This is a genomic window from Streptomyces sp. NPDC001515 (genome assembly GCF_053597115.1).
This window is the reverse complement of the sequence record NZ_JBSFHN010000002.1, coordinates 268,374-324,696: the sequence shown is the minus strand read 5'-3', so window position 1 is coordinate 324,696 and position 56,323 is coordinate 268,374. Positions and strand designations below refer to the sequence as shown.

Below are 56,323 nucleotides of genomic sequence, written 5' to 3'. Positions count from 1 at the left end.
GTTCACGGCGGACGAGGAGCTGCGGTCCGAGATCGTCGAACTGCGGCAGGCGGTGAGGGCGTTGTTCGCGCGGGCCGTCAGTCCCGGTCCGCCGAGCCCGGCGGACGCGGGCGCGCTGCCGCCGGCCGGCCGGGCGCTGGCCCGGCTCAACGCCGCCGCCGCCGGCGAACCGGTCGTCCCGCACCTGGACTGGCCGGCGGACGGTGTCCCCGCCACCCGGCTGCTGTCGGCCGAGGAGGATGCCCGGGTCCGTCTGCTGGCGGCCCTGGCGCGTGCCGCCATCGACTTCCTGAGCGGCCCCCGGCGCGAGTCGCTGCGGGCCTGCGCCGCGCCCAGGTGCGTGCGCTACTTCGTCAAGAGCCACGGACGGCAGGAGTGGTGCAAGCCGTCCTGCGGGAACCGCGCCCGGGCGGCCCGCCACTACCGCCGCATGCGCGCGGCGGGGGACGACGGCCCGGCCCCGTCCTGAACCGTCCGGCCCCCGGCCCCCAGCGGGCGACGACGGCCCCTGCCCGCCCCCACGCACTCGTGCCCGGCCCGCCCCGGTTCGGGGGCGGGCCGGGCACGGGTGGGGTGCGGCGCCGGGCGGGTGTCAGTGCGCTTCGCGTACGGCGAGGGCGCGGCGCAGGTCGTCGATCTGGTCGGCGAGTTTGCGGCGGAGGGCGGGGATGAGGCCCTGATCGGTGAGGGCCTGTTCGCCGAGGCGGAGGCTGTCGGCGTCGACGGCGTACGCGGGGAAGGCGTGCCGTCCGGCGGCTTCGGCGATGGCCGGGCCCCGGCGGACGGCGAGTGCGGTGGCGTCGGGGTAGAAGCGGGCCACGTACGGGGCGAGGAGTTCGGTCTGTTCGGGCTGCCAGAAGCCCTGGGCGGTGGCGGTGAACAGGTAGTTGGAGAGGGTGTCGTCGCTGAACATGGCCTGCCAGGCGGCGGCCTTGGCCTCGGGGTCGGGCAGGGCGGCGCGGCAGCGGGCGGCGCCTTCCTCGCCGGTGGCGCTGGGGTCGGCGTCGAGGGCGGCGTCGATGGCGGTGGTGTCGACGGCGCCGAGGACGGCGAGCCGGGTGAGGATGCGCCAGCGCAGTTCGGGGTCGAGTTCGGGGCCGCCGGGGACGGTGCCGTCGGCGAGCCACGCCTGGAGGGGGTCGGGCTGGGTGGCGGCGTCGATGAAGTGGCGGACGGCGACGAGGCGGAGTCCGGGGTGCGAGCCGTCCTCGGTGCGGCGGATGAGGTCGCGGCTGAGGGCGGTGAGGGTGGCGAGGGCGGCGGGCCGCTGTCCGGGGGCGAGGTAGCGGGCGGCGATCTGGGTGTCGGCGAAGGCGAGGACGCCCTGGAGGAGTGCGAGGTCGGTCTCGTGCGGCAGGTGGGTGCGGGCGGCGTCGAGGTAGGTGGTGGGGGCGAGTTCGCCGTCGCGGACCATGTCGCGGGCGGCGTTCCACACGACGGCGCGGGTGAGGGGGTCGGGGATGCCGCCGAGGTGGGTGAGGACGGTGTTCCAGGAGTCCGGGTCGACTCGGATCTTGGCGTAGGTGAGGTCCTGGTCGTTGAGGACGACGAGGGCGGGGCGGCGGCCGGGGCGGGTGACGGGGCCGTCGTGCGGGACCGGGATGTCGAAGCGGTCGCGCAGGACGAGCTGTCCGGGGCCGGGTTCGGTGCCGAGGGCGTGGTCGTAGGTGCCGACGGCGATGCGGTGGGGGCGGGTGCCGCGGTGGTCGACGGTGAGGGACCAGCCGGAGCCGGTGCCGGCGTCGGTGACCTCGGGGACGAGGGTGTCGACGCCGGTGGTGCGCAGCCACTTCTCGGCCCAGGCGTGGACGTCGAGTTCGGTGGCGGAGGCGAGGTTGTCGATGAAGTCGGCGAGGGTGGCGTTGGAGAACTTGTGGCGGGTGAAGTGGGTGTTGATGCCGGCCAGGAAGTCCTTCTCGCCGAGCCAGGCGACGAGCTGGCGCAGGGCGGAGGCGCCCTTGGCGTAGGAGATGCCGTCGAAGTTGAGCATCGCGGAGGCGGTGTCGGGGACGGCGGCGGGGTCGGGGGCGACGGCGTGGGTGGAGGGGCGCTGGTCGGCGTCGTATCCCCAGCCCTTGCGGGCGACGCCGAAGTCGACCCAGGTGTCGGTGTAGGCGGTTGCTTCGGCGAGGGTCTGGTAGCCCATGTACTCGGCGAAGGACTCGTTGAGCCAGATGTCGTCCCACCAGGCGAGGGTGACGAGGTCGCCGAACCACATGTGGGCCATTTCGTGGGCGATGACCATGCCGCGGGTCTGGCGTTCGGTGTCGGTGACGGCCGAGCGGTAGACGAATTCGTCGCGGAAGGTGACGAGCCCGGGGTTCTCCATGGCGCCGGCGTTGAACTCGGGGACGAACGCCTGGTCGTAGGAGTCGAACGGATAGGGCTCGTCGAACTTCTCCTGGAAGCGGTCGAAGCAGGCGCGGGTGATGTCGAGGATCTCGTCGGCGTCGGCGTCGAGGTGGGGGGCGAGCGAGCGGCGGCAGTGGATGCCGAAGGGCAGTCCGGCGTGTTCGGTGGTCACGGAGTGCCAGGGTCCGGCGGCGACGGCGACGAGGTAGGTGGAGACGGGCGGGGTGGGGGCCAGGGTCCAGCGGCCGTCGCCGTCGTGGTGGGCGATGCCGTTGCCGAGGACGGTCCAGCCTTCGGGGGCGGTGACGGTGAGGGCGAAGACGGACTTCAGGTCGGGCTGGTCGAAGGCGGCGAAGACGCGCTGGACGTCCTCCATGAAGAGCTGGGTGTAGACGTAGGTCTCGCCGTCGCTGGGGTCGGTGAAGCGGTGCATGCCCTCGCCGGTGCGGGAGTAGCGCATGGCGGCGTCGACGCGCAGTTCGTGGGGGCCGGCGGTGAGGCCGGTGAGGGGGAAGCGGTTCCCGGTGAGGCCGGCGGGGTCCAGCGGCTGTCCGTCGAGGGTGAGGGAGCGCAGGACCGCGGGCTTGATCTCGACGAACGTGTCACCGTCGGCGAGGGCGGTGAACCGGATGACGGTACGGGAGTCGAAGGTCTCCTCCCCCGCGGTGAGATCGAGGTCGATCGTGTACCGCTGTACGTCGAGGAACTGGGCTCGGGCCTGCGCTTCATCGCGCATCAGTACGGACATGGGTGCCATGCTGCCGTATGGGGTGGGCGGTGTGCAGGCGGGTTCACGGTGGGCTGACGCGAGGGTGCCGGGTTCGTGGCGGACGGGCCCTGCGGCGGGGTGCGCCGGTGACGTGGAGTGAGTGCGGGTGCGCGGGGTGTGCGCCGGCGGTCAGCTCTGGCCGGCGGATTCCTCGGCGATGCGTTCGTGGTGGCGGATGACCTCGGCGACGACGAAGTTGAGCAGCTTCTCCGCGAAGGCGGGGTCGAGGTGGGCGCTCTCGGCGAGCTGGCGGAGGCGGGCGATCTGGCGGGCCTCGCGGTCGGGGTCGGCCGGGGGGAGGTGGTGGGCGGCCTTGAGGTGGCCGACCTGCTGGGTGCACTTGAAGCGTTCGGCCAGCATGTGGACGACGGCCGCGTCGATGTTGTCGATGCTCTGGCGCAGCCGGGTGAGTTCGGCGCGTACGGAGTCGTCGATGTCGTTCGTGGTCATGGGCATCGAGCTTACGGGTTACGGGGTGAGCGTCGGCGGGTGATCGGGGTCCGGGACGCGGTCGCTCCAGCCGCCGGGGACGGCGCGGCCCTGCTGGGCGCGGAAGCGGACGGGGGCCATGCCGACGCGGCGGGCGAACAGGCGGGAGAAGTAGGCGGGGTCGTCGTAGCCGACGCGGCGGGCGACGGCGGCGACGGGCAGGTCGCCGGTGGCGAGGAGTTCCTTGGCGCGGCCGAGCCGGATGGCGAGGAGGTAGTCCTTGGGGCTGCATCCGGCGCCGCGGCGGACGGCGGTGCGCAGTTCGGCGGTGGTCATGCCGTGGCGTGCGGCGTGCTCGGCGACGGTCAGCGGCCGGAAGGCGTCGCGGGCCAGGGCCCGGAGCAGGGGGTCGCCGTCGGGGCCGTGGTCGGCGCGGGCCCGGCGCAGGGCGACGAGGAGTTCGTGGACGGCCGCCGCGGTCTCGACGTCCAGGAGGGGGTTGCCGCGTCGGGCGGCGCGGACGATGCGGCCGACGGCGGCGCGGGGGGCGGCGGTGTCGGAGAGGGGGACCAGGGGGCGCTCGGGTTCGATGCAGCCGAGTTCGGTGTAGGCGGCGGTGGCGGGACCGGTGAAGGCGACGAAGCTCTCGTCCCATCCGGTGGCGGGGTCGGCGCCGTAGTGGTGCGGGGTGCCCGGGGTCAGCCAGAGCAGGCTGGGCGCGGTGACGGTCAGCCGCCGCCCGTCGGGGCCGGCGATCCAGCCGCTGCCGGAGTGGACGACGACGGCGACGTGGTGGTCGAGGGTGCGGGGGCCGACGGGCGGCAGGGTGCCGTGCTGGAGGCCGACGCCGAGGCAGACCAGGCCGAGGCGGTGGTGGAGCGGGCTGGGCGTGAAGAAGCGCATCCAGGTGCGGTACATCGGCCTCTTCGCTCCCCGCTGGTCCTGTCCGTGTGCGGTGTGCCCGGTGACCAGGCGGTTGTCCAAGCAGCCACGATCTTTGTCCATGGACCGGCGGCACGCCAGGGGTGAGGCTGGACCGAGGAATTCCGCATCGGCAGGGAACGGGCACCATGGCTGACTTCACCGTCGGGGACGACGACTTCCGGATCGACGGCAGGCCGGTGCGCCTGCTGTCGGGGGCGCTGCACTACTTCCGGGTGCACGAGGGGCAGTGGGGGCACCGGCTGGCGATGCTGCGGGCGATGGGCCTGAACTGCGTGGAGACGTACGTCCCGTGGAATCTGCACGAGCCGCGTCCGGGGGACTTCCGGGACGTCGGGGCGCTGGGGCGGTTCCTGGACGCGGCGCACCGGGCCGGGCTGTGGGCGATCGTGCGCCCGGGGCCGTACATCTGCGCCGAGTGGGAGAACGGCGGTCTGCCGGTCTGGGTGACGGGGCGGTTCGGGCGGCGGGTGCGGAGCCGTGACGAGGGGTATCTCGACGCGGTGCGGGCCTGGTTCGCGGAGCTGCTGCCGCAGGTGGTGGCGCGGCAGATCGGCCGGGGCGGTCCGGTGGTGATGGTGCAGGCGGAGAACGAGTACGGGAGCTTCGGCACGGACGCGGTGTATCTGCGCCGGGTGGCGGATCTGCTGGTCGGGCTGGGGGTGGACGTGCCGCTGTTCACCTCGGACGGGCCGGAGGACCACATGCTCACCGGCGGTTCGGTGCCCGGTCTGCTGGCGACGGCGAACTTCGGTTCGGGGGCGCGGGAGGCGTTCGGCGTGCTGCGCCGGCACCGGGCGGCGGGCCCGCTGATGTGCATGGAGTTCTGGTGCGGCTGGTTCGCGCACTGGGGTGCGCCGCCGGTCGTACGGGAACCGGAGGAGGCGGCGGCGGCGCTGCGGGAGATCCTGGAGTGCGGGGCGTCGGTGAACCTGTACATGGCGCACGGCGGGACGAACTTCGCCGGCTGGGCGGGCGCGAACCGGTCGGGTCCGCTCCAGGACCAGGGGTTCCTGCCGACGGTGACGTCGTACGACTACGACGCGCCGGTGGACGAGTACGGGCGGGCCACGGAGAAGTTCCGGCTGATGCGGGAGGTGCTGGCCGGGTACGCGGACGGTCCGCTGCCGCCGCTGCCGCCCGCGCCGGCCGGGCTGCCGCCGGTCCGGGCGGCGCTGACCGAGTGGCTGCCGCTGGCGGGCGTCCTCGAGGCGCTGGGCGATCCGGAGTGCGGGCCGTCGGGGGTGCCGCCGACCTTCGAGGAGCTGGGCGTGGACCGGGGGCTGGTGCGCTACCGGGTGTCGGTGCCGGGACCGCGCCGCCCGTATCCGCTGTCCGTGGCGGGGCTGCGGGACCGGGCGGTGGTGTTCGTGGACGGGGTGCGCCGGGGTGTCCTGGACGAGGCGGACGCCACGCTGCCGGAGCCGGTGGCGGGTCCGGCCGAGGTGGAGCTGTGGGTGGAGTCGCTGGGGCGGGTCAACTACGGGCCCCGGCTGGGCGAGCCGAAGGGGATCACCGGGGGTGTGCTGCACGAGCGGCAGTACCTCCACGGGGTGCGGGCGAGGGCGCTGCGGCTGGACGCGTTCGACGTGCCGGGTGCGGTGGCGGGCCTGGCGTTCGTCCCGGTCGACGGGTCGGGCGGGACCGGGCTGTACCGGGGGTTGTTCGAGGTCGCCGACGCGTCGGCGGCGGACCACGCGGGGCTGGAACTGCCGGGCTGGACCCGGGGGTTCGTGTGGGTGAACGGTTTCTGTCTGGGGCGCTACTGGGCGGCGGGCCCGCAGCGGACGCTGTACGTGCCGGGTCCGGTGCTGCGGGACGGCGCCAACGAGGTGTGGGTGCTGGAGCTGGAGGCGGCGGCGCCGTACGTACGGCTGGGTCCGGGGCTGCCGCCGGGGGCGGGCGCGGGCGGTTGAGGAATCGGGCCCGGGGCTACAGTGGGGGAAACTCGGCGCCTGCGAGCGGGGGTACGGACATGGCGGACGGGCCCCACGGCAGTCCGGTGGTGCACGGTTTCCCCCATCTGGACACGGTCCGTTCGGCGATCACGGCGCTGTACCGGCGGCTCTCCCCGGACGGGGTGCGGCGGTTCGCACCGAGTCTGGCGCCCGTCGAGGCCGCGTTCGCGGACACGGACGATCTGCATCTGGGCGCGCAGCGGGTGGCGCGGGCGATGGTGCGCCACTTCCGGCTGCCGGACGCGCGGGTGATCGTGGCGTTCCGGTCGATGGAGCACGCGGGCAGTGTCGAACTCGCCGCGGGTCCGGAGTACTTCGTGGAGCTGAACGACCGGTTCCGTACGCATCGGCGGGACATCGGCGCGGCGCTGTCGCACGAGGTGACGCATGTGCTGCTGCACCGACTCGGTCTGGAGTTCCCGGGCACCCGGGACAACGAGATCCTGACGGACACGGCGGCGGCGTATCTGGGGGCGGGGTGGCTGCTGCTGGACGCGTTCCGTCAGGACGCGGTGTCCAGTCAGAAGCTGGGCTATCTCACCCCCGAGGAGTTCGGGTACGTGCTGGCCAAGCGGGCGATGGCCTTCGACGAGGACCCCTCGCCGTGGTTCACCAGCCCCCAGGCGTACACGGCGTACACCGAGGGCCGGGCCCGCGCGCTGCGGGAGAGCGCCCAGCCGCCGCTGACGGCCGCGGGCTGGGCGGGCCGCCGCCGGTACGCGAAGGACCGCCGGCACGCCCAGGACCACCCCGGCGGCGGCTCCTCCCCCGGTGTGCCGTACGCGTTCGAGGCGGGCGCTGACGGGCTGCGGGTGGCGTTCGCGTGCCCGACCTGCCACCAGCGCAACCGGGTTCCGGTCCGGGGCCGGGTGCGGGCCCGCTGCGCGCTGTGCCGCACGGTGCTGGACTGCACGACCTGACACCGCGTCCGGGATCCGCCGCCGTACGGCTTAGAGTCGGAAGGTGAAGGACGACCCGGAGGGGAGGCTTCCGGTCCCGGCGGACGGACCGGCGCTGTTCGACGCCCTGTACGAGGACGACGACGCCGTCGTCCGTGTGCTGCGCTCCGGGGTGTCCGCCGAGTCGGTGGACGAGGAGGGGGCGAGCGCGCTCTATCTCGCGGCGGTCTCGGACCGTCCCGGCGCGGTGCGGCTGCTGCTGGCGGCGGGGGCGGACCCGGACCGGGCGTGCGGCCCGGACCACGGTGATCTGCCGCTGTGCGGGGCGGCGTGCGGGGGCCACACGGAGGTGGTGGAGGCGCTGCTGTCGGCCGGGGCCCGGCCCGATCTGCCGGAGCAGTTCGGCTTCACGGCGCTGCGCTGGGCGGTCGGTCTCGGCCACGCCCGTACGGCCGAGGCGCTGCTCGCGTACGGCGCCGATCCCTGTCGGCCCGGCCCCGAGGGCGATCCGCCGCTGCTCGTCGCGGTCCGCCGGGGTTCGCTGCCCACGGTCCGCGCCCTGCTGCGCCACGGCGCCGGGAACCCGCCCGGCGCACGCGCGGCGGCGCTCGCCGAGGCCCTGCGCCTGCTCCGCACGGACCTGGAGCAGGAGCTGCGGGCGGGGCTGCGTGAGCTGTACGGGGACGCGGAGGGGGTCGTGGTCGTGGTGCGCCGGACGGTCGTGGACGGCGGTCTCACGCTGACCGCCGAACTGCTCCGGGACGGCCGCCCGTCGGCCGGCCGGGACCAGCAGACCGGGCACGGTGCGATCGCCACGGTGCTGGAGCGGGAGCTGGGGCGGCCGGCCCCGTACGAGGAACTGGCCCGGCGCGCGCTGCGCTGGGGCGATCCGGGGCTGGAGGACTGGCGGGTGTGCGTCGAGGCCCTGCGCGAGCGGGACGACGAGGAGACGCTCCGGGCGGCACGGGCCTGGTGCGCGGACCCCGACCCGGCACGGCGTGCTCTGGGGGCGGCGGTGCTGGCGGGGCGGCCCGCCGTCTAGGGCGGGGCTCCGGGGGCGCCGACTCCGCGCGGAACGGCCGACGGGCACGGTGCCTCGGGCCGAAGCCCGTGCACCGTGCCCGTCGCCGGTCGTTCACCGCCCCGGGGCGTCAGGCCGCGCGGCGGCCTCGTGCCGGGGCTCCGCCGCGGCCCGCGCCGCCACCGGAGCGTCCGGAACCGGCGGCACGGCCGGCGCCGCCCGTCCGGCCCGCGTCCCGGGAGCGGCCCGAGCCCTCGGCACGGCCGCCGGCGGACCGGCCGCCGGCCGACCGGCCGGTGCCGGTCGTGGTGCGGGTGCCGCCGTCACCGGTGGTGGCCGCGGTGCCGCCGGAGCGCCTGCCCCGGCCCCGGCCGCCGGAGCGGGACGCGCCGGAGCCGGTGCGCTGCTTGGGCGGGGTGGGCTGCGGGACCTCGATCACGACGGCGACGCCGGAGGGCTCGCGGGCCCCCGTGATCCGGGTGAGTTCCTCGTCGGCGGAGGTGATCCGGGTGGTGCGGGGGGCGATGCCCGCGTCCCGCATCAGCCGGTTCATCTCGTGCTTCTCGTCGGGCAGGACCAGGGTGACCACGCTGCCGGACTCCCCCGCGCGGGCGGTGCGGCCGCCCCGGTGGAGGTAGTCCTTGTGGTCGGTGGGCGGGTCCACGTTGACGACGAGGTCGAGGTCGTCGACGTGGATGCCCCGGGCCGCCACGTTCGTCGCGACGAGCGCGGTGACCTGGCCGGTCTTGAACTGGTCCAGGGTCCGGTTGCGCTGCGGCTGCGAACGCCCGCCGTGCAGGGCCGCGGCCCGCACCCCGCTGGCCAGCAGCCGCTTGGCGAAGCGGTCGGCGGCGCGCTTGGTGTCGACGAACATGATGACGCGCCCGTCGCGGGCGGCGATCCGGGTGGCGACGGCCTTCTTGTCGGTCTCGTCCAGGACATGGAGGACGTGGTGCTCCATGGTCGTGACGGCACCGGCCGACGGGTCGACGGAGTGCACCACCGGGTCGGTCAGGAACATCCGGACGAGCCGGTCGATGTTCTTGTCCAGGGTCGCCGAGAACAGCATCCGCTGCCCGTCCGGCTCGACCTGCTTGAGCAGGGCGGTGACCTGCGGCATGAAGCCCATGTCGGCCATCTGGTCGGCCTCGTCGAGGACGGTGATCGCGACCTCGTCCAGCCGGCAGTCGCCGCGCTCGATGAGGTCCTTGAGCCGGCCGGGCGTGGCGACGAGCACCTCGGCGCCCCGGCGCAGGGCCGTGGACTGCTTGGTGATCGACATGCCGCCGACGACGGTGGCCAGCCTCAGCTGGAGCGAGGTGGCGTACGGGGTCAGCGCGTCGGTGACCTGCTGGGCGAGCTCGCGCGTCGGGACGAGGACGAGGGCCAGCGGGGCCTTGGGCTCGGCGCGGCGCCCGGCGGTGCGGGCCAGCAGCGCGAGGCCGAAGGCGAGGGTCTTGCCGGAACCGGTGCGGCCCCGGCCGAGGATGTCCCGGCCCGCCAGCGAGTTCGGCAGGGTGGCGCCCTGGATCGGGAACGGGTCGGTGACGCCCTGCGCGGCAAGGGTTTTCAGCAGGGCGGCGGGCATGTCCAGCTCGGCGAACGCCTCGACGGCGGGCAGTGCGGGGGTTGTCGTTTCGGGCAGGGCGAACTCACCCTGCGGCGGCGTGGCCCTGCGACGGGGCGACGCCTTGCCGGATCCCTTGCCGGAACCCTGCGCGGTTGCCTTGGCCCGGACCGGGCCGCGCCCCCTCGACGGGCGGGTGCGGGCGGGACGGTCCTGGCGTTCGGAGCGGGTCATACGAAATTGCCCTCCTGGGGACAGCACAAACCGGGACCCGCACCGTTCGCGGTGCGGGTCCCGGCTGCGAGATATGCGTCAGGCGATCAGGCCGGGACGATGTTCTCCGCCTGGGGGCCCTTCTGGCCCTGCGTGACGTCGAAGGAGACCTTCTGGCCCTCCTGCAGCTCACGGAAGCCCGAGGCGTTGATGTTCGAGTAGTGGGCGAAGACGTCGGCGCCGCCGCCGTCCTGCTCAATGAAGCCGAAGCCCTTTTCCGAGTTGAACCACTTCACGGTTCCCGTAGCCATGTCGATCTCCTCATAGGTGCAGTGCCGGAAATCCGCACTTTACGAATTCCAAGTCGCCGCATTGAGCCCCACCCGGAGAAAGCCGGAAAACAATAAAGCGCCTGACGAAGCATTCCCGTCAGGCGCGCATAAAGTTCATGGGTACCAAAACTGCAACGCCCCCACCGTAGCACGAACCGCCGCCCGGCGGGGGGACACGCCGTACCGCCGGGCCGTGGACGCGGTGCGCGCCCGGGTTCAGGGGCGCAGGGCGATGCCGTCCAGGACCATCGAGAGGTACTGGCGGGCGATCTCCTCGGGGCTGTGCCGGCCGCCGGGCCGGTACCAGGACGCGGCGACCCAGACGGTGTCGCGGACGAAGCGGTACGTCAGCCGGACGTCGAGGTCGGCCCGGAAGACCCGGTCGGCGACCCCGCGCTCCAGGGTGCCGAGCCAGGCCGTCTCGAACCTGCGCTGGGACTCGGCGAGGTAGTGGAACCGGGGCTGGCCGGCCAGGTGCGCGGACTCCTTCTGGTAGATGGCGACGGCGGCGCGGTGCCGGTCGATCTCGCGGAAGGACTCCGTGACGAGTGCCTCGATGGTCTCCCGGGGACCGAGCCCGGCGGCCAGGACGGCGTCGTACCCCTCCCAGAGTTCGTTCAGGAAGGTGGAGAGGATCTCGTCGAGCATCGATTCCTTGGAATCGAAGTGGTAGTAGAGGCTGCCCGCGAGCATGCCGGCCTCGTCCGCGATGCGGCGGACGGTCGTGGCGTTGTATCCCTGGGCGGCGAACACCTCGGCGGCGGTGGCCAGCAGTTCGCCGCGGCGCTCGGGCGACGGGGCTCCCTGGGGCTTCTTCTTGGTAGGCACCCGCCCATTGTCCGCCCGGCGCCGCGGGAGCCTCCGTCAGGCCGGGGCGTCGTCGTTGCCCCGGCGGACCTCGCGCACCGGGCGGCCGGGGTTCCAGGTCCGGATGATCAGGGTGTCGCCGCCCTCCAGTCCGATGCGGACCACTTCGGTCAGCTCCGCCCGGAAGAGGTGGAAGGGCTCGGGCGGATGCACCTCTTCGATGTAGCGGGCGAGCAGGCCGGGGTCGGTCACCTCCACCGCGCGCCCGGAGATGCGGACGTCCCCGTCGGCCATCTCGGCATCGGGTCCGGGATTGGCGTGCAGGGAGAAGCGGGGGTCGCGGCGCAGGTCCAGGGCCTTGAGGGAGTGGGGCATCATCCCGAGGAGCGCCTCGCCGAGCCGGAACTCGATTTCGAGGCCGGCCAGCCGGGGCGAGCCGTCCGCGCGGAGGGTCCCGAGGACGTGGTGCTTGTACTGGCCGAAGCGGCGCTCGACGGTGTCGGCGAACGCGGGCTCGGCCGTCCGGAAGTCCGCCCAGGAAGCGGAGAGCGTGACGGGTGTGGTGGTCATGGACCCATCGAACCCGGTAATCCCGACATCCTCTGTCCGGATGCCGCGCATGTCCCGGGTGAGCGCCCCGGGCGGGGCCGGGAACCACCCGGGCGGAGTCCGAAACCCGGATGTGCCCGGCCCCGGCGGGTTCGCTATCTTGATCGCCGCCGCCCCCACCGGCCTCTCGTCCCATTTGCTGAAGGAGCCGGCCATGGAGGCCGCCGTCACCACGTGCTACCGCCATCCGTCGTACGAGACGTATGTGAGCTGCACCCGCTGCGAGCGCTTCATCTGCCCGGACTGCATGCGCGAGGCGGCCGTGGGCCACCACTGCGTGGAGTGCGTGAAGGAGGGGCGGCGTTCGGTGCGGCAGGCCCGGACGGTGTTCGGCGGCACGGTGGCGCGCTCCGCGGTGCCCGTGGTCACGTACGCGCTGATCGGGCTGAACGTCCTGGCGTATCTGGCCGAGCTGGTCAGGCCGGGGCTCGTCGGCCGGTTCGAGATGCTGGGAGCCGGGCTGACCGGCCCGGACGGGACCGCGTACGTCCATGTGCACGCGGACTACCCGCCCGGTTTCCACGAGACGGGGCTGGTGGCCGGTGAGTGGTACCGGCTGCTGACGGGCGCCTTCCTGCATCTGCCGCCGGACGCCTCCTCGTTCGGCGCGCTGCCGTTCGGGGTGCTGCACATCCTGTTCAACATGTACGCCCTGTGGAACCTGGGCCGGGTCGTCGAGGAGCAGCTGGGGCGGGCGCGGTTCCTCGCGCTGTATCTGCTGTCGGCGCTGGGCGGTTCGGTGCTGGTCTATCTGATCGCGCCGTACGACGGCGCGGTGGGCGCCTCGGGGGCGGTGTTCGGCCTCGCGGCGTCGTTCTACGTGATCAACCGCCGGCTGGGCCGGGACATGGCGGCGGTCAACCGGTTCCTGGCCGGGTTCCTGGTGTGGATGGTGGTGTCGGCGGGCTTCACGTCCTGGCAGGGGCATCTGGGCGGGCTGCTGACGGGTGCGGCGGTGACCGTCGTGTACGCGTACGCCCCCGGCCCGCGCCGGACCCCGTTCCAGGCCGCCGGATGTGTGGTGCTGGGCGCGGTGCTGGCGCTGTTGGTCGTGCTGAAGACCTCCGCCCTGACAGGCTGAGGGGCATGCGCGACCTGAGGTCCCCGGTCCGGCGGCTGCACCCTCTGGACCGGCTGGCGGGCGGGCTGCTGGCCCTGGGCGTCCTGGCGGTGGTCACGGGGCTGCTGCCCCGGGAGCGGGCGGGAGAGCAGCTGGGCCGACTGGGTCCGCTGCTGGTGTTCCTGGCCACCGTGATCGTGCTGGCGGAACTGGCGGGGCGGGCCAGGGTCTTCGATCTGGTGGCGGCCCGGGTGGCGCGGGCCGGGCGGGGCCGCTATCCGCTGCTGTTCGCGCTGTGCGTGGGCTTCGCCTCGCTCACCACGATCACCCTGAACCTGGACACCACGGCGGTGCTGCTGACCCCGGTGATGCTGGCGCTCGCCACCCGGGTGGGCATCGCGGCGCTGCCGCTGGCGATGACGACGGTGTGGCTGGCCAATACGGCGAGTCTGCTGCTGCCGGTGTCGAATCTGACGAATCTGCTGGCGGCGGACCGGGTGGCGCTCTCCCCCGCGGGACTGGCCGCGGTGATGTGGCTGCCGCAGCTGGCGGCGGTCGGGGTGACCGCCCTGTGCCTGTGGGTCTTCTACTGGCGCCGGGGCCGGCGCGGCGCGGACCGCTACACCCCGCCCGCCCCGCCGGAGGTCGAGGATCCGGTGCTGCTGCGGATCTGCGCGGCGGCCTGCGCCGGTTTCCTGCTGGCGATCCTGGTGGTGGACGTGCCGCTGTGGGCGGCGTCGCTGGTGGCGATGGCGGTCGTCGTGGCCGCGTACGCGGTGCGGGACAGGGCGGCGTTGCGGCCCTCGCTGATCCCGTGGCGGCTGCTGGTGCTGGTGCCGGGGATGTTCCTGGTGGTGGAGACGGTGAACGCGCACGGGCTGCACGAGCTGCTGGTGCGGGCGCTGGGCACGGACGGCGGCCTCGCCGGGATGCTGCGCACGGCCGGGGTGGGGGCGGCCCTGGCGAACGTGCTGAACAACCTGCCGGCGTACGTGGCGGGCGAGGCCGTCGTCCCTGCGGGCAACCACGGGCAACTGCTGGCCCTGCTGGTCGGGGTCAACGCGGGGTCGGTCGTCACCCCGTGGGGGTCGCTGGCGACGCTGCTGTGGTTCGAGCGGTGCCGCTGGCACGGGACGAGGATCGATGGGCGGCGGTTCGTGCTGACCGGTCTGGTGGTCGCGCTGGGCGCGACGGCCGCGGCCACCTGCGCGCTGGCCCTGACGGCCTGAGCCGGGGCGCGGAACCGCCCCCGGACGCGCCACGGCGCCTGCCGGGGTCCGGTCGGGGACGGGCAGGCGCCGTGTTCAGTTCCGCACGCCGTTGTGCGGGACGTCGGTGGGCCGGATCAGACCGTCAGTGCGCGGTCCGTCGGGCGGATCGGGGCCGGCAGGGCGCTGGCTCCGGTCAGGTAGCGGTCCACTCCGCGGGCGGCGGAGCGGCCCTCGGCGATGGCCCAGACGATCAGGGACTGGCCGCGGCCGGCGTCTCCGGCGACGAAGACGCCGTCGACGTTGGTCGCGTACTCCTCGTCGCGGGCGATGTTGCCCCGGGCGTCGAGCTCCAGTCCGAACTGCTGGACCAGGCCGTTGGACTGGTCGGTTCCGGTGAAGCCCATCGCGAGGGTGACCAGCTGTGCGGGGATCGTCCGCTCGGTGCCGGGCTTCTGCTCCAGCTTACCGTCCTTGAACTCCACCTCGATGAGGTGGAGGGCCTGGACGTTGCCGTCCTCGTCGCCCTCGAAGCGGGTGGTCGAGACGGAGTAGACCCGCTCGCCGCCCTCCTCGTGCGCGGAGGTGACCTTGTAGAGCATGGGGAAGGTCGGCCAGGGCTGGTTGGCGTTCCGCTCCTCGCCCGGCTTGGGCATGATCTCCAGCTGGGTGACGGAGAGCGCGCCCTGGCGGTGGGCGGTGCCGACGCAGTCGGCGCCGGTGTCGCCGCCGCCGATGACGACGACGTGCTTGCCCTCGGCGGTGATCGGGGAGACCGTCAGGTCGCCCTCCTGCACCTTGTTGGCGAGCGGCAGGTACTCCATCGCGAAGTGCACGCCGTTCAGCTCACGGCCCGGGACGGGCAGGTCGCGGGAGACGGTGGCGCCGGCCGCGACGACGACGGCGTCGTAGCGGCGCCGCAGCTTCGCGGCGTCGATGTCCTTGCCGATCTCGATCTCGGTGCGGAACTTGGTGCCTTCCGCGCGCATCTGCTGGATGCGGCGGTTGATGTGCGACTTCTCCATCTTGAACTCGGGGATGCCGTAGCGGAGGAGTCCCCCGATGCGGTCCGCGCGCTCGTAGACGGCCACGGTGTGGCCGGCCCGGGTCAGCTGCTGGGCGGCGGCGAGTCCGGCCGGGCCGGAGCCGATGACGGCCACGGTCTTGCCGGAGAGGCGCTCGGGCGGCTGCGGGGTGACGTCGCCGCTGTCCCACGCCTTGTCGATGATGGAGACTTCGACGTTCTTGATGGTGACGGCCGGCTGGTTGATGCCGAGGACGCACGCCGACTCGCAGGGGGCCGGGCAGAGCCGCCCGGTGAACTCCGGGAAGTTGTTCGTGGCGTGCAGCCGCTCGGAGGCGGCGGTCCAGTCCTCGCGGTAGGCGTAGTCGTTCCACTCGGGGATGAGGTTTCCGAGCGGGCAGCCGTTGTGGCAGAACGGGATGCCGCAGTCCATGCAGCGGCCGGCCTGCTTGCTGATGATCGGGAGCAGGGAGCCGGGAACGTAGACCTCGTTCCAGTCCTTGACGCGCTCGCCGACCGGGCGGGTCCGCGCGACCTCGCGCCCGGTGGTCAGGAAGCCCTTGGGGTCAGCCATGGGTCGCCGCCTCCATCATCTTCTCGGTGGTCTCCTGCTCGGAGAGACCGGCGAGCTCAGCGGCTTCCTTGGCGGCGAGCACGGCCTTGTAGGTGGACGGGATGATCTTGCTGAAGCGGGTCACGGCGGTGTCCCACTCGGCGAGGAGCTTCTCGGCGACCGTGGAGCCGGTCTCCTCCTGGTGGCGGCGCACGACGTCGTGCAGCCACTGCTTGTCGGTGTCGCTCGGCTCCTCGACGGCGCCGAGGTTGCCGGCGTTGACGTGGTCGCGGTTCAGGTCGATGACGTAGGCGACACCGCCGGACATGCCGGCCGCGAAGTTGCGTCCGGTCTCGCCGAGGACGACCGCGTGGCCGCCGGTCATGTACTCGCAGCCGTGGTCGCCCACGCCCTCCGAGACGACGGTGGCGCCGGAGTTGCGGACGCAGAAGCGTTCGCCGGTGCGGCCGCGGAGGAACAGTTCGCCGCCGGTGGCGCCGTAGGCGATGGTGTTGCCCGCGATGGTGGAGTACTCGGCGAGGTGGTCGGCGCCCCGGTCCGGGCGGACGACGATCCGGCCGCCGGACAGGCCCTTGCCGACGTAGTCGTTGGCGTCGCCCTCCAGGCGCAGCGTGACCCCGCTGGGGAGGAAGGCGCCGAAGGACTGGCCTGCGGAGCCGGTGAAGGTGATGTCGATGGTGTCGTCGGGCAGGCCCGCGCCGCCGAACTTCTTCGTCACCTCGTGACCGAGCATGGTGCCCACGGTCCGGTTGATGTTGCGGATGGCGACCTGGGCGCGGACCGGCTGGGCGGACTCGGCGCCGTCGGCGCCGAGCGCGTCCGCGGCGAGCCGGATCAGCTCGTTGTCGAGGGCCTTGGCGAGGCCGTGGTCCTGCTCGGTGTTCCGGTGGCGGACGGCGCCCTCGGGCAGCTCCGGCACGTGGAACAGCGGGGCCAGGTCCAGTCCCTGGGCCTTCCAGTGGCTGACCGCGCGGTCGGTGTCGAGGAGTTCGGCGTGGCCGACGGCCTCCTCGATCGAGCGGAAGCCCAGCTCGGCGAGGAGCTCGCGGACCTCCTGGGCGATGAACTCGAAGAAGTTGACGACGTACTCGGCCTTGCCCGAGAAACGGTCGCGCAGGACCGGGTTCTGGGTGGCGATGCCGACCGGGCAGGTGTCGAGGTGGCAGACGCGCATCATGACGCAGCCGGAGACGACGAGCGGCGCGGTGGCGAAGCCGAACTCCTCGGCGCCCAGGAGGGCGGCGATGACGACGTCGCGGCCGGTCTTGAGCTGGCCGTCGGTCTGCACGACGATGCGGTCGCGCAGGCCGTTGAGCAGCAGCGTCTGCTGGGTCTCGGCGAGGCCCAGCTCCCAGGGGCCGCCCGCGTGCTTCAGCGAGGTGAGCGGGGAGGCGCCCGTTCCGCCGTCGTGGCCGGAGATGAGGACGACGTCCGCGTGGGCCTTGGAGACACCGGCGGCGACCGTGCCGACGCCGACCTCGGAGACCAGCTTCACATGGATGCGGGCGGCCGGGTTGGCGTTCTTGAGGTCGTGGATCAGCTGGGCCAGGTCCTCGATGGAGTAGATGTCGTGGTGCGGCGGCGGGGAGATCAGGCCGACGCCCGGGGTGGAGTGCCGGGTCTTGGCGACCCACGGGTAGACCTTGTGGCCGGGCAGCTGGCCGCCCTCGCCGGGCTTGGCGCCCTGGGCCATCTTGATCTGGATGTCGTCCGCGTTGACCAGGTACTCGCTGGTGACGCCGAAGCGGCCGGAGGCGACCTGCTTGATCGACGAGCGGCGGGCCGGGTCGTAGAGCCGGTCCGCGTCCTCGCCGCCCTCGCCGGTGTTGGACTTGCCGCCCAGCTGGTTCATGGCGATGGCGAGGGTCTCGTGCGCCTCGCGGGAGATGGAGCCGTACGACATGGCGCCGGTGGAGAAGCGCTTGACGATCTCGGAGACGGGCTCGACCTCGTCGACGTCGATCGACGGGCGGTCGGAGGTGAAGCCGAACAGGCCGCGGAGCGTCATCAGGCGCTCGGACTGCTCGTTCACCCGGTCCGTGTACTTCTTGAAGATGTCGTACCGGCGGTTGCGGGTGGCGTGCTGGAGGCGGAAGACCGTCTCCGGGTCGAACAGGTGCGGTTCGCCCTCGCGGCGCCACTGGTACTCGCCGCCGATCTCCAGCGCGCGGTGCGAGGCGGAGATGCCGGAGGCCGGGTAGCCCTTGGCGTGCCGGGCGGCGACCTCCTTGGCGATGACGTCGAGGCCGGCGCCGCCGATCTTGGTGGCGGTGCCGTTGAAGTACGTGGCGACGAACTCCTCGTCGAGGCCGACGGCCTCGAAGACCTGGGCGCCCCGGTAGGAGGCGACCGTGGAGATGCCCATCTTGGACATGACCTTGAGGACGCCCTTGCCGAGGGCGTAGATCAGGTTCCGGATGGCCTGCTCGGGCTCGATGCCCTCGATGAACGTACCGGCTCGGACCAGGTCCTCGACGGACTCCATGGCGAGGTACGGGTTGACCGCGGCGGCGCCGTAGCCGATGAGCAGGGCGACGTGGTGGACCTCGCGGACGTCCCCGGCCTCGACCAGTAGCCCGACCTGGGTGCGCTGCTTGGTGCGGATGAGGTGGTGGTGGACGGCGGAGGTGAGCAGCAGCGAGGGGATCGGCGCGTGCTCGGCGTCGGAGTGCCGGTCGGAGAGGACGATCAGGCGGGCGCCGTCCTCGATGGCGGTGTCGACCTCGGCGCAGATGGCGTCGATGCGGGCGGCGAGGGCCTCGCCGCCGCCGCTCACCCGGTAGAGACCGGAGAGGGTGGCGGCCTTCATGCCCGGCATGTCGCCGTCGGCGTTGATGTGTATGAGCTTGGCCAGCTCGTCGTTGTCGATCACCGGGAAGGGGAGCGTGACGCTGCGGCAGGACGCGGCGGTCGGCTCCAGGATGTTGCCCGCGGGGCCCAGCGAGGAGCGCAGCGAGGTGACGAGCTCCTCGCGGATGGCGTCCAGCGGCGGGTTGGTGACCTGGGCGAACAGCTGGGTGAAGTAGTCGAAGAGCAGCCGGGGCCGGGCGGAGAGCGCGGCGATCGGCGAGTCGGTGCCCATGGAGCCGAGCGGTTCGCCGGCGGTGCGGGCCATCGGGGCGAGGATGACGCGCAGCTCTTCCTCGGTGTAGCCGAAGGTCTGCTGGCGGCGGGTGACGGAGGCGTGCGTGTGCACGATGTGCTCCCGCTCGGGGAGGTCCTCCAGCTCGATCTCGCCGGTCTCCAGCCACTCCTCGTAGGGCTGCTCGGCGGCGAGGGCGGCCTTGATCTCGTCGTCCTCGATGATGCGGTGCTCGGCGGTGTCGACGAGGAACATCTTGCCGGGCTGGAGGCGGCCCTTGCGGACGACCTTGGCCGGGTCGATGTCCAGGACGCCGACCTCGGAGGAGAGGACGACGAGTCCGTCGTCGGTGACCCAGTAGCGGCCGGGGCGCAGGCCGTTGCGGTCCAGGACCGCGCCGACCTGGGTGCCGTCGGTGAAGGTGACGCAGGCCGGGCCGTCCCAGGGCTCCATCAGGGTGGAGTGGTACTGGTAGAAGGCGCGCCGGGCCGGGTCCATGGAGTCGTGGTTCTCCCACGCCTCGGGGACCATCATCAGCACCGAGTGGGGCAGCGAGCGCCCGCCGAGGTGGAGCAGCTCCAGGACCTCGTCGAAGGAGGCCGAGTCGGAGGCGTCGGGGGTGCAGACGGGGAAGATCCGGTCCAGGCTCTCCGCGCCGAAGAGGTCGGAGGCGAGCTGGGACTCGCGGGCCTTCATCCAGTTGCGGTTGCCCTTGACCGTGTTGATCTCGCCGTTGTGGGCGACGAAGCGGTACGGGTGGGCCAGCGGCCAGCTGGGGAAGGTGTTGGTGGAGAAGCGGGAGTGGACCAGGGCGACCGCGGTGGCGAAGCGGCGGTCGGACAGGTCGGGGAAGAACGGCTCCAGCTGTCCGGTGGTGAGCATCCCCTTGTAGACGAGGGTGCGGGCGGAGAGCGAGGGGAAGTAGACCCCGGCCTCGCGCTCGGCGCGCTTGCGTAGGACGAATGCCTTGCGGTCCAGGGCGATGCCGGTGCTGGTGCCGTCGGCGACGAAGAGCTGGCGGAACTCGGGCATGGTCGAGCGGGCGCCGTTGCCGAGGATGTCGGGCGTGACGGGGACCTCGCGCCAGCCGAGGACCTGCAGGCCCTCCTGGACGGCGATCTTCTCCAGGGAGCGGACGGCCCCGGCCGAGTCGTCGGCGGGCAGGAAGGCGATGCCCACGGCGTAGCCGCCGGCCTCGGGGAGCTCGAAGGGGACCTCTTCGCGGAGGAAGGCGTCCGGCACCTGGAGCAGGATTCCGGCTCCGTCACCGGAGTCGGGCTCGGATCCGGTGGCGCCGCGGTGTTCGAGGTTGCGCAGTACGGTCAGCGCCTGCTCGACCAGGTCGTGGTCGGCCACACCGGTCAGTGTGGCGACGAATCCGACGCCGCAGGCGTCGTGCTCGTTGCGGGGGTCGTACATCCCCTGGGGGGCGGGGCGACCGTCCATGGGCGACCAGGCGTCGGTGCGCATCGGCTCTCCCGTCGTCGTCGTGGCATATGCGTGCCGAGGGACGACGTTGGCCCTCTGCGAAAGTTGATGCAGATTACATGATGGGGTGCTTCTCAAGAAGCGGATACCTTGTTCCAACATGCGGACACCGCGTGTGCGGTGGGGGGTGGGTCGCAGTCGGAGGATCAGCGCCCGGGGATGCCGCAGAGAGCAGGCGTCGTTGCCTGCGGTGTCTACGGCTCATGCCCGGCGGAAAAGAAAACGAAACCGCCGAGTAATGGCTACTTATGTGTAGCCCTGCATAGAGACTCATTTTACGGGGCGCCCCTCCCATCCGCCCAGAGGCCGCGATCAGGACGTACATCACACACATGTTACGAACGTGTGTCACACGAGCGGCCGACACGGCTTCGGCCACGCGCACCGGGGGTGCGCGTGGCCGAAGGAGCGGGGCCGTACGGGGTCAGCCGCCGACGGCGACGCCGAAGAGTCCGCCCAGGAGGTAGGTGACCCCGGCGGCGGCGCCGCCGAGCGCGAGCTGGCGCAGCCCGCTGAACCACCAGGTGCGGGCCGTGACCCGGGCGACCACCGCGCCGCAGCCGAAGAGCCCGGCCAGGGCCAGCAGCACGGCCGGCCACAGCGCGCTCGCGCCGAGCAGATAGGGCAGGACGGGCAGCAGCGCGCCCAGCGCGAAGGCGCCGAAGGAGGAGCCGGCGGCGACGAGCGGCGAGGGCAGGTCGCCGGGGTCGATGCCCAGTTCCTCGCGGGCGTGGATCTCCAGCGCCTGCTCGGGGTCGCGGGACAGCTGCCGGGCGACCTCGCGGGCCAGGGGGGCGTCCACCCCGCGCGACTCGTAGAGCGCGGCCAGCTCGCGTTCCTCGTCGGCGGGGTGCTTGCGCAGCTCGCGGCGCTCGACGTCCAGCTCGGCCTCGACCAGCTCGCGCTGCGAGGCGACGGAGGTGTACTCGCCGGCCGCCATGGAGAAGGCTCCGGCCGCCAGTCCGGCCAGCCCCGTGATCACGATGGTGCGGTGCGACACGTCGCCGCCGGCCACCCCGGTCATCAGGGCGAGGTTGGAGACCAGGCCGTCCATGGCGCCGAAGACCGCCGGACGCAGCCAGCCGCCGTTGACGTCACGGTGGGTGTGGTTGTCGCGGTGCGCCTCGTGCAGGACCGCTTCGGTCTCGATGATGGCCACGTCTCTCCCCTTCTCCGGCGGCGGAACGATCACGCCCCGCCCCCGCTCGACGCTTCGAAAGTACGCACGAAAAATCGCTCCCGCCAGCAAGGCAGGCCGTACTTACCACCCTGTGCAACCAACTGAGTACGGCCTTCCTTCCTGTCGGAAGGCCGTCATCCGAGTGGACGTTTTGTGGTGATAATCGGCCTTCGCCGGGGCCTGGCGTGGCACAGATCCCACAGAGACGGATCGGGCTCGGTACGAGCGGAGGGTCGACGCGATGGAGCTGACCGCGGGAAATCCGGCGGGGCCGGGGGCGGGCGGGACGCGGGCCGCGCGGGGCACGGCCGCCGACCGGGCCAGGGGCGCGCTCGTGGGCCTCGCGGTCGGGGACGCGCTGGGCGCCCCGGCGGAGAACATGCGCCCCTCCGAGATCCGCCGCCGCTGGGGCCGGATCGAGGGGTTCGTGAGCGAGGATCCGGCGGGCACCGACGACACCGAGTACGCGATCTTCTCCGGGCTGCTGCTGGCCCGGCACGGTTCCGCGCTGACCGTCACCCATGTCGAGCGGGCCTGGCACCGGTGGATCGCGGACCTGGACGAGGGCCCGTTCCGGGGCGCCGGCTTCAGCGAGCGCGGCACCCTGGAGAACCTCCGCCGGGGCCTGGCCGCCCCGATCTCCGCCCAGCACCGGCACGCCTGGAGCGACGGACTGGCGATGCGGGCCGCCCCCTTCGGCGTCTTCGCGGCGGGCCGTCCCGCCGAGGCGGCCCGGCTGGTGGCGGTGGACGGCCGGGTCAGCCACGAGGGCGAGGGGATCTACGGCGGCCAGGCGGTGGCGGCCGGGGTGGCCGCCGCGATGACCGGCGCCGGGGTCACCCCGGTCGTCGCCGCCGCGCTCTCCGTCGTCCCGATGGACTCCTGGACCGCCCGCTCGCTGCGCCGCGCGGTGACGGCCGCCCAGCGCACCTACCCCGACCGGCTGACCATGGAGCGGGCGGTGCGCTCCGCCGTCGTCATCGGCGGCTACCCGTGGACGGACCTGGCGCCGGAGGCCGTGGGGCTGGCCTTCGGCGCGTTCACGGCGGCGCGCGGCGACTTCCGCACGGCGGTGCTGACGGCGGTCAACATGGGCCGCGACGCCGATACGACGGCGGCGGTGGCGGGCGCCCTGGCCGGGGCGCTGCACGGGGAGACAGCGATCCCGCGCGGCTGGGCCGACGCGATCGGCCCGGTCCGGGGCAGCTGCCTGCCCTCGATGCGCGGCTACCACGTACGCGACATCGCGGAGCTGCTGACCCCCGACGACACGGACGATCCCCGCTCCCCCGCCGCCGGGTTCCCCGGTCCGGACGGCGTACCGCGCGACGCTCCGGGCGTGCGACCCGGTGAGCCCGGCGGCGGGCACACCGTCGAGGCCGGTGCGGGCGCGACGGCGGTGCGGCGATGAGCGGCGGGCGGCGGGCCCGGATCGAGGGGCTGCTGCTGGGCCTGGCCTCCGGGGACGCCGCCGGGTGGCCGGCGGCCCGCCACCGGGCGGCCCGGATGCCGGAGTGGACCCGCCGGCTCACCCGGGAGCTCGACACCTTCGCCGAGCAGAACGCGACCACCACCCTGCCGGTCCCCATCGCCCTCAACCAGCCGCCCGAACCGCTGCGGCTCGGCCCCTCCGACGACGCCGAATGGGCGGCGTTCGCCGCCGGGACCCTGCTCACCTCGGCCGCGGGGGCGTTGCAGGGACTGGCCCCGGAGCGCCGGACGCGGGCCGCCGTGGACGCGGCGTGGAACGCGCTGGCCGCCGAGGTCGCGGCGGCGGCCGCCCGCGCCCCCGAGGTGGAGTCCGCGGTGCTGCCGCTGCGCGCCCGGATCTCCGTACGGGCCGGGCTCGGGAACCTCGCCGCGGGGCTCCGCCCGCCCGCCACCGGCCACGACAACCCGCACTACTTCGACGACGCGGCGTGCGTGCGCGCCGCCGTGCTGGCCGTCGCGCATCCGGGCGCGCCCGGACCGGCCGCCGCGCTCGCGGAGTTCGACGCGCGCTACACCCAGGACGGCGACGGGGTGCACGGGGCGCGGGCGATGGCCGCCGCGGTCGCCGAGGCGCTCGGCGGGTCGGACGTGGACACGGCGGTCAACGCCGCGCTCGACCAGCTCCCCGACGGCACCGAGATCGCCCGCAACGCCGCCCACGCGGTCCGGATCGCCCGCGACTTCGCCGGTGAACGGGCCGGCGCCTTCGCCCTCGTGCCGGTGCTGGAGCACCAGATCGTCGACCACGTCTACAGCTACGGCATCGCCGCGGCGGAGACCGTGCCGGTGGCGCTCGCCCTGGCCACCGCGGCGCGCGGCGAGATCACCCAGGCGGTGCCCGCGGCTGCCTGCCTCTCCCGGGTGGCGGACTCGGCGCCCGCGCTGGCCGGCGCGCTGACCGGGGCGCTCGGTTCGGTCAGCGCCGTCCCCGACGGCTGGCGCGAGGCATGCCGCACGCTGGCGGGCTGCGCGCTGCCCCGCTTCGCGGGCACGGATCTGATCGAACTCGCCGGGCTGCTGGCAGACACGGAACCGGCCCCCATAGGGGGACAATTCGGGCATGACATCCACCGCGCCCCTGGCGCCCACGCGGTCCGCACCCCCCACGACGTCCACCCTCGATGACCGGATCGCGGGCGCGCTGATCGGCGCCGCCGTCGGCGACGCGCTCGGCGGCCCGGTCGAGGGCCGGCCGCCCGAGGAGATCGTGGCCCGCCACGGCGGCCGGATCACCGGGATCGTCGGCCCCTGGGACGGCGACGCCTGGCGCACCGCCCGCCCCATCGCCCCGTACCACAAGGGCGACGGACACGTCACCGACGACACCCTGATGACCCATGCGCTGGTCCGGGTCTACGGCAAGGTCCGCGACCACCTCGACGCCTACTCCGTCGCCGACCACCTCGTCCCGGAACTGATCGCGAACCTGCGCTGGATCCCGGAGCTGGAGGCCGAGGCGCTGCCGCTCCAGCGGATCTTCCTCGCCGAGAAGTGGATCGTCGCCCGGCTGCACTACGGCCACGTCGACCCGCGCGAGGCGGGCGCCGGGAACATCGTCAACTGCGGCGCCGCGATGTACATGGCGCCGGTCGGCCTGGTGAACGCGGGCGATCCCCGGGCCGCCTACGCCGAGGCGCTGGACGTGGCGGGCGCCCACCAGTCCAGTTACGGCAGGGAGGCGGCCGGGGTCTTCGCGGCGGCGGTGGCCTCGGCGTGCACCCCCGGCGCCACCCCCGCGAGCGTCGTCGAAACGTGTCTGGCACTGGCCAAGGACGGCACCCGGTCCGCGATCGAGGCCGTCTGCGAGACGGCCGCCCGCCACCGGGACGTCGAGGAAGCCCTTCGCCCGCTGCGGGAGGCCGTCGCCCCGTTCGACACGGTCGGCCCCGACTACCGCGCCCCCTCGCTGGGCGCCCGCCGCCCCTCCCGGCTGCACTCCATCGAGGAACTGCCCGTCGCCCTCGGCATGCTGCTGGCCGCCGACGGGGACTACCGGCAGGCGGTCCTCGGCTCGGTCAACTACGGGCGGGACTGCGATTCGATCGCCACGATGAGCGGGGCGATCGCGGGCGCCCTGCACGGCGAGCGCGCCGTCCCCGCGGAGTGGGCGCGCGCGGTCGGCGAGGCCAGCCGGCTCGATCTGCGCGCCCCTGCGCGCACGATGGCCGAGGTCGCCCGCGAGGTGTTCGCCCGGGACACCGCGCGCCGGCGCACCCACGAGGCCGCCTTCATCGCGCTGGCGGCCCGCCCGTGACCGCGCCGCTGCGGGCCACCTGGGTGCAGCCGGAGGACCTGGTCGGGCACGAGCTGCGGCAGGCCGCCGAGGACGGGCGCGACGCCCGCGCGCTCGCCCGCCGCTGGTACGAGGCCGGCGGCTCGCCCGCCCCCGAGCGCGCGGGCGCCTCCGCCTCTCCGGCCCCGCCCGCGCTGCGCGCCGTCGCCCTGCGGCTGCTGGACGAACTGGCGCTGCTGGAGTCGCCGCTGGCCGACGACGAGCCGACGGACCCGGACGCGATCCGGACCGCCTGCCCGGACCGGCCGCGCCCGCCCGCCGGGCCGTGCACCGTGGACCGCGACCGGCTGCACGCCGCCTGGCTGGGCCGCGCCGCCGGCTGCCTGCTGGGCAAGCCGGTCGAGAAACTTCCGCTGGAGGGCATCCGGGCGCTCGCCCGCGCCACCGGCAACTGGCCGCTGTCCACCTGGTTCACCGGAAAGGGCCTGCCGCCCGCCCTGGCCGCCACCTACCCCTGGAACCGTCGTTCCGCGCCCACCTCGCTGGCCGAGAACATCGACGGGATGCCCGAGGACGACGACCTCAACCACCCGCTGCTGGCCCTGCGGCTCCTCCAGCGGTACGGCCGCGCCTTCTCCACGGCGGACCTGGCCCGGCTCTGGCTGGAGGAACTGCCGGCCGGCCGCACCTTCACCGCCGAGCGGATCGCGTACCGCAACCTGCTGGACGGCATCGAGCCACCGGACACCGCCCGGCACCGCAATCCGTTCCGGGAGTGGATCGGGGCGCAGATCCGGGCCGACGTCCACGGCTGGACCCATCCGGGCGACCCGGTCGCCGCGGCCGAACAGGCGTACCGCGACGCCTGTCTGAGCCATACCGGCAACGGGGTGTACGGGGCGATGTTCACCGCGGCGGCCCTCGCCGAGGCGGCCGGGGGCACCACGGACGTGCACGGCTGCCTGGCCGCCGGTCTGCGCGTGGTCCCGCCGCGCTCCCGCTTCGCGCGGGCCGTACGGGACGGCATCGCCACCGCCCGCGAGGAAACCGACTTCGATACGGTCGTGGACCGGCTGCACGCGGCCTACGGCCGGTATCACTGGGTGCATGTCCTGCCCAACGCGGCCCTGCTGGCCGCCGCCCTCACCCACGCCGACGGCGACTTCACCGGTTCGGTCTGCCGGGCGGTCTCCGGCGGCTGGGACACCGACTCCAACGGGGCGACCGCCGGTTCGCTCGCCGGTCTGCTGGCCGGGCACCCCGAGGCTCTGCCCGAACGGTGGACCGCCCCGCTGAAGAACCGGCTCGCCACGTCCGTCCCCGGCTTCGACACGGTCGGCTTCGACACCCTCGCCGACCTGACCCACCGGCTCACCCAGGAGGAGGCACTCCGCCCATGACCAAAGTCGCGGTGCTCGGCAGCACCAACATGGATCTCGTGGCCTACGTCGACCGGGCCCCGGAGCGCGGGGAGACCGTCACCGGGCGGGAGTTCCGGACCGTTCCCGGCGGCAAGGGCGCCAACCAGGCGGTCGCCGCCGCCCGCGCCGGCGGTGACGTGATGATGATCGGCGCGGTCGGCGACGACGCGTACGGCCCGCTCATGCGGGAGAACCTGGAGCACTCGGGCGTGGACACCGATCTGCTGCACACCGCCGAGGGCCCGAGCGGCACCGCGCACATCGTGGTCGACGCCCAGGGCGCCAACGCGATCGTGGTGATCCCGGGCGCCAACGGCACCGTCACCTCGCTCGGGCCGGGCGAGATCGCCGCCATCGCCGAGGCCGATCTGCTGCTGCTCCAGCTGGAGCTGCCGCTGCCGGCCGTGATCGAGGGGGCGCGGGCCGCCCATGCCCAGGGGGTGCGGACGGTGCTCACCCCCTCCCCCGTCCGGCCGCTCCCCGGCGAACTGCTGGACTGCGTGGATCTGCTGGTGCCCAACGAGCACGAGGCGGCGGCGCTGTCCGGGCAGCAGGAGCCGCACGCCGCGGCCGAGGTGCTGCTGAGCCAGGTGCCCTCGGTGGTCATCACGCTCGGCGCCAAGGGCTGCCTGTACGCGGCCCGGGGCAGCCGGACCGTGCACTTCCCGGCCCCCGAGGTGACCGCCGTGGACACCACCGGGGCCGGGGACACCTTCGTCGGGACGCTCGCCGTGGCGCTCGGCGAGGGGCGCCCGGTGCCGCAGGCCATCGCCTGGGCCTCCGCGGCCGCCGCGCTCTGCGTGCAGAAGGCGGGCGCCTCGGTCTCCATGCCGTACCGCAGCGAGATCGGTGCCGCGTGACCGCCCCGGGAGCGGCGCCGCTGGGCGGCCTGCGCGTCCTCGACCTCGCCACCCTGTTCGCCGGACCGCTCTGCGCGACCATGCTGGGCGACTTCGGCGCCGATGTGATCAAGGTCGAGCATCCGGTGCGGCCCGACCCCTCGCGCGGGCACGGCCCGGCGAAGGACGGGGTCGGCCTGTGGTGGAAGCTGCTGGGCCGCAACAAGCGCAATCTGACCCTGGACCTGTCCAGCCCGGACGGCCGCGATCTGCTGCTGCGGCTGGCCCGGGAGACCGATGTGGTCATCGAGAACTTCCGGCCGGGCACGCTGGAGCGCTGGGGGCTCGGCCCGGCGGAGCTGCACGCCGTCAACCCCCGGCTGGTGCTGGTGCGGGTCACGGGCTTCGGCCAGTTCGGCCCGTACGCGCACCGGCCGGGCTTCGGCACGCTCGCCGAGGCGATGAGCGGCTTCGCGGCGATCACCGGGGAGCCGGACGGTCCGCCGACGCTCCCGCCGTTCGGTCTGGCCGACTCGATCGCCGCGCTCGCCACGGCCTTCGCCGTGATGGCGGCGCTGGCCGGCCGGGACCGCACGGGCGAGGGCCAGGTCGTCGACATGGCGATCATCGAGCCGATCCTGACGGTGCTGGGCCCGCAGCCGCTCTGGTACGACCAGCTGGGGTACGTCCAGCCGCGCACCGGCAACCGTTCGCGCAACAACGCCCCGCGCAACACCTACCGCACCTCGGACGGCCAGTGGGTGGCCGTCTCGACCTCGGCGCAGTCCGTGGCGGAGCGGGTGATGCGCCTGGTGGGACGGGCCGAGCTGATCGGGGAACCGTGGTTCGCGTCCGGGGCGACCCGGGCCGAGCACAGCGAGGAACTGGACGAGGCGGTGGGCCACTGGATCGCCCGGCACACCCGGGACGAGGCGGTCGACGCGTTCGAGAAGGCGGAGGCGGCCATCGCGCCCGTCCATGACATCCGGGACGTGATGGAGGACCCGCAGTACCGGGCCCTGGACTCCGTCACGGAGGTCGACGATCCGGAGCTGGGTCCGCTCAGGATGCAGAACGTGCTGTTCCGGCTGTCCGCGACGCCCGGGGCGATCCGCTGGGCGGGGCGTCCGCACGGGGCGGACACCGAGGAGATCCTGACCGGGCTCGGGCTGAGCGGCACGGAGATCGCCGCGCTGCGCGAGGAGCGCGTCCTGTGACCGCCGGGACGCATCTGACCTGGCTGTACGCCCCCGGCGACCGGCCCGACGTGGTCCGCAAGGCGCTGGCCGCGGGGGCGGACGTGGTGATCGTGGACCTGGAGGACGCGGTCGCCCCCGACCGCAAGGAGTACGCCCGCGCGGCCACCGCCGACCTGCTCGCCGATCCGCCTCCGGCCGGCGCGGTGCCGGTGCACGTCCGGGTCCACGCGGAGGCGGACGTGGTGGCCCTGGCGGGGCTGCCGGGCCTCGGCGAGCTGCGGCTGCCGAAGATCACCCACGCGGCGTCCGTCCACCGTCTCGCGGCGCTGGCCCCCGGGGTCCCGCTCTGCCCGCTGCTGGAGTCGGCGCTCGGCATCGAGCACGCCTACTCGGTGGCGACGGCGCATGCCCAGGTCCGCTCCCTGGGCGTGGGCGAGGCGGATCTGCGGGCGGATCTGGGGGTACGGGACGACACCGGGCTGGACTGGGCGCGCAGCCGGGTCGTGGTGGCGGCCCGCGCGGCCGGGCTGGTCCCGCCCGCCCAGTCGGTCTTCCCGGACGTGCGGGACCTGGAGGGGCTGTGGGCCTCCTGCGCGCACGGCCGGGCGCTGGGCTTCCTGGGCCGGGCGGCGATCCATCCCCGGCAGCTTCCGGTGATCGAACGGGCCTTCCGGCCGACCTCGCAGGAGGTGGCGGCGGCCGAGGAGATCGTGGCGGCGGCCGGGGCGGAGACGGGTGCGCTGGCGCTGCCGGACGGCCGGTTCGTGGACGCGGCGGTGGTGGCCCAGGCCCATCGCACCCTGGCCCTGGCCGGCCGGCCGCGCTGAGGGGGCCCCGGGAGCGGGGCCCGGGGGCCGGAGGACCCGGGAAACGGAGCGAGGGGCCGCCGGATGTCCGGCGGCCCCTCGTTTCCGTGTGTGCGGTCCGGTCAGCCCTTGGCCGCCGGTGCCTCGCCGTTCGCCTTGGAGGCGTCCGCGTCGCTCTCCGTGCCGGGGTCGTCCCCATCCGCCTCGGCGGGCTTCGCGTCGGACGCGTCGGTCTCCGTACCGGTCTTCTCCGTCGTGACGGCCTTGTCGTCCCCGGCGTCGGCGTCCGCGTCCGCCTCGGTGTCCGCGGCCTCCATCGCGCCCGGCTCCACGATCTCCTCGCGGCCCGGCCGCAGCTTCGCCGAGACGACGATGTACACCACGGCGAGCACGAAGACGATGAGCGCCGTCCACACGTTCAGGCGGAGGCCCAGGATGTGGTGGGCCTCGTCGACCCGCATGTACTCGATCCAGCCGCGGCCCGCGCAGTACGCCGCGACGTAGAGCGCGAACGCCCGGCCGTGTCCGAGCTTGAAGCGGCGGTCGGCCCAGATGACCAGGAGGGCCACGCCGATGCACCACAGCGACTCGTAGAGGAAGGTCGGGTGGTAGGTGCCGGCGACCCGGTTGGGTCCCTCGCTGATCTTCAGCGCCCAGGGAAGGTCGGTCTGCTTGCCGTACAGCTCCTGGTTGAACCAGTTGCCCCAGCGGCCGCAGGCCTGGGCCACGGCGATGCCGGGGGCGAGCGCGTCGGCCCAGGCGGGCAGCGGGATGCCCCGGCGGCGGCAGCCGATCCAGGCACCGACCGCGCCGAGCGCGATGGCTCCCCAGATGCCGAGGCCGCCCTGCCAGATCTTGAAGGCGTCGACCCAGTCCTCACCGTCGCTGAAGTACAGCTGGTAGTCGGTGATGACGTGGTAGAGCCTGCCGCCGACGAGGCCGAAGGGCACGGCCCAGACCGCGATGTCGGCCACGGTGCCGGCGGTGCCGCCCCGGGCGATCCAGCGCCGGTTGCCGATCCAGACGGCGACGAAGACACCGATGATGATGCAGAACGCGTAGCCGCGGAGCGGGATCGGTCCGAGATCGATCACGCCGGTCGACGGACTGGGAATGTAGGCAAGGTTCATGGCAGCGTCGACGCTACCTTGCCGGACGGGCTGTACGGCAACCCGTCCGGCAACTTCTGGGTAACGAGCCGGTCGTCGCTTCCCCCGGTCGGCCCTGCTCTCAGGAACCGGAGGGACGGGGTGTGACGGTGCCCGGCTTCTTGCCCTTGTTGGCCTCGGCGACCCACTTCTTCAGGTTGGCCACGGTGATCGGCTCGTTCCCCTTCTTGGGGAAGATCGACTCGCCGTTGAGCAGGGCGGTCGGGGTGCCCTGGAAGCCGCCGTTCTGGAAGGCCGTGTTGGATTTCTGCACCCAGGCGTCGTGCGTCCCGTCCTCGACGCAGCCGCGGAAGGCGGGCGTGTCCAGCCCGTCGACCTTCTTCGACAGCTCGATCAGCTTGTCGTTGTCACCGAAGCCGTCGTCGGTCTCCTGGGGCTGGTTGCGGTAGAGCACGTCGTGGTACGCGGGGAACTTCCCGGCGTCCTGGGCGCAGGCCGCGGCGTTGGCCGCCCTGAGCGAGCCGCTGCCGCCGAGGTTGCCGTCGATCAGAGTCGCGAAGTGGTAGTCGACGCGGAGGGCGCCGCTCTGCTCCATCTCGTGGATGGCGTCCCGGAAGGCGTTCTCGAACTGGGCGCAGACCGGGCAGCGGAAGTCCTCCCAGACCGTGAGCGTGGACGGGGCGTCGTCCGCTCCCACCGGAATGGTCAGGCTGTCCTTGCCGGTGGCGCCGGACGGGGCGACCGTGGGTCCGGAGGCCTTGGCCTTGTCGCCCTTGCCCCCGCTGTTCGCCGCGATCACGCCGATCACGGCGGCCAGGCCCAGCACGCCCACCACGGCGGCGGAGACGATCAGCGTGCGGCGCCGGCGGTCGCGCGCCCTCGCCTGCTCGCGCTGCTGGATCAGCCGGTCTCGCGCGGCCCTTTTTCCCTCTTGGTTCTTCTCGCTCACACCCGCAGCAACGAACCGGGGAGGCACTGGCGTGCCTCCCCGGTCCCAGATCCACCCGTTCGGGTGAGATGCGGTGTCAGCGCTTTCGAACACCCTCGGCCAGGTCGGCCGCCAGCGAGCGGACGCCGTCGAGACCGGCCGCCTCGTCGGGCGCGTCGAGCATCCGCTTGACGAAGGCCGAGCCGACGATGACGCCGTCGGCGAAGCCGGCGACCTCGGTGGCCTGCTCGGCGTTGGAGACGCCGAGGCCGACGCAGACCGGCAGGTCCGTGGTGGCCCGGGTGCGGCGGACCAGGTCCTGGGCCTGCTCGCCGACCGAGGCCCGGGTGCCGGTGACGCCCATCAGGGACGCCGCGTAGACGAAGCCGGAACCGGCCTCCGTGATGGTGGCGAGGCGCTCGTCCCTGCTGCTGGGCGCCACGACGAACACGGTGGCCAGACCGTGCTTCGCGGCGTGCTCGCGCCACAGCGCGGACTCCTGGACCGGCAGGTCGGGCAGGATGCACCCGGCGCCGCCCGCCTCGGCCAGCTCGGCGGTGAAGCGCTCGACGCCGTACCGGTCGATCGGGTTCCAGTACGTCATCACCAGGATCGGGACGCCGGTGGCCTCGTACGCCTCGCGGACCGTGCGCATCACGTCGGCGATGCGGACGCCGCCGCGCAGCGCGATGTCGTCGGCGGTCTGGATGACCGGGCCGTCGAGGACGGGGTCGCTGTGCGGCAGCCCCACCTCCACGACGTCGGCGCCGCCCTCGATGACGGCCTTGACGGCCGCGATGCCGCCGTCGACGGTCGGGAAGCCGGCCGGCAGGTACGCGATCAGTGCGGCGCGGTTCTCGGCCCTGGCCGCCGCCAGGGTGGAATCCAGCAGCTCGATGTTGCCGCTCACTTGACGTCCCCCTCGATCTCCGCGCCGGTGCCGGCCGCATCGGCCTCGACGGCCGCGTCGGTGTCGTACAGCCCGAAGTAGCGGGCCGCCGTGTCCATGTCCTTGTCGCCGCGTCCGGAGAGGTTGACGAGGAGGAGCCCGTCCGGGCCCAGCTCCTTGCCGATCTCCAGCGCGCCGGCCAGCGCGTGGGCGCTCTCGATCGCCGGGATGATGCCCTCGGTGCGGGAGAGCAGGCGCAGGGCCTGCATGGCCGCGTCGTCGGTGACGGCGCGGTACTCGCCCCGGCCGATGTCCTTCAGGTACGCGTGCTCGGGGCCGATGCCCGGGTAGTCCAGGCCCGCCGAGATGGAGTACGGCTCGGTGATCTGGCCCTCGTCGTCCTGGAGGACGTAGCTGCGCGAGCCGTGCAGGATGCCGGGCTCGCCCTCGGTGAGGGTCGCCGCGTGCTCGCCGGTCTCCACGCCGTGTCCGGCCGGCTCGCAGCCGACCAGGCGGACGCCCTCGTCGGGGACGAAGGCGTGGAAGAGGCCGATGGCGTTGGAGCCGCCGCCGACGCAGGCGACCGCCGCGTCCGGGAGCCGGCCGGCCTTCTCCAGGATCTGGCGCCGGGCCTCGACGCCGATGACCCGGTGGAAGTCGCGGACCATCGCGGGGAAGGGGTGCGGGCCCGCGACCGTGCCGAAGAGGTAGTGGGTGCGGTCCACGTTGGCGACCCAGTCGCGGAACGCCTCGTTGATGGCGTCCTTGAGCGTGCGGGAGCCGGACTTCACGGCGACGACCTCGGCGCCGAGCATCCGCATCCGCGCCACGTTCAGCGCCTGCCGCTCGGTGTCGATCTCGCCCATGTAGATGGTGCATTCGAGGCCGAAGAGGGCACAGGCGGTCGCGGTGGCGACGCCGTGCTGTCCCGCGCCGGTCTCGGCGATGACCCGGGTCTTGCCCATGCGCCGGGTCAGGAGCGCCTGGCCCAGCACGTTGTTGATCTTGTGCGAGCCGGTGTGGTTGAGGTCCTCGCGCTTGAGGAAGACGCGGGCGCCGCCGGCGTGCTCGGCGAAGCGCGGGACCTCGGTGAGGGCGCTGGGGCGGCCGGTGTAGTCGACCATGAGCGCGTTCAGCTCGGCGGCGAACGCGGGGTCGGACTTGGCCTTGTCGTACTCGACGGCGACCTCGTCCACGGCGGCGACGAGCGCCTCCGGGATGAACTTGCCGCCGTAGGCGCCGAAGTACCCCTCGGCGCTGGGGATCAGACCCTCGGGGTCCGGAATGAAGAAGTCGGAAGACATGCGGAACGGGCTCCTCGTGCTGGCAGAAGTGATGACACCGTCTGCGCCGCGAGCGAGCGCCGCCCCGGGGACCGGGGCGGCTGCGGCCGTGCCGAACCGCGCCCTCGCGGGCGGGGCGGTGCGGCGGCCGGGGCTCGCTCTACAGCGCGGGCCCCGGGCGCCATCGCATGCCGTTGACCTGTCCCGGCTCGGCGCCGATCACGTACCGCACCCGCCGGCCGCGCACACGGCGGGCCGGGGCCCGGCAGCCGCGGTGCCACGAGGGCAGCGCGCAGCGCACCGGTCCGGGGTGCGGGAGGAGGGACACGGCCGGATCAGCCCCGTCCGTGCCGCAGGGCCGGGTGGGCTCCGGCGGCGACCAGGTCGGCGACGGCGCCCTTCGGGTCGCGGCCGGTGACCAGGGACTCGCCGACCAGCACGGCGTCCGCGCCGGCGTTGGCGTAGGCGATCAGGTCGTGCGGGCCGCGGACGCCGGATTCGGCGACCTTGACGATGTGGTCGGGGATCTCCGGGGCGACGCGCTCGAAGGTGGAGCGGTCGACCTTGAGGTCCTTCAGGTTGCGGGCGTTGACGCCGATGATCCTGGCGCCGGCCTCGACCGCGCGCTCCGCCTCCTCCTCGTCGTGCGCCTCGACCAGCGGGGTCAGCCCGATGGACTCGGCGCGCTCGATCAGGGAGACCAGGGCCTCCTGGTCGAGGGCGGCGACGATCAGCAGGGCGAGGTCGGCGCCGTAGGCGCGGGCCTCCCACAGCTGGTACGAGGTGACGATGAAGTCCTTGCGCAGGACCGGGATGTCGACCTTGGCGCGGACGGCCTCCAGGTCGGCCAGCGAACCGCCGAAGCGCCGCTCCTCGGTGAGGACCGAGATGACCGACGCGCCGCCGGCTTCGTAGTCCGCGGCGAGCGCGGCCGGGTCGGCGATGGCGGCGAGGGCGCCCTTGGACGGGCTGGAACGCTTGACCTCGCAGATGACGGTCACGCCCTCGCCGCGCAGGGCGGCGACTCCGTCCTTGGCCTGGGGAGCGCGGGCCGCGCGTTCCTTGAGCTCGTCGAGGCTGACGCGCGCCTGCCGCTCCGCGAGGTCGGCGCGGACGCCGTCGATGATCTCGTCGAGCACACTCACGCGAGAGGCCCCCTTCCGGGACGGTGACAAGGGAACGGTCGGACGTCCCGATGGTATCCGCAGCCGGGCGCTGGGCCCGCATCCGAGGGGCGGATGTCCCACTACCTGGGCATTCAGGGGGCGAGCGCGGAGCCGATCGGCAGGTTGCGGACCACGGTGAAGACCACGAGGACGGCGCCGATCGCCCACCAGTGGACGGGCTTCGGTTCGATCCGCAGCGGCCGCCCCGACCAGGCGCGGACCGCCCAGAGCACCCAGAGGGCGGCGAAGGCCGCGTAGCCGGCGACGGCGAGGGCGTTGGCGCCGAGCGCGGCCGGCAGATCGCCGTGGGCGAAGGCGTGGGCGCTGCGCAGACCGCCGCAGCCGGGGCAGAGGACGCCGGTGAGCCGGAGCAGCGGGCAGACCGGGTAGTGGCCGGGTTCATTGGGGTCGACCGTGGCGACGTAGCCGAAGGCCCCGACGACGGCCGCCAGCACTCCGGCCGGGGTGGCGATCCGCCGGATGCGCGGGGCGGGGGCCGGGGCCGGCGGGCGGGCGGTGCCGGGCGGCGGGCCGGGGACCGGGGCCGTTGCGGGGGAAGGCGATGCGTCCACCCGGTGATTGTCGCCGTTCGCGCGGCGAGGCGCAGCCCGGAGGGGGCCGCGCCTCGCACGTACGGGGAAGGGCTTCAGGAGATCTGCGCCTGTGCGGCGCGGGCACGGGCCGCCGCGAGCTCCGCCGACTCCTTCGGCATGCCGAGGCCGGCGGCCTTCATCGCGAGGCCGACGATGCCGCCGAGGAAGACGACCGCGATACCGGCCCAGAAGCCGAGCGGGTTGGCCGCGACCATGAAGACGCCCGCGATGCAGAAGCCGATGAAGGAGATGATGACACCGGTCCAGGCGGCCGGGGTGTGTCCGTGGCTGCTGCCCGCCATGAGTTGCTCCTCGTTGGTGTTGCGCTGATGGGTTCGCTGGGGTCGCTGTTCGCGCGGTCGGTGCCGCAGCGGTCAGCTCACCGTCATTGTCCCGTACGTGCGGGGAGGACGTGAGCTGGGGGGTCATGCCTCGCGCGTCGGGTCCTCGCCGCGGTCGAGGGCCTTCCACAGGTCCTCGGGGCGGTCCGGGTCGGGGGCGCGGGTGGCCTTGCGGGGGCGGGGGGTGCCGTCGCGCTCGTAGCGGCCGGACATCGTGGGCCAGCGGCTGCCGCAGCGCAGGGCGACCAGCCCGGCGGCCAGGATGAGCAGCCCGCCGGCGGCGGTGACGAAGGGCCACGCGGTGTGGCCCAGCGCGTGGATGGTGGCGGCGGTGTCGCCGGTGGTTCGGGCGGCCTTCTCGTCGAGGGCGCTGCTGTCGGAGGCGCCGAGGTAGGCGCTGAGCGCGGCGCCGAGTCCGCTGAGGGCCAGCAGTCCGGAGACGGCCAGGCGGGCGGTGCCCCGGACGGCGAAGACGGCGACGAGGGCGGCCAGGCCGACGATGGCGAGGGCCGCGGGGAGGCCGGTGACGTCCTGCCCCTCGGCGCTGAGCGCCAGGCTGCCGCCGCCGACCTCGGCCCTGCCGTCGGCCCAGGTCTGTCCGGAGGAGAGCAGCACGACGGTGGCGCCGGCCGCGCCGAGGAGCAGGCCGGACGCCAGGCTGCGGCGGTTTCCCGCGGCATCGGGCGCGGTGGCGGCTTCGGCACGGGGCTGGGGTACGGGGGCGGCACTCACATGTCCCACTATCCCCTACCGGCCCGCCCGGACCGACCGCGCCCCTGGGGCCCGGTGGTCAGCGGGCGCCGAGCCGGTTGGCGGTGTGGACGGCGCGGAGCACGGCGGCGGCCTTGTTGCGGCATTCGGTGTCCTCGGCCACCGGGTCGGAGTCGGCGACCACACCGGCGCCGGCCTGGACGTAGGCGGTTCCGTCGCGCAGCAGGGCGGTGCGGATGGCGATGGCGGTGTCGGAGTCCCCGGCGAAGTCGAGGTAGCCGACGCAGCCGCCGTACAGGCCGCGGCGGGTGGGTTCGAGTTCCTCGATGATCTGCATGGCCCGGGGCTTGGGGGCGCCGGAGAGGGTGCCGGCGGGGAAGCAGGCGGTGAGGACGTCGAAGGCGGTGCGGCCCTCGGCGACCGTGCCGGTGACGGTGGAGACGATGTGCATCACGTGGGAGTAGCGCTCGATCGACATGAAGTCGACGACCTCGACGCTGCCGGGTTCGCAGACGCGTCCCAGGTCGTTGCGGCCGAGGTCGACGAGCATCAGGTGCTCGGCGCGCTCCTTGGGGTCGGCGAGGAGTTCGTCGGCGAGCGCCTGGTCCTCCTGCGGGGTGGTGCCGCGGTGCCGGGTGCCGGCGATGGGGTGGAGCATGGCCCGGCCGTTCTCGACCTTGACCAGGGCCTCGGGGCTGGATCCGGCGACGTCGAAGCCGTCGAAGCGGAAGAGGTACATGTACGGCGAGGGGTTGGTGGCGCGCAGCACCCGGTAGACGTCCAGGGCGCTCGCGGTGCACGGGGTCTCGAAGCGCTGGGAGGGCACGACCTGGAAGGCCTCGCCGGCCCGGATGCGCTCCTTCACGTCCTCGACCGCCTCCTGGTAGGCGGGTCCGCCCCACAGCGCGGTGTACGGCGGCAGCTCGGAGGGGGGCAGGGCGGCGGGGGCGTTCTCGACGGGGCGGCGCAGGTCGCGCTCCATGGCGTCGAGCCGGGCGACGGCGTCCTCGTACGCCTCGTCGACGCCCGTGGTCAGGTCGTTGTGGTTGATCGCGTTGGCGATGAGCAGGACGCTGCCGTCCCCGTGGTCGAGGACCGCGAGGTCGGAGGTGAGCAGCATGGTCAGCTCGGGCAGCTTCAGGTCGTCGCCGCCGCTGTCGCCGATCTTCTCCAGGCGGCGCACGATGTCGTAGCCGAGGTAGCCGACCATGCCGCCGGTGAAGGGCGGGAGGCCCGATTCACGGTCGTGCGGGGTGTGCAGGGCCTCGATGGTGGCGCGCAGGGCGTCCAGCGGATCGCCGTCGACGGGGACGCCGACGGGCGGGGCGCCGAGCCAGTGGGCCTCGCCGTCGCGGGCGGTGAGGGTGGCGGCGCTGCGGACCCCGATGAAGGAGTAGCGCGACCAGGTGCGGCCGTTCTCCGCGGACTCCAGCAGGAACGTGCCGGTGCGTTCGCCCGCGAGCTTGCGGTACAGGCCGACCGGGGTGTCGCCGTCCGCGAGGAGCCGGCGGGTGACGGGGATGACGCGCCGGTCGACGGCCAGCTTGCGGAAGGTGTCGAGGTCCATGGCGGCAGACCTTACTGGCCGAGGAGGACGTCGGCGTCGAAGCAGGTGCGGTCGCCGGTGTGGCAGGCGGCGCCCGTCTGGTCGACCTTGACGAGGACGGTGTCGGCGTCGCAGTCCAGGGCGACGGACTTGACGACCTGGATGTGGCCGGAGGTGTCGCCCTTGACCCAGTACTCCTGGCGGCTGCGCGACCAGTAGGTGCAGCGGCCGGTGGTGAGGGTGCGGTGCAGTGCCTCGTCGTCCATCCAGCCGAGCATCAGCACCTCGCCGGTGTCGTACTGCTGGGCGATGGCCGGGACCAGTCCGTCCGCGCCGCGCTTGAGGCGGGCGGCGATGGCGGGGTCGAGGTCGCTGGCGGGCCGGGGGGTGCCGGGCGTGCTGGTCATGGCCCCATTGTGCCGTGGCGGCGGAGCGCGGCAGGTGCCGCGTCCACTGGGCGGACGGGGGACGGCGGTCGTACGCTGGCGGGCATGTCGACCCATGCGAAGCGCGAACGACTTCTGCTTGCCGACCTGTTGGAGGCCGTGGGCCCGGAGGCCCCGACGCTCTGCCACGGCTGGACGGCCCGCGATCTTGCCGCCCATGTGGTGGTGCGGGAGCGCCGCCCGGACGCGGCGGCGGGGCTCGTCATCGGCCCGCTGAAGAGCCGGAGCGAGCGGGTCCTGGCCGAGTTCACCGGGAAGCCGTACGAGGAGCTGATCCAGCTCATCCGTACGGGTCCGCCGAAGATGTCCCCGTTCGGGCTGAAGCAGGTGGACGAGGTGGCCAACACGGTCGAGTTCTACGTCCACACGGAGGACGTGCGCCGGGCGCAGCCGCAGTGGTCGCCGCGTGAGCTGGATCCGGTCTTCTCCGATGTGCTGTGGTCGCGTACGGAGAAGGCGGCGCGGATGCTGGGGCGCAAGGCCCCGGTGGGTCTGGTGCTGCGCCGGCCGAACGGGCAGACGGCGGTGGCGCACAAGGGGACCCCGGTGGTGACGGTGACGGGCGAGCCCGGTGAGCTGCTGCTGTTCGCGTTCGGGCGGCAGGCGTCGGCCCGGGTGGAGCTGGAGGGCGACCAGGACGCGATCGGCCGGGTGACGACGGCGCAGCTGGGGGTGTAGGGCCGGGCGGGGCGCGTCCGGGGCGGGCTCAGTCCGGGAGTTCCGCGCGGCGCAGCGGGGCGAGGGCGAGCCCGATGAGGGCGCCCGACGCGCAGAGCGCGGCGCTGGCGACGAAGACCGGGGCGGTGCCCCAGAGCGCGACGGCGGCGCCGGTGACCGGGTAGCTGAGCGGCGCCAGGGCGTGGGTGAAGAGCGTCGAGACCGAGGTGACGCGTCCCAGGTAGCCGGGGTCGGCGGTGCTCTGCATGAGGGCGCCGCACAGGGCGCCGCCGAGGCCGGCGAAGAGTCCGACGAGGAGGCCGGCTGCCGCGGCGAGGGGCGCGGAGGGCGCGTACGCCTGGGCGGCGACGGCGGCGGAGGCGGCCAGCACGGTGGCACACATGACGAGTCCGGCGCGCGGTATCCGGCCCCGGACGGTGAGCAGCAGGGCGGAGACGGCCGCGCCCGTACCGAAGGCGGCGACGATCCAGCCCATGCCGGAGGCGCCCCAGCCGCGTTCCTCGCTGAGCAGGATCAGTCCGAGGTTGAGGGGGCCGACGAAGCCCAGCTCGCTGACGGCGACGACCAGCATCAGGGGGCCGAGCACGCGGTGGCGGCGGATGTACCGCAGCCCGTCGGTCAGGTCCCGCAGGGCGGTGCGGGCCGGTCCGTCGCCGCTCTCCGGTCCGGTGGTCCCGTCGTCGGGGAGCGGGGCGATCCGTACGGCCAGCAGCAGCGGGAGCGAGACGGCGAAGAGGACGCCGGCGGCGGCGAAGGCGAGGACGGGGCCGCCGAGGGCCACGGCGAGTCCGCCGAGCGGGGCGCCGACGACGTTGGCGGTGCGGGTGGCGAGTCCGCGCATGCCCTGGACCCGGGCGAGCTGGGAGGCGGTGGTGATCCGGGGCGGCAGCGCGCCGACGGCGGGCAGGAAGAGGGCGTCGACCGCGCCGAAGACGAGCGCGACGGCGAGCAGCATCCAGACGGTGGGCGAGGTGAGCAGGAGCGCGCCGGCCAGTCCGAGGACGACCAGGCAGCGGGCGGTGTCGCTGGCGACGACGACGCGGCGCGGGCCGAGCCGGTCGGCGAGGACTCCCCCGCCGAGCAGCAGCACGGCCCGGGGCAAGGAGCCCGCGGCGAGCACGAGTCCGGTCTGGGAGGCGCTGCCGGTCCGGGTGGCGGCCCAGGCGAGCGCCATGTAGTAGACGCTGTCGCCGACGGTGGACGCGGTGTAGGCGCCGAGCCAGCGCAGGACGTTGCGGTCGCGGTGGGCGGGGCGGGCGGCCGCCTCGTGGACGGGCAGGGTGGCGGTCACGGGACGCGGTCCTCTCGGGGTGTCCGGATCGAATGGTGGCCGGATCGGCGGCGGCCGGCTCAGGTGCGGAACGGGAAGCCGTACAGGTGCAGCGCGACGTTCTCGCGGCCCTCCGTGTCGCCGGCCTCCTCGCGGGCGCGGCCCTCGGCCTCGTACCGCTTGACGACGCTGTTCAGCTCGCGTTCGAGAGCGGCGAGTTCGGTGGCGTTGAGCCGGGCCAGGTACTCCGAGGCGAAGGAGGCCGCGCGCCAGTCGGGGCTCCACTCGCGCCGGACGTCGAGGTGGCGGCGGTACATCTCGACGTGCTGGTCGAAGGAGAGCCGGCTGACGGCGCCGTGGGTGGCGACCTTCTCGGGCGCGTCGCCGAAGTCCGCGTCGTGGAAGGCCAGGCCCTCGGTGGCGGGCTGCCACCAGCGCTCGCGGCCGTCCGCGCCCTCGCGCTCGGCCTCCTCGATCAGACCGTGGTCCGCGAGCTTGCGCAGGTGGTAGCTGACGAGCGAGACCGCCTCGTCGACCTGCTCGGCGAGCTGGGAGGCGGTGGCCTGCCGGGCGACGTAGAGGGCCCGGTAGAGCTTCATCCGCAGTGGGTGCGCGAAGGCCTTGAGCGTGCCGAGGTCGGAGATCCGCAGCGATTCCTTGCGTGTCATGCCCCCACGGTAGACAGGAAAGAAAAGTTGCGCAATATCTATTGCGCAAGAAAAGTTGTACGTCTCCGGGTCGCCTTCCGCGACGCGGTGCGCGAGCCGAGGTGGGCGAGGAGGAAGCCGGCCGGGATCGTCACCAGCCCGGGGGTCTGGAGCGGGAACCAGTGGAAGTCCCGGGACGGCAGCAGGGCGATCGGCGTCCCCGAGAAGGCCGGCGAGAACACCATGAGGACCGCGATCAGCGGCAGCGTCCCGTACACCGTCCAGCGCACCCCCCGCGCCCCGAACCCGGGCCGGAACAGCGCGTACAGCAGGACCGGCGGCAGGACGGAGGCCGCGGCGGCGAAGGAGAGCGAGAGGAGGACCTGCGGATTGCGGTCGTGGGTGTACGTGGACGCCCAGACGGCGAGCGCCCCGGTCGCGACGACGGCCAGCCGGGCCCGCAGGATCTCCCGCCGGGCGGAACCGCCGGAGCCGCTTCGCGGGGTCAGGTCGCGGGCCAGGGACGAGGCGACGGCCAGCGTGATCCCGGCGACGGCGGCGAGCGTGGTGGCGAACACGGCACAGGCCACGAACGCGAAGAGCGGCGATTCGCGGGGTCCGGCGGCGCCCGGGTCCAGGGCCCCGGTCACCAGCAGCAGCGCGGTGCCGCCCGCCGGGTCGGCGGCCCGGACGGCCTTGTGGCCGAGGAGCGCGGAGGCGCCGAGGCCGACCACGACGACCCCGGCGCACAGCAGCGCCACCGGGACGGCCGCCCAGAGCGTGGCCCGGCGCACGGTCCGGACGTCCCGCAGGGGGTGGAGCCGCATCATGATGTGCGGCATGCACGCGGCGCCGATGACCAGGGTGAGCTGGAAGCCGATCAGATCCAGGATCCCGGCCGGGCCGTGGCCGAACTGGAGACCGGGCCGCAGATAGTCGGCGCCCGCCCCGCTGCCGTCGCGCGCCGCCGCGACCAGGGCGAACGGGTTCCCGTCGTACCGGGCGAGCACCAGCCCGGCGAGCAGGGCCACCGCGGCCAGCACCACGACGACCTTCAGGATCTGGATGTGTCCGGTGCCGCGCATCCCGCCGACGGCGGAGTAGCAGACCATCAGCGCCCCGCCCGCCACCGTGCACGCGGTGACCGCGCTCGCCGGCAGCCCGAACACGGCGGCCATCACCCGCCCCGCCGTGGTGAGCTGCACCAGCAGCAGGGGCGCCAGCACGACCAGCGCGGTGACCCCCAGGGCCCGGCGCACGGACGGATCGCCCAGCCGCTCCGCGAGGAAGTCCCCCAGCGTGAACACGCCCGCCCGGCGCAGCGGTTCACCCAGCACACGCATCACCACCACCAGCGACGCCACCGTCGCGACGGCGAACAGCACCCCGTCGAATCCCGCCAGCGCCACGGACCCGGTGGTCGAGAGCAGCGTGGCGGCCGAGATGTAGTCACCGGCGATGGCCAGCCCGCTCCCGGCCGGGCCCAGCGCCGCGCCGCCACCCGCGTAGAAGTGCTCCGGATCGTCCTGGTCCGCCGCCGCCAGCCCGCACAGCAGCAACGACACGGCCACGAACCCGAGAAACACCACCACGGCCAGCGACCGCGCGTCGAACCCCCCGCTCATCGACGGCCTCCCGGCCCGGAGGCGACGCGGGACACGGGGCGGACACGGAGCACCGGACGCGGCGGCGACGCCGACAGCACGAGGGACATGCCGGACACGGCATCAGCCCCCGCGCCCCGCGTACAGCACACGGGCCGGGTGCGCTGCGCCCGTACAGCCGGCACCGGCCGGAACTGTGCGCGGCCACAGGGCCCGGCGCGGTGCGGGGCGGCCCCCGGCGGGGCGCGCGGGGCGGCGTTACGTGGTCAGCAGGCGGCGGGCGGCCAGGGCGAGGGAGACCTCCACGGCGTCCGAGGGGCGTGTGAGGCAGCGGCCGGTGAGCTGTTCGAAGCGGCGGAGGCGGTTGAGGACGGTGTTGCGGTGGCAGTAGAGCCGGGCGCCCGCCCGCTGCGCCGAGCCGTCCGAGTCGAGCCAGGCGGTCAGGGTCTCGATGAGCACCTCGCGGTCGGCCGGGTCCAGTTGGTCCAGCGGCCCCAGGACCCGGGCGGCGAGGGCCGAGCCGAGGTCCGGCGAGGAGACGACGAGGGCGGCGGGCAGATGCTCGTCGAGCAGGACCACCCCGCCGCCGGCCGGGCAGGCGCGCAGCGCGGTCTCGGCGCGCCGCCGGGCGCCCCCGAGGGCCGCCAGCCCCTCGACGACGGAACCGACCCCGACCCGGGCCCCGGCCGGGACGGACAACCCGTCGACCAGGGCGGCGAGCCGGGCCTCGGCGTCGGAGGCGTCGGGGAGGGTGCCGGGCGCCGCGAACGGGTCGGGGTCCTCGGGGCGGCCCAGCGGCAGGATCGCGAATTCGGCCTCGGGGCCGGGGTGCCAGAGCACATCGGTCCCGGCGGGCAGGGCGAGCGGCGGGCACGCGGTGCCGTGCGGGGCGCGGCGGGCGGCGGCCACCGCGAGCACGGCGTAGCGGCCGCGTTCGGGGAGGCCCAGCATCGCGGCGGCGTCGGGGAGTTCGGCGATCTGGGCGGTGCCGTCCAGCAGCGCGGCCGTCATCAGGCGCTGCCGGTTCTCGCGCCGCCAGGCGAGCCGGCGCTCGGTGCGGCGGTAGGCGTCCGCGACGACCCCGCAGTGCTCGTCCACGAAGTTCCAGACGTCGGCCGCGACATGGACCAGGAGCCGGACGTCCTCCGGGTGCCGGCGTCCCGTCTCGTCGACGAGGTCCTGCCAGACCATCGCCCCGCCCAGCCGGAAGGCGTGCAGGACGGCGTCGAGCGGCAGGCCCTGCTCGGCGCGGACCTCGCCGATGCGTCGGGAGGTGCGGTGGGCGGCCTCGCGGAACTCGCGGGGCTGGATGAGCGAGGCGACGTTGTGGCGCAGCGAGTGGTGCACCTCCTGCCAGATCTCCGCCGCGTCGGTTTCGAGGGCCGACCGGTAGGCGGGTTCCCGTTCGCGCAACGCCTCCACGAGCCGGTCCGTCAGCTCGGGCAGCGCCTCCACCAGCGCGCGGGCGGCCCGGTGCAGTACGGCGACGGCCTCGCGATCGGCCAGCGAACGGAAGCGGCGCGGCATCGGCGCGGCGGGGGGCGGCCCGTGCAGCGCCCTGACCCGTGAATGTACGACCTGCGGCATGGCGGCCTCCACCGGGATTCGGCCGGCTCGGAAACGGCCGGCTCCGGTTGGCCCAGCCCGGCGTTGGGCATGAGCACACCGAATCATCCTGACGTCCGCAATATGGCATACCGGCCGGTCGGTACCTAGGGGTCTGCGGCCTCCTTCTCATCACGGTCCTGCAACCTCCGGACAACACGGCCGCTCCCGGGGCCCGGTCACACCGCCCGGCCGGGCCCGGGGACGCGGGCCCGAGCGGGTCCGGTCACGCCCTTCGGCCCGGCCGGGTCACGCCGCTCGCCGCGGCCCGCTCCCCCGCCCGGCCGGGCCCGGTCCTTCCGCTCGGCCGGGCCCGGGGCGCCGCTCCCCCGGGGCCGGTACGGTCCTCAGTGGCCCAGCACCCGGGCGAGTTCGGTGCGCGAGCGCACTCCGAGGGCGGCGAAGACATTGCGCAGGTGGTGGTCGACGGTCCGGGTGCTCACCGAGAGCCGGAGCGCCACCTCGCGGTTGGTCGCCCCCTCGGCCACGCAGCGGGCGATCCGGGCCTGTTGCGGGGTGAGCGCGGTCAGCGGATCCGGGCCGCCGTGCGCGGCCGGGGCCTCCACGGCCTCGCCGGCCGCCCGCAGTTCGCCGCGCGTCCGGTCCGTCCAGGCCCGCGCGCCGCACCGTTCGAACCCCACCAGGGCGTCCCGCAGCGGCTCCCGGGCCTCCCTGGTACGGCGCCGCCGGCGCAGCCACGCCCCGAACAGCAGCTGCGTCCGGGCGCGTTCGAAGTCGCCGCCGGCGCGGTCGTGATGGGTCAGCGCCTCCGCGTAGCGGCCCGCCACGTCCCCCGGCGCGGCCAGTAGGGCGCGGCAGCGGGCCAGTTGGGCGGGGACCTGGGGGTCGGTGGTCCTGGTCGCCCAGACGGCGAACTCCGCCACGGCGTCGGCGACCGGTCCGCCGCCCGCCGCCCGGTCCGTCCGGCCGGCCAGCACGGACGCCTCCACGTAGCAGGGCACGGCGAGCATCCGGGTGGCGAAGTGGCCGCGTCGGGGGCCGGGGCGGACGAGGGGGTCCAGCCGGGCCGCGGCCTCGCCGCAGCGTCCGGCCGCCAGTTCGGCGCGGGCCAGGGCCCAGGTGGCGAGGGTGGCGGCCTGGGCGAGCCCGTGCGGCCCGGCGCCCGCCAGCGCCGCCTCGGCATGGCCCGCGCACTCCTCGGGTCCGCTCTCCACAGACGCGGCGAGGGCGAGGACGGCGTGCAGATGGGAGGCGGCGTTCGGCTGCCCGGTGCGGGAGGCGGCGCGCAGGCCCTCCCGCGCGTGGGCGCGGGCGCGGGCATGCCGGCCGGCCCGCAGCTCCGCGTACGCCAGATGCTCCAGAGCCTGTGGCAGCAGCGCCTCCATGCCGGTGGCCCGTACGGCGGCGAGCGCCCTGGCCCCGCACCGGCAGGCGGCCTCCAGATCGCCCAGTACCAGCGCCGAGACCGCGCCGCGCAGCAGCGCCACCGGGTCCCCCGTCCCGCCGGAGTCCTCCAGACAGCGCCGCAGCAGGGTCCGCCCCTCGGTGAGACGGCCCCGCAGCAGGGCGCAGATCCCGTCGCGGTACGGCCCGAGCGCCGGGTCGGCGGCGACGGGGGCCCGGCTCAGCGCGTCCAGGTACGCCAGCGCGTCCCCCATCGCCCAGGCGGCCTCGGCGGCGGCCAGCCGGGCCTCCAGGGCGCGTCCCGGATCGGCCGGGGCGAGGAGGTCCGCCGCGGTCAGCAGCGCCTGATGGGCATCGGCGGCCGGCCCGTCGTGCAGGGCCAGCAGCCCCCGTACGAGATGGGCTCCGCCGTGCGGCGTCCGGGCGCCCACCCGGGCGAGCAGCGCGCGGGCCCGTCCGGCGTCCCCGGCGAGCCGCGTCTGCTCGGCGGCCGCGACGAACCGTCCCGCCCGCACCCCCTCGTCGGTGGTCAGCCGCGCGGCACGGGCCAGCGCCGCCGCCCGCTCCCCGTGCGGGCGCGGGGCCGTGGCCGCCGCCTCCAGCGCGTCGGCCAGCCCGTCGTCGGGCCCCTCGGCGGCACACGCCCACTGCACGAGCGCGGGCAGAGCCGCCGCGCCGGCGACGGGGCGCGCGGGGGCGGGTGACGCCCAGGCGCGGGGCGCGGGGGCCTGCCGGGCGGGGACGGCCGCCGCCGCGACGGGCGCGGCCCGGCCGGCCCACCCCCGGACGGCCGGAACGGAGGAGCCGCCCGGCGCCGGGGCGGCGGAGCCCCTCGTGCGGTCCGCCGGCCGCCGGTCGGGCCGGGGGCGGGGGGCCAGCAGGGCGGCGAGGAGACCGTGGGCGGCGCGGAGGTGGCGGGGGGAGGCGCGGTGGAGGACCGCGCGGCGCAGCAGGGGATGGCTGAAGTGGACGCGGTCGCCGGCCCGTTGGAGGGCGCCCGCGGTGGCGGCGGGGGTGCGCAGGGCGAGGTCCGGGGCGGTGGTGCCGAGCCCGGCGGAGGCGGCGGCGCGGAGCAGGAGGGCGGTGTCGGCCCCGGTCCCCTCCGGTTCGTGCTCATGGGCCGCGGCGGCGAGCAGCAGCAGGGTGCGGGTGTGCGGCGGCAGGGCGTCGAGGCGGGCCGCGTGCGCCTCCAGGACGTCCTCGGCGCCCGGCAGCGGCCAGGGCAGCGCGGTGCGGCCGGCGAGCTGGCCGGGGGTGAGCCGGGCGGTGAGACCGGCGAGCAGCCGGGGGTTGCCGGCGGCCTCCCGCAGCAGTTCGCCCCGGACCACCGGATCCACCGGGTCCGTACCGCCCTCGGCGCCGGTGAGCCGGTCCAGGAGGGCCGCCGCCGCGTCGTCGTCGAGCGGTCCGAGCCGCAGCGCGGGCAGCCCGGAGAGCCCCGCCTCCTCCCCGGCGCCGGCCAGCACGGCGACCCGGCTGCCCGCGCCGAGTCGGCGGGCCGCGAAGACCAGCGCGCCGCGCGACCGGGCGTCCCAGGCGTCGGCGTCGTCCACGCAGACCAGCAGCGGCCGGTCAGCACCGAGTCCGCGCAGCAGGGAGAGCAGCGCGGCGGGGGCGATGCCCTCGCGCAGCAGGCGGTCCGGGGCCGACGGGAGCGGGCCGGGTGCCGAGCAGAGCAGGGCGTGCAGTCCGCTGAAGGGCAGCCGCCGCTCCGCGGGGTCGGCGGTGGCGTACAGGACGGGTCCGGTGTGCCGGTCGCGGTGGAGGGCCGCGGCCCTCTCCAGCAGGGCGGTGCGGCCGGTCCCGGGCAGCGCGGTCAGCACCAGCGCGCCGCCGTCCCCGTGCCGCAGACGTGTCAACAGGGTGTCGATGATGGCGAGTTCACCGCTGCGGCCGTACAGCCGGAGCGGACTGCGGACGGTCGTCGAGGGAGTCACGTCCGGCACGTTACTTCCGCGTAAACAGGGCCGGAAGACATGCGTCCGCCGCCGCGTCCCGGGTCCCGGCTTGCGGTGCGCGCTCCCAGGGCGGAGGTCGTACGGCTGTGCGCGCGCACAACGGGGCGCGGTCCGCGCCCGGGAGCCGGCGACGGGGCCGCACCGCCCGAGCGGCACGGCCCCGTCCCCCGGCATCCGGCCGGGCGTGGATCAGCGGACCGGGTGACCGGCCTCCCCGAGGGCGCCCTTGACCTCGGAGATCCGCAGATCACCGAAGTGGAAGACGGACGCGGCGAGCACCGCGTCGGCCCCGGCGTCGATGGCCGGCGCGAAGTCCGCGAGCCGGCCCGCGCCGCCGGAGGCGATGACGGGGACGGTCACGTGCGCGCGGACGGCGGCGATCATCTCGGTGTCGTAGCCGTCCTTGGTGCCGTCGGCGTCCATCGAGTTGAGCAGGATCTCGCCCGCACCCAGGTCGGCGGCCCGGTGCGCCCATTCGACGGCGTCGATGCCGGTGCCCTTGCGACCGCCGTGCGTGGTGACCTCGAAGGTGCCGGCGGGGGTGCGCCGGGCGTCCACGGAGAGCACCAGCACCTGGCGGCCGAAGCGCTCGGCGATCTCCCGGAGCAGCTCCGGGCGGGCGATGGCCGCCGTGTTGACGCCGACCTTGTCCGCGCCGGCCCGCAGCAGTCTGTCGACGTCGTCGGTGGTGCGGACGCCGCCGCCGACGGTGAGCGGGATGAAGACCTGCTCGGCGGTGCGGCGGACCACGTCGTAGGTGGTCTCCCGGTCGCCGCTGGAGGCGGTGATGTCGAGGAAGGTCAGCTCGTCGGCGCCCTCGGCGTCGTACAGCTTGGCCATCTCGACGGGGTCGCCGGCGTCGCGCAGGTTCTGGAAGTTGACGCCCTTGACGACGCGGCCGTTGTCCACGTCGAGGCAGGGGATGACACGTACGGCCAGGGTCATCGGGCACCTCCCCGGCGCGCGGGTGCGGACGCGGTCATGCGGAGACCGCCTCCAGCGCCTCTTCCAGGGTGAACGCCTTCGCGTACAGCGCCTTGCCGACGATCGCGCCCTCCACGCCCTCGGGGACGAGCGAGGCGATGGCCCGCAGGTCGTCGAGGGAGGAGACGCCGCCGGAGGCGACGACGGGCTTGTCGGTGGCGGCGCAGACGTTCTTCAGCAGCTCCAGGTTGGGGCCCTGGAGCGTGCCGTCCTTGGCGATGTCGGTGACGACGTAGCGGGCGCAGCCCTCGGAGTCGAGGCGGGCCAGCGTCTCGTAGAGGTCGCCGCCGTCGCGGGTCCAGCCCCGGCCGCGCAGGGTGGTGCCGCGCACGTCGAGGCCGACGGCGATCTGGTCGCCGTACTCGGCGATGACCTTGGCGACCCACTCCGGGGTCTCCAGGGCCGCGGTGCCGAGGTTGACCCGGCGGCAGCCGGTGGCGAGGGCGGCGGCGAGCGTGGCGTCGTCGCGGATGCCGCCGGAGAGCTCCACCTTGATGTCCATGGCGCCGGCCACCTCGGCGATCAGCGCCCGGTTGTCGCCGGTGCCGAAGGCGGCGTCCAGGTCGACCAGGTGCAGCCACTCGGCGCCGGAGCGCTGCCAGGCCAGGGCGGCCTCCAGCGGGGAGCCGTAGGAGGTCTCGGAGCCGGACTCGCCGTGTACCAGGCGGACCGCCTGGCCGTCGCGGACGTCTACGGCGGGGAGCAGTTCAAGCTTGGGCATTACAGCGTCTCGATCCAGTTGGTCAGCAGCTGGGCGCCGGCGTCGCCGGACTTCTCGGGGTGGAACTGGGTGGCCCACAGCGCGCCGTTCTCCACGGCCGCCACGAACCGTTCGCCGTGCGTGGCCCAGGTGACCCGGGGGGCACGGATCTTCGGGTTGGTGACGTCGAGGCTCCAGTCGTGCGCCGCGTAGGAGTGCACGAAGTAGTAGCGCGCGCCGGCGTCGAGGCCGGCGAACAGCTGGGAGTCCTCGGGGGCCTCGACGGTGTTCCACCCCATGTGGGGGACGATGTCGGCCTTGAGCGGGCCGACGGTGCCGGGCCACTCGTCCAGGCCCTCGGTCTCCACCCCGTGCTCGATGCCGCGCTCGAAGAGGATCTGCATGCCCACGCAGATGCCCATGACGGGGCGCCCGCCGGCGAGCCTGCGGCCGATGATCCATTCGCCGCGGGCCTTCTTCAGCCCCTCCATGCACGCGGAGAACGCGCCGACGCCGGGCACGAGGAGCCCGTCGGCGTTCATCGCGGTGTCGAAGTCGCGGGTGATCTCGACGTCCGCGCCGACGTGCGCCAGGGCGCGTTCGGCGGAGCGGACGTTGCCGAAGCCGTAGTCGAAGACGACGACCTTCTTCTTGGTGTCCATGTGCGTGCTCCTCAGTCCCAGAGTCCCTGGATCCGCATGACGCCCGCGACCAGGCACATCACGGAGGCCAGTCCGAGCAGCACGATGACGCCCTTGGGCATGCCCTGCTTGGCGAACGAGTAGACCCCTCCGGCCAGGAAGAGGCCGACCAGGATCAGGACGGTGTTCAGGCCGGTCACAGCGCGCCCTTCGTGGAGGGGAGGATGCCGGCGGCGCGCGGGTCGTGCTCGCTGGCGTAGCGCAGGGCGCGGGCGAGCGCCTTGAACTGGCATTCGACGATGTGGTGCGCGTTGCGCCCGTACGGGACGTGGACGTGCAGGGCGATCTGCGCCTGGGCGACGAAGGACTCCAGGATGTGCCGGGTCATCGTCGTGTCGTAGGCGCCGATCATCGGCGCCATGTTCTCGGGCTCGGTGTGCACCAGGTAGGGGCGGCCGGAGAGGTCGACGGTGACCTGGGCGAGCGACTCGTCCAGCGGGACGGTGCAGTTGCCGAAGCGGTAGATGCCGACCTTGTCGCCGAGGGCCTGCTTGAAGGCGGCGCCCAGCGCGAGGGCGGTGTCCTCGATGGTGTGGTGCGAGTCGATGTGCAGATCGCCGTCGGTCTTGACCGTGAGGTCGAACAGCCCGTGCCGGCCGAGCTGGTCGAGCATGTGGTCGTAGAAGCCGACACCGGTCGCGACATCGACCTTGCCGGTGCCGTCGAGGTTGATCTCGACGAGCACGGACGTTTCCTTCGTGGTGCGTTCCACGCGGCCTACGCGGGGGCTCATGCGTCGTGCTCCTTCTTGGCGTTCTCTGTTTCAAGCGTGCGGACCGCGTCGAGGAAGGCGTCGTTCTCCTCCGGGGTCCCCGCGGAGACCCGCAGCCATCCCGGTACGCCGTTGTCCCGGACCAGGACGCCCCGGTCGAGGATCTGCCGCCACGCGGCGTGGCTGTCGGCGAAGCGGCCGAACTGGACGAAGTTGGCGTCCGATTCGGTGACCTCGAAGCCGGCGGCCCGCAGTGCCGTGACGATCCGGTCGCGCTCGCTCTTGAGCTGCGCGACGTAGCCGAGGAGCGTGTCGGTGTGCTCCAGGGCGGCGAGCGCGGTGGCCTGGGTGACGGAGGAGAGGTGGTACGGCAGCCGGACCAGCTGCACCGCGTCGACCACGGCGGGGTCGGCGGCCAGGTAGCCGAGGCGGAGCCCGGCGGCGCCGAACGCCTTCGACATGGTGCGCGAGAGCACCAGGTGGGGGCGGCCCTCGATCAGCGGGAGCAGCGAGGGGTGGTGGCTGAATTCGCCGTACGCCTCGTCCACGACGACCATCGACGGCTTGGCGGCCTGCGCGGCCTCGTACAGGGCGAGGACGGTGTCCGCGTCGACGGCGGTGCCGGTGGGGTTGTTGGGGGAGGTGATGAAGACGACGTCGGGGCGGCGCTCGGCGATGGCCGCGCGGGCGGCGTCGACGTCGATGGTGAAGTCCTCGTTGCGCGGTCCGGAGATCCAGCCGGTGCCGGTGCCCCGGGCGATCAGGGCGTGCATCGAGTACGACGGCTCGAAGCCGATCGCGGTGCGGCCGGGCCCGCCGAAGGTCTGCAGCAGTTGCTGGAGGACCTCGTTGGAGCCGTTGGCCGCCCAGACGTTGGCGGCCTCGACCCGGTGCCCGGCGGTGCGGGTGAGGTAGCGGGCCAGCTCGGTGCGCAGCTCGACGGCGTTGCGGTCGGGGTAGCGGTTGAGGTGGCGGGCGGCCTCGCGGACCCGTTCGGCGATGCGGTCGACGAGGGCGTCGGGCAGCGGGTAGGGGTTCTCGTTGGTGTTGAGCCGTACGGGCACGTCGAGCTGGGGCGCTCCGTACGGGGACTGGCCGCGCAGTTCGTCGCGCAGGGGCAGGGCGTCCCACGGGTTGGCCGTGGGGCCGCCGGCGTTGCTGTTCGTCACTGCTGGGGAACCTTCCACCCGAACCTGGCCTTGAGCGCGGCGCCGTGGGCGGGGAGGTCCTCCGCCTCGGCGAGGGTCACCACGTGGTGGGTGACCTCGGCGAGCGCGTCGCGCGTGTAGTCGACGATGTGGATGCCGCGCAGGAAGGACTGCACGGACAGGCCCGAGGAGTGGCAGGCGCAGCCGCCGGTGGGCAGGACGTGGTTGGAGCCGGCGCAGTAGTCGCCCAGCGAGACGGGCGACCAGGGGCCGACGAAGACCGCCCCGGCGTTGCGGACGCGGTCCGCGACGGCGGCGGCGTTCTCCGTCTGGATCTCCAGGTGCTCGGCGGCGTACGCGTCGACGACCTTGAGACCGTCCTCCAGGTCGTTGACCAGGACGATCGCGGACTGGCGGCCGGCCAGCGCGGGCTCGATGCGGTCGGCGACGTGCTTGGTCGCGGCGACCTGCGGGACCAGCTCGGCCTCGGTGGCGGCGGCCAGTTCCTCGGAGTCGGTGACCAGGACGGCGGCGGCCATCGGGTCGTGCTCGGCCTGGCTGATCAGGTCGGCGGCGACGTGCACCGGGTCGGCGGTGGCGTCCGCGAGGATCGCGATCTCGGTGGGCCCGGCCTCGGCGTCGATGCCGATGCGGCCCTTGAGAAGGCGCTTGGCGGCGGCGACGTAGATGTTGCCGGGGCCGGTGACCAGGTTGACCGGCAGGCAGTCCCCGGTGCCGTACGCGAACATCGCGACGGCCTGGGCGCCCCCGGCGGCGTAGACCTCGTCCACTCCGAGCAGGGCGCAGGCGGCCAGGATCGTGGGGTGCGGCAGTCCGCCGAACTCCTTCTGCGGCGGGGAGGCGATGGCGACGCCCTCGACGCCGGCCTCCTGGGCGGGCACCACGTTCATCACCACGGAGGACGGGTACACCGAACGTCCGCCCGGCACGTACAGCCCGACGCGCTCGACCGGGACCCACTTCTCGGTGACGGTGCCGCCGGGGACGACCTGGGTGGTGTGCGTGGTGCGGCGCTGCTCGCGGTGGACGAGGCGGGCGCGGCGGATCGACTCCTCCAGGGCGGCGCGGACGGCGGGATCGAGCCCGTCCAGGGCGGCGGCGATCGCGTCGGCGGGGACCCGGATCGTTTCCAGCCGTACGCCGTCGAGCTTCTCCCCCCAGTCGATCACTGCCGCGGAGCCACGATGGCGTACGTCGTCGCAGATCGGCCGCACCGTCTCCAGGGCGGCTTCCACGTCGAACTCGGCACGGGGCAGCAGGTCGCGCAGGGCGCCGCCCTCGGGGAGGGCATCGCCGCGCAGATCGATTCGAGAGATCACACCGCAATTCTCGCAGACCGGCTCCGACGCCCGGACGCCCGTATCACTGGCTGATACATGCCCTGGCCGTCACGGCTGACTATGAGCGTTCACACAGTCACGCAGAGGGAATAACGGGATTACGGCCGACCGGAACCGGAGGGACCGCGTCCCCCGCCGGCCGGCAGCTCCGAACGAGAGGGGCGTCGGTGACCGAACCGCACGACGGGGATTTCCCGGACGACCTCAGCGCTGCCGAACTGGGCATGTGGCAGTCCTTCCGGACCGGGACCACCTACGACCTGCGCGCCCGCGACGGGGTGCGCGACGATCCGTTCGCCCCGCAGGGCTGGGGCGCCGAGCGCAGTGTGGAGGCCCGGGTCGTGGCCCGGCTGCTGCTGAACGGCCCGCAGCCGCGGCCGGGCCGGGTGGCGGCGCTGAAGCTCCGCGGGGTGAGGATCACGGGACGGCTGGACCTGGCCGGCGGCCGCGTCGATCCGTACGTGGAGATGACGGGCTGCCGGTTCGACGAGGAGGTCCTGCTGCCCGAGTGCCACTTCACGACCCTGCGGATCGTGGGGTGCGCGATGCCCCGGCTGGAGGCGGCGCGGCTGCGCACCGAGGGCGATCTCCATCTGCCCCGGTGCCGGGTGGAGCGCGGGATCCGGCTCACGGACGCGCAGATCGGCACGGATCTGCTGCTCAACCAGATCGACATCGGCCCGGACCGGCAGGGGCGGGCGCTGCTGGGCGACGGCCTCTCGGTGGGCCAGGACCTCCAGGCGGAGATGGTCGAGACGCTCGGGGAGCTGAGCCTGCGCGGGGCGAAGGTGGGCGGTTCGCTGAGCCTGCGGGGCAGCCGGCTGCGGGCGGCGCAGGGCCGGCGCGCGCTCAACGCCCCGCAGCTGAGCGTGGAGCGGACGCTGTACATGAGCGAGGCGTGGGTGAGCGTGGACACGGGCAACCTGGGCACCACCCCGCCGTACGGCATCTCCTCCTCCCCCACCCCCGCGCACGGCACCCGGCCGCAGGTCTTCCGCTGCCGGGGCGGGGTGCGGCTGGACGACGGCCGGTTCGGCGACGCGGTCGACCTGCACAAGGCGGTGTTCCGGCTGGCGGACCGCGAGGAGCTGTCGCTGCGCCGGATCGCCGTCCCCGAGCTGCGCTTCAACCCGGAGCGGCCCGCGCGCGGCCGGGTGGTGCTCAACGGGGCGAGGGTCGTCACGCTGATCGACGTGTCGAGCAGCTGGCCGGGGCCCGGCGGGCTCGCGATGGGCGGTTTCGTCTACGAGAACCTGGTGCCGTACGGGCACTTCCCGCTCGCCCGGCGGCTGGAATGGGTGGCGGCGGCGACCCCGGAGTACGCCCCGGAGCCGTACGAGCGGCTGGCGGCGGTGCTGCGGTCCAGCGGGGAGGACTCGGACGCCCGCGAGGTGCTGCTGGCCAAGCAGCGCCGGCGCCGGGAGACCCTGCCGCCCGCCGCGAAGCTCTGGGGCTTCCTCCAGGACTGGACGGTGGCGTACGGCTACCGGCCGGGGCGGGCCGCGCTGTGGATGGCGGTCCTGTGGGCGACGGGCGCGCTGGTCTTCTCGCGGTACGAACCGGCGGCGATCAAGGGGGAGGAGCACCCGGAGTGGAACCCGGCGCTGTACGCGCTGGACCTGCTGGTGCCGGTGATCAATCTCGGCCAGGACGGCTACTGGCGGATGGAGGGCGGCTGGCAGTGGCTGGCCGCCGTGCTCGTCCTGCTGGGCTGGATACTGGCCACCACGGTCGCCGCCGGGGCCACCCGTCTGCTGCGGCGCGGCTGATTCTCCGGAGCCCCGTCCGGTGCGCGCTCCGAGGTGAGGGCCGTTCGCCCCGGCGGACGGCCTACGCCCCCGGAACAGCCGGATCAAGCCAAAATCCACCCCATTCCTTTACTCTTTCTTGGCTATGGGCGGGGCAACCCTCCCACTCGGCACCAAAGCTTCACAGCACCCCCCTGGCGCTGCCCCGACCAGCGCTTTTCAATGGTCTGCACCATGCCTTTCCTCCGTGCTCTGCTCCGCACCGCGCGCATGGTCCGGCCCGTGCCGGAGCTGCCCGCCGGCTGGCCGGCGGACCATGCGGTGATGCTCGACGCCCCCGACGAGCGGCTGTCGCCCGCCCTGGTGGCCGCGGCCGTCGGGGAGTACGAGCCGGCGGCCAAGCTGCTGGCGACCACCCGGGACGCGGCGGAGTGGGAGCTGCGGGACCGCTATCTCAACCGGCTGGTGGCCTTCGCCAGGAATCGGGACGGCTGGCTGCGGTCCTGGCTGGCGGCGGCCCCGCACGATCCCGACGCCACCCTGGTCAAGGCACAGCTCGTCGTGGAGCGGGCCTGGGACTCACCGGCCCGCGCGGAGCAGCTGCGCGCGGTCGGGCCGGTGATCACGGCGGCGGCGCAGGGCGATCCGCGCGATCCGGTGCCGTGGCGGCTGGCACTGGACCACGCCCGGGGCACCCGGGCCACGCACACCACGTTCGAGGCGCTGTGGGAACAGGCCGTCCAGCGCTCCACCCACCATTACGGCTGCCATGTCGCCGCGCTCCAGTACCTCTCCGCCGCCTGGTACGGCTCGCACCGCGAGTGCTTCGACTTCGCCGAGCGGGCGGCCGAGGACGCGCTGCCCAGCTCGCTGGTGCAGGCGCTGCCGCTGCGGGCCGCCTTCGCCCTGCTGACCGACGCCCCGGCCGCCTCGGCCACCCCGGTGCAGCTGGACCGGACCGACGCCGCCTGCGATCTGGCGATCGCGCTGTCCGCCGCCTTCGCGCCGGGCGACCCGTGGCCGGCCGAGGTCCGCAATCTGCTGGCGTACGTGCTGGTGGCGCGGGGTCGCTGGGCCGAGGCGCGGGAGCAGTTCGAGCGGATCGGGCCGCACGCGTCGTCGTTCCCGTGGGGGGCCGTCTCGGCCGATCCGCTGGGGGTCTTCCTGGACGCGCGGGACGGGGCGCGGCGGCGGGCGGCCGCCAGGAGGCCGTCCGGCGACCGGGGCCGGCCGCGCGGCCATTACGCTTGACCGCTGTGACCACCGCTCGCCTGCCCCTGTTCCCGCTGAACGCGGTGCTGTTCCCGGGCCTCGTGCTGCCGCTGAA

Annotated in this window: 50 protein-coding genes (2 of these 50 only partly in view); 17 read left to right on the top strand and 33 right to left on the bottom strand. The window is 74.1% G+C overall.

Annotated features, from left to right (window positions below):
• On the top strand, window positions 1–469 hold the 3' portion of the coding sequence (locus ACWCXC_RS05045) for a CGNR zinc finger domain-containing protein (RefSeq protein ID WP_450681017.1). It extends 149 nt beyond the left edge of the window; the window shows 469 of its 618 coding nt (coding positions 150–618); its start codon lies beyond the left edge, outside the window; it ends in the stop codon at window positions 467–469.
• A 123-nt stretch (window positions 470–592) separates the two neighbouring features.
• On the opposite strand, the gene pepN is transcribed toward ACWCXC_RS05045, so the two are convergent.
• From pepN to ACWCXC_RS05030, 3 genes are all read right to left on the bottom strand, one after another.
• Window positions 593–3,100, bottom strand: a complete 2,508-nt coding sequence (gene pepN / locus ACWCXC_RS05040; RefSeq protein WP_450681016.1) for an aminopeptidase N — start codon at window positions 3,098–3,100, stop codon at window positions 593–595.
• Between the two features lie 150 nt (window positions 3,101–3,250).
• Window positions 3,251–3,571: a chorismate mutase gene (locus ACWCXC_RS05035; RefSeq protein WP_450681015.1), complete on the bottom strand. Its 321-nt coding sequence runs from the start codon at window positions 3,569–3,571 to the stop codon at window positions 3,251–3,253.
• Between the two features lie 18 nt (window positions 3,572–3,589).
• A complete protein-coding gene (locus tag ACWCXC_RS05030) occupies window positions 3,590–4,468 on the bottom strand; it encodes a helix-turn-helix domain-containing protein (RefSeq protein WP_450681077.1) in 879 nt (292 codons plus the stop codon).
• Between the two features lie 152 nt (window positions 4,469–4,620).
• Between ACWCXC_RS05030 and ACWCXC_RS05025 the strand changes: the two genes are divergently transcribed.
• From ACWCXC_RS05025 to ACWCXC_RS05015, 3 genes are read left to right on the top strand one after another with little or no spacing between them, the layout of a single operon-like run.
• Window positions 4,621–6,408: a beta-galactosidase gene (locus ACWCXC_RS05025; RefSeq protein WP_450886658.1), complete on the top strand. Its 1,788-nt coding sequence runs from the start codon at window positions 4,621–4,623 to the stop codon at window positions 6,406–6,408.
• Window positions 6,409–6,467: 59 nt separating this feature from the next.
• Window positions 6,468–7,370: a hypothetical protein gene (locus ACWCXC_RS05020; protein ID WP_450886656.1), complete on the top strand. Its 903-nt coding sequence runs from the start codon at window positions 6,468–6,470 to the stop codon at window positions 7,368–7,370.
• A gap of 43 nt (window positions 7,371–7,413) precedes the next feature.
• On the top strand, window positions 7,414–8,391 hold the full coding sequence (locus tag ACWCXC_RS05015) for an ankyrin repeat domain-containing protein (RefSeq protein WP_450886654.1): 978 nt from the start codon (window positions 7,414–7,416) through the stop codon (window positions 8,389–8,391).
• A 109-nt stretch (window positions 8,392–8,500) separates the two neighbouring features.
• Here ACWCXC_RS05015 and ACWCXC_RS05010 read toward each other — a convergent pair whose 3' ends face one another.
• The 4 genes from ACWCXC_RS05010 to ACWCXC_RS04995 form a co-directional block, all read right to left on the bottom strand.
• A complete protein-coding gene (locus ACWCXC_RS05010; RefSeq protein ID WP_450886652.1) occupies window positions 8,501–10,171 on the bottom strand; it encodes a DEAD/DEAH box helicase in 1,671 nt (556 codons plus the stop codon).
• An 86-nt stretch (window positions 10,172–10,257) separates the two neighbouring features.
• The gene (locus ACWCXC_RS05005; protein WP_006123767.1) at window positions 10,258–10,461 is read right to left on the bottom strand and encodes a cold-shock protein; all 204 of its coding nucleotides are present in this window, start codon (window positions 10,459–10,461) and stop codon (window positions 10,258–10,260) included.
• Window positions 10,462–10,698: 237 nt separating this feature from the next.
• Window positions 10,699–11,310, bottom strand: coding sequence for a TetR/AcrR family transcriptional regulator (locus tag ACWCXC_RS05000; protein ID WP_450681010.1), 612 nt, complete (start codon window positions 11,308–11,310; stop codon window positions 10,699–10,701).
• A gap of 36 nt (window positions 11,311–11,346) precedes the next feature.
• Window positions 11,347–11,859 (bottom strand): pyridoxamine 5'-phosphate oxidase family protein, encoded by a 513-nt coding sequence (locus ACWCXC_RS04995; protein ID WP_450681009.1) that lies wholly within the window; start codon window positions 11,857–11,859, stop codon window positions 11,347–11,349.
• Window positions 11,860–12,052: 193 nt separating this feature from the next.
• Here ACWCXC_RS04995 and ACWCXC_RS04990 point away from each other — a divergent pair, with 193 nt between their 5' ends.
• Both ACWCXC_RS04990 and ACWCXC_RS04985 read left to right on the top strand, forming a co-directional pair.
• Window positions 12,053–12,979, top strand: coding sequence for a rhomboid family intramembrane serine protease (locus ACWCXC_RS04990; protein WP_450886649.1), 927 nt, complete (start codon window positions 12,053–12,055; stop codon window positions 12,977–12,979).
• A gap of 5 nt (window positions 12,980–12,984) precedes the next feature.
• The gene (locus tag ACWCXC_RS04985; protein WP_450681007.1) at window positions 12,985–14,187 is read left to right on the top strand and encodes an SLC13 family permease; all 1,203 of its coding nucleotides are present in this window, start codon (window positions 12,985–12,987) and stop codon (window positions 14,185–14,187) included.
• A gap of 116 nt (window positions 14,188–14,303) precedes the next feature.
• Here the strand turns inward: ACWCXC_RS04985 and ACWCXC_RS04980 are convergent, their stop codons facing one another.
• The 3 genes from ACWCXC_RS04980 to ACWCXC_RS04970 all read right to left on the bottom strand — a co-directional run bounded on the left by ACWCXC_RS04980 (window position 14,304) and on the right by ACWCXC_RS04970 (window position 21,493).
• The gene (locus ACWCXC_RS04980; RefSeq protein ID WP_450681006.1) at window positions 14,304–15,764 is read right to left on the bottom strand and encodes a glutamate synthase subunit beta; all 1,461 of its coding nucleotides are present in this window, start codon (window positions 15,762–15,764) and stop codon (window positions 14,304–14,306) included.
• Window positions 15,757–20,316 (bottom strand): glutamate synthase large subunit, encoded by a 4,560-nt coding sequence (gene gltB, locus ACWCXC_RS04975; RefSeq protein ID WP_450681005.1) that lies wholly within the window; start codon window positions 20,314–20,316, stop codon window positions 15,757–15,759. Before gltB ends, ACWCXC_RS04980 begins: the two co-directional genes overlap by 8 nt.
• A gap of 442 nt (window positions 20,317–20,758) precedes the next feature.
• On the bottom strand, window positions 20,759–21,493 hold the full coding sequence (locus ACWCXC_RS04970) for a VIT1/CCC1 transporter family protein (RefSeq protein ID WP_450681004.1): 735 nt from the start codon (window positions 21,491–21,493) through the stop codon (window positions 20,759–20,761).
• A gap of 262 nt (window positions 21,494–21,755) precedes the next feature.
• On the opposite strand from ACWCXC_RS04970, the gene ACWCXC_RS04965 reads away from it, so the two are divergent.
• The 7 genes from ACWCXC_RS04965 to ACWCXC_RS04935 are packed head-to-tail and all read left to right on the top strand — an operon-like array spanning window position 21,756 to window position 29,524.
• Window positions 21,756–22,925: an ADP-ribosylglycohydrolase family protein gene (locus ACWCXC_RS04965; RefSeq protein WP_450681003.1), complete on the top strand. Its 1,170-nt coding sequence runs from the start codon at window positions 21,756–21,758 to the stop codon at window positions 22,923–22,925.
• Window positions 22,922–24,130 (top strand): ADP-ribosylglycohydrolase family protein, encoded by a 1,209-nt coding sequence (locus ACWCXC_RS04960; RefSeq protein ID WP_450681002.1) that lies wholly within the window; start codon window positions 22,922–22,924, stop codon window positions 24,128–24,130. The genes ACWCXC_RS04965 and ACWCXC_RS04960 overlap by 4 nt, the downstream gene beginning before the upstream one ends.
• Complete coding sequence (locus tag ACWCXC_RS04955; RefSeq protein WP_450681001.1) at window positions 24,066–25,259, top strand: ADP-ribosylglycohydrolase family protein; 1,194 nt, start codon at window positions 24,066–24,068, stop codon at window positions 25,257–25,259. The genes ACWCXC_RS04960 and ACWCXC_RS04955 overlap by 65 nt, the downstream gene beginning before the upstream one ends.
• Complete coding sequence (locus ACWCXC_RS04950; protein ID WP_450681000.1) at window positions 25,256–26,638, top strand: ADP-ribosylglycohydrolase family protein; 1,383 nt, start codon at window positions 25,256–25,258, stop codon at window positions 26,636–26,638. The genes ACWCXC_RS04955 and ACWCXC_RS04950 overlap by 4 nt, the downstream gene beginning before the upstream one ends.
• Entirely contained in the window at window positions 26,635–27,519 is an 885-nt protein-coding gene (gene rbsK / locus ACWCXC_RS04945) for a ribokinase (RefSeq protein ID WP_450680999.1), read from the top strand. The genes ACWCXC_RS04950 and rbsK overlap by 4 nt, the downstream gene beginning before the upstream one ends.
• The gene (locus tag ACWCXC_RS04940; protein ID WP_450680998.1) at window positions 27,516–28,715 is read left to right on the top strand and encodes a CaiB/BaiF CoA transferase family protein; all 1,200 of its coding nucleotides are present in this window, start codon (window positions 27,516–27,518) and stop codon (window positions 28,713–28,715) included. The genes rbsK and ACWCXC_RS04940 overlap by 4 nt, the downstream gene beginning before the upstream one ends.
• A complete protein-coding gene (locus ACWCXC_RS04935) occupies window positions 28,712–29,524 on the top strand; it encodes an HpcH/HpaI aldolase/citrate lyase family protein (protein ID WP_450680997.1) in 813 nt (270 codons plus the stop codon). The genes ACWCXC_RS04940 and ACWCXC_RS04935 overlap by 4 nt, the downstream gene beginning before the upstream one ends.
• A gap of 101 nt (window positions 29,525–29,625) precedes the next feature.
• Here the strand turns inward: ACWCXC_RS04935 and lgt are convergent, their stop codons facing one another.
• The 11 genes from lgt to hisI form a co-directional block, all read right to left on the bottom strand.
• Window positions 29,626–30,633, bottom strand: coding sequence for a prolipoprotein diacylglyceryl transferase (lgt, locus tag ACWCXC_RS04930; RefSeq protein WP_450680996.1), 1,008 nt, complete (start codon window positions 30,631–30,633; stop codon window positions 29,626–29,628).
• Window positions 30,634–30,733: 100 nt separating this feature from the next.
• Window positions 30,734–31,561, bottom strand: coding sequence for a DsbA family protein (locus ACWCXC_RS04925; protein WP_450680995.1), 828 nt, complete (start codon window positions 31,559–31,561; stop codon window positions 30,734–30,736).
• A gap of 76 nt (window positions 31,562–31,637) precedes the next feature.
• Window positions 31,638–32,450 carry a tryptophan synthase subunit alpha gene (trpA, locus tag ACWCXC_RS04920; protein WP_450680994.1) on the bottom strand — a complete coding sequence of 271 codons (813 nt, stop codon included), beginning with the start codon at window positions 32,448–32,450 and terminating at the stop codon, window positions 31,638–31,640.
• Window positions 32,447–33,733, bottom strand: a complete 1,287-nt coding sequence (gene trpB, locus ACWCXC_RS04915) for a tryptophan synthase subunit beta (RefSeq protein WP_450680993.1) — start codon at window positions 33,731–33,733, stop codon at window positions 32,447–32,449. The genes trpA and trpB overlap by 4 nt, the downstream gene beginning before the upstream one ends.
• A 139-nt stretch (window positions 33,734–33,872) precedes the next feature.
• On the bottom strand, window positions 33,873–34,040 hold the full coding sequence (gene trpM, locus ACWCXC_RS04910) for a tryptophan biosynthesis modulator TrpM (RefSeq protein ID WP_450680992.1): 168 nt from the start codon (window positions 34,038–34,040) through the stop codon (window positions 33,873–33,875).
• 7 nt (window positions 34,041–34,047) lie between these two features.
• The gene (trpC, locus tag ACWCXC_RS04905) at window positions 34,048–34,857 is read right to left on the bottom strand and encodes an indole-3-glycerol phosphate synthase TrpC (protein WP_450680991.1); all 810 of its coding nucleotides are present in this window, start codon (window positions 34,855–34,857) and stop codon (window positions 34,048–34,050) included.
• A 113-nt stretch (window positions 34,858–34,970) separates the two neighbouring features.
• Entirely contained in the window at window positions 34,971–35,450 is a 480-nt protein-coding gene (locus ACWCXC_RS04900) for a DUF2752 domain-containing protein (protein WP_450680990.1), read from the bottom strand.
• Between the two features lie 74 nt (window positions 35,451–35,524).
• Window positions 35,525–35,773, bottom strand: a complete 249-nt coding sequence (locus tag ACWCXC_RS04895; protein ID WP_450680989.1) for an HGxxPAAW family protein — start codon at window positions 35,771–35,773, stop codon at window positions 35,525–35,527.
• Between the two features lie 123 nt (window positions 35,774–35,896).
• On the bottom strand, window positions 35,897–36,553 hold the full coding sequence (locus ACWCXC_RS04890; RefSeq protein ID WP_450680988.1) for a TIGR02234 family membrane protein: 657 nt from the start codon (window positions 36,551–36,553) through the stop codon (window positions 35,897–35,899).
• A gap of 49 nt (window positions 36,554–36,602) precedes the next feature.
• Window positions 36,603–38,090 carry an anthranilate synthase component I gene (locus ACWCXC_RS04885; RefSeq protein WP_450680987.1) on the bottom strand — a complete coding sequence of 496 codons (1,488 nt, stop codon included), beginning with the start codon at window positions 38,088–38,090 and terminating at the stop codon, window positions 36,603–36,605.
• 11 nt (window positions 38,091–38,101) lie between these two features.
• The gene (gene hisI, locus ACWCXC_RS04880; RefSeq protein ID WP_450680986.1) at window positions 38,102–38,476 is read right to left on the bottom strand and encodes a phosphoribosyl-AMP cyclohydrolase; all 375 of its coding nucleotides are present in this window, start codon (window positions 38,474–38,476) and stop codon (window positions 38,102–38,104) included.
• A gap of 84 nt (window positions 38,477–38,560) precedes the next feature.
• Between hisI and ACWCXC_RS04875 the strand changes: the two genes are divergently transcribed.
• The gene (locus ACWCXC_RS04875) at window positions 38,561–39,193 is read left to right on the top strand and encodes a TIGR03085 family metal-binding protein (protein WP_450680985.1); all 633 of its coding nucleotides are present in this window, start codon (window positions 38,561–38,563) and stop codon (window positions 39,191–39,193) included.
• A 28-nt stretch (window positions 39,194–39,221) separates the two neighbouring features.
• Here ACWCXC_RS04875 and ACWCXC_RS04870 read toward each other — a convergent pair whose 3' ends face one another.
• The 12 genes from ACWCXC_RS04870 to hisD all read right to left on the bottom strand — a co-directional run bounded on the left by ACWCXC_RS04870 (window position 39,222) and on the right by hisD (window position 53,227).
• The gene (locus ACWCXC_RS04870) at window positions 39,222–40,484 is read right to left on the bottom strand and encodes an MFS transporter (RefSeq protein WP_450680984.1); all 1,263 of its coding nucleotides are present in this window, start codon (window positions 40,482–40,484) and stop codon (window positions 39,222–39,224) included.
• Between the two features lie 59 nt (window positions 40,485–40,543).
• Window positions 40,544–41,131: an ArsR/SmtB family transcription factor gene (locus ACWCXC_RS04865; RefSeq protein ID WP_450680983.1), complete on the bottom strand. Its 588-nt coding sequence runs from the start codon at window positions 41,129–41,131 to the stop codon at window positions 40,544–40,546.
• A gap of 38 nt (window positions 41,132–41,169) precedes the next feature.
• Window positions 41,170–42,735, bottom strand: a complete 1,566-nt coding sequence (locus ACWCXC_RS04860) for a sodium/solute symporter (RefSeq protein ID WP_450886639.1) — start codon at window positions 42,733–42,735, stop codon at window positions 41,170–41,172.
• A gap of 237 nt (window positions 42,736–42,972) precedes the next feature.
• The gene (locus tag ACWCXC_RS04855; protein WP_450680981.1) at window positions 42,973–44,301 is read right to left on the bottom strand and encodes a PucR family transcriptional regulator; all 1,329 of its coding nucleotides are present in this window, start codon (window positions 44,299–44,301) and stop codon (window positions 42,973–42,975) included.
• 365 nt (window positions 44,302–44,666) lie between these two features.
• Window positions 44,667–47,621, bottom strand: coding sequence for a LuxR C-terminal-related transcriptional regulator (locus ACWCXC_RS04850; protein ID WP_450886637.1), 2,955 nt, complete (start codon window positions 47,619–47,621; stop codon window positions 44,667–44,669).
• Window positions 47,622–47,831: 210 nt separating this feature from the next.
• Window positions 47,832–48,587 carry an imidazole glycerol phosphate synthase subunit HisF gene (gene hisF / locus ACWCXC_RS04845; RefSeq protein ID WP_450680979.1) on the bottom strand — a complete coding sequence of 252 codons (756 nt, stop codon included), beginning with the start codon at window positions 48,585–48,587 and terminating at the stop codon, window positions 47,832–47,834.
• A 34-nt stretch (window positions 48,588–48,621) separates the two neighbouring features.
• Complete coding sequence (gene priA / locus ACWCXC_RS04840) at window positions 48,622–49,347, bottom strand: bifunctional 1-(5-phosphoribosyl)-5-((5-phosphoribosylamino)methylideneamino)imidazole-4-carboxamide isomerase/phosphoribosylanthranilate isomerase PriA (protein WP_450680978.1); 726 nt, start codon at window positions 49,345–49,347, stop codon at window positions 48,622–48,624.
• Window positions 49,347–49,988, bottom strand: coding sequence for an imidazole glycerol phosphate synthase subunit HisH (gene hisH / locus ACWCXC_RS04835; protein WP_450680977.1), 642 nt, complete (start codon window positions 49,986–49,988; stop codon window positions 49,347–49,349). Before hisH ends, priA begins: the two co-directional genes overlap by 1 nt.
• Window positions 49,989–49,999: 11 nt before the next feature.
• Entirely contained in the window at window positions 50,000–50,167 is a 168-nt protein-coding gene (locus tag ACWCXC_RS04830) for a hypothetical protein (RefSeq protein ID WP_450680976.1), read from the bottom strand.
• A complete protein-coding gene (gene hisB / locus ACWCXC_RS04825; protein ID WP_037786278.1) occupies window positions 50,164–50,760 on the bottom strand; it encodes an imidazoleglycerol-phosphate dehydratase HisB in 597 nt (198 codons plus the stop codon). The genes ACWCXC_RS04830 and hisB overlap by 4 nt, the downstream gene beginning before the upstream one ends.
• Window positions 50,757–51,908, bottom strand: coding sequence for a histidinol-phosphate transaminase (locus tag ACWCXC_RS04820; RefSeq protein ID WP_450680975.1), 1,152 nt, complete (start codon window positions 51,906–51,908; stop codon window positions 50,757–50,759). Before ACWCXC_RS04820 ends, hisB begins: the two co-directional genes overlap by 4 nt.
• Window positions 51,905–53,227 (bottom strand): histidinol dehydrogenase, encoded by a 1,323-nt coding sequence (gene hisD, locus ACWCXC_RS04815; protein ID WP_450680974.1) that lies wholly within the window; start codon window positions 53,225–53,227, stop codon window positions 51,905–51,907. The genes ACWCXC_RS04820 and hisD overlap by 4 nt, the downstream gene beginning before the upstream one ends.
• A gap of 188 nt (window positions 53,228–53,415) precedes the next feature.
• Here hisD and ACWCXC_RS04810 point away from each other — a divergent pair, with 188 nt between their 5' ends.
• The 3 genes from ACWCXC_RS04810 to ACWCXC_RS04800 form a co-directional block, all read left to right on the top strand.
• Window positions 53,416–55,017, top strand: a complete 1,602-nt coding sequence (locus tag ACWCXC_RS04810) for an oxidoreductase (protein WP_450680973.1) — start codon at window positions 53,416–53,418, stop codon at window positions 55,015–55,017.
• 213 nt (window positions 55,018–55,230) lie between these two features.
• A complete protein-coding gene (locus ACWCXC_RS04805) occupies window positions 55,231–56,247 on the top strand; it encodes a hypothetical protein (protein WP_450680972.1) in 1,017 nt (338 codons plus the stop codon).
• Window positions 56,248–56,252: 5 nt separating this feature from the next.
• Window positions 56,253–56,323, top strand: the 5' end (the start) of a protein-coding gene (locus ACWCXC_RS04800) for an LON peptidase substrate-binding domain-containing protein (protein WP_450680971.1). It continues 673 nt past the right edge of the window; only the first 71 of its 744 coding nucleotides appear in the window; it begins with the start codon at window positions 56,253–56,255; its stop codon lies beyond the right edge, outside the window.

Excerpts from the sequence above, each read along its gene's own strand:
- pepN (WP_450681016.1), bottom strand. The coding sequence starts at position 3,100 with ATGTCCGTACTGATGCGCGATGAAGCGCAGGCCCGAGCCCAGTTCCTC.
- ACWCXC_RS05035 (WP_450681015.1), bottom strand. The coding sequence starts at position 3,571 with ATGACCACGAACGACATCGACGACTCCGTACGCGCCGAACTCACCCGG.
- ACWCXC_RS05030 (WP_450681077.1), bottom strand. The coding sequence starts at position 4,468 with ATGTACCGCACCTGGATGCGCTTCTTCACGCCCAGCCCGCTCCACCAC.
- ACWCXC_RS05025 (WP_450886658.1), top strand. The coding sequence starts at position 4,621 with ATGGCTGACTTCACCGTCGGGGACGACGACTTCCGGATCGACGGCAGG.
- ACWCXC_RS05020 (WP_450886656.1), top strand. The coding sequence starts at position 6,468 with ATGGCGGACGGGCCCCACGGCAGTCCGGTGGTGCACGGTTTCCCCCAT.
- ACWCXC_RS05010 (WP_450886652.1), bottom strand. The coding sequence starts at position 10,171 with ATGACCCGCTCCGAACGCCAGGACCGTCCCGCCCGCACCCGCCCGTCG.
- ACWCXC_RS05005 (WP_006123767.1), bottom strand. The coding sequence starts at position 10,461 with ATGGCTACGGGAACCGTGAAGTGGTTCAACTCGGAAAAGGGCTTCGGC.
- ACWCXC_RS04995 (WP_450681009.1), bottom strand. The coding sequence starts at position 11,859 with ATGACCACCACACCCGTCACGCTCTCCGCTTCCTGGGCGGACTTCCGG.
- ACWCXC_RS04990 (WP_450886649.1), top strand. The coding sequence starts at position 12,053 with ATGGAGGCCGCCGTCACCACGTGCTACCGCCATCCGTCGTACGAGACG.
- ACWCXC_RS04985 (WP_450681007.1), top strand. The coding sequence starts at position 12,985 with ATGCGCGACCTGAGGTCCCCGGTCCGGCGGCTGCACCCTCTGGACCGG.
- ACWCXC_RS04980 (WP_450681006.1), bottom strand. The coding sequence starts at position 15,764 with ATGGCTGACCCCAAGGGCTTCCTGACCACCGGGCGCGAGGTCGCGCGG.
- gltB (WP_450681005.1), bottom strand. The coding sequence starts at position 20,316 with ATGCGCACCGACGCCTGGTCGCCCATGGACGGTCGCCCCGCCCCCCAG.
- ACWCXC_RS04965 (WP_450681003.1), top strand. The coding sequence starts at position 21,756 with ATGGAGCTGACCGCGGGAAATCCGGCGGGGCCGGGGGCGGGCGGGACG.
- ACWCXC_RS04960 (WP_450681002.1), top strand. The coding sequence starts at position 22,922 with ATGAGCGGCGGGCGGCGGGCCCGGATCGAGGGGCTGCTGCTGGGCCTG.
- ACWCXC_RS04955 (WP_450681001.1), top strand. The coding sequence starts at position 24,066 with ATGACATCCACCGCGCCCCTGGCGCCCACGCGGTCCGCACCCCCCACG.
- rbsK (WP_450680999.1), top strand. The coding sequence starts at position 26,635 with ATGACCAAAGTCGCGGTGCTCGGCAGCACCAACATGGATCTCGTGGCC.
- lgt (WP_450680996.1), bottom strand. The coding sequence starts at position 30,633 with ATGAACCTTGCCTACATTCCCAGTCCGTCGACCGGCGTGATCGATCTC.
- trpB (WP_450680993.1), bottom strand. The coding sequence starts at position 33,733 with ATGTCTTCCGACTTCTTCATTCCGGACCCCGAGGGTCTGATCCCCAGC.
- ACWCXC_RS04895 (WP_450680989.1), bottom strand. The coding sequence starts at position 35,773 with ATGGCGGGCAGCAGCCACGGACACACCCCGGCCGCCTGGACCGGTGTC.
- ACWCXC_RS04885 (WP_450680987.1), bottom strand. The coding sequence starts at position 38,090 with ATGGACCTCGACACCTTCCGCAAGCTGGCCGTCGACCGGCGCGTCATC.
- hisI (WP_450680986.1), bottom strand. The coding sequence starts at position 38,476 with ATGACCAGCACGCCCGGCACCCCCCGGCCCGCCAGCGACCTCGACCCC.
- ACWCXC_RS04875 (WP_450680985.1), top strand. The coding sequence starts at position 38,561 with ATGTCGACCCATGCGAAGCGCGAACGACTTCTGCTTGCCGACCTGTTG.
- ACWCXC_RS04865 (WP_450680983.1), bottom strand. The coding sequence starts at position 41,131 with ATGACACGCAAGGAATCGCTGCGGATCTCCGACCTCGGCACGCTCAAG.
- ACWCXC_RS04860 (WP_450886639.1), bottom strand. The coding sequence starts at position 42,735 with ATGAGCGGGGGGTTCGACGCGCGGTCGCTGGCCGTGGTGGTGTTTCTC.
- ACWCXC_RS04855 (WP_450680981.1), bottom strand. The coding sequence starts at position 44,301 with ATGCCGCAGGTCGTACATTCACGGGTCAGGGCGCTGCACGGGCCGCCC.
- hisF (WP_450680979.1), bottom strand. The coding sequence starts at position 48,587 with ATGACCCTGGCCGTACGTGTCATCCCCTGCCTCGACGTGGACAACGGC.
- priA (WP_450680978.1), bottom strand. The coding sequence starts at position 49,347 with ATGCCCAAGCTTGAACTGCTCCCCGCCGTAGACGTCCGCGACGGCCAG.
- hisH (WP_450680977.1), bottom strand. The coding sequence starts at position 49,988 with ATGGACACCAAGAAGAAGGTCGTCGTCTTCGACTACGGCTTCGGCAAC.
- hisB (WP_037786278.1), bottom strand. The coding sequence starts at position 50,760 with ATGAGCCCCCGCGTAGGCCGCGTGGAACGCACCACGAAGGAAACGTCC.
- ACWCXC_RS04805 (WP_450680972.1), top strand. The coding sequence starts at position 55,231 with ATGCCTTTCCTCCGTGCTCTGCTCCGCACCGCGCGCATGGTCCGGCCC.